This window comes from Paenibacillus phytohabitans, from assembly GCF_013141775.1.
Classification (GTDB): Bacteria; Bacillota; Bacilli; order Paenibacillales; family Paenibacillaceae; genus Paenibacillus_AQ; species Paenibacillus_AQ phytohabitans.
Genome location: NZ_WHOB01000043.1, coordinates 115,343 through 172,378, shown reverse-complemented (window position 1 = coordinate 172,378; position 57,036 = coordinate 115,343). Strand labels below are relative to the sequence as shown.

The window sequence follows — 57,036 nt, the reverse complement described above, 5'->3', positions numbered from 1 at the left end:
GGATATCACAACCTATTTCATAATACTACTAAATAGTTTTATTGTAATATTTTAGGTTGTATTTGTCTATGAGAAAGACCGCTGACATTCATCCCGCCACTTAGAGAAGTGGGGGAATTCTGACAGCTAACTGTTAAATTCAATACCCATGCCACTCCCCATTCCCTCTTTAATTCACTTCCAAACCTTACATTGAATTACATCATTCTACCATGACATATTACATGTAAGTGTTTGGACGCGAACAGGCAGAACTTCACTAAGGAAGCCCGCCTGTTTACACTTATTTCGCCTTTACCGGCTCCAGAAGGTTAAGATCCGGGCCCATCGCTTTGTCTTCGGGAGATACGTCCACAACAATATGAAAAGCCACTCTCATGGGAGGTAAGTCGATAATTTTGAATACATGCGGTTCCGTTAAACTGCTCATAAACACAGCCTCCGTCTCGGTAAGAATATCATCCAGGTCCAGCTTGCCTTCGTTCTGCCGCTCAACACCCCCTATCTCTTCCCTTTGCTTCTTGATAGAATTCACTTTATTCACTATGACTTTGCTGAGCCCGGCTACTGAATTCGCACGAATCACTAACTTTATTTCTTTGATCGGTATGTCCATCTTCCGCAGCACCGCCGTGATCCGAATACAGATCTGTTCATTTCGCTCTCCTCTCTGAGATCTCATAGCTATCGTATCACTTGACGCTGCGGCAATATCAAGGGGTAATCCTGGTGTGCCCGAAAAAAGTCATCTCACCCATCTCATTCTCTGCGATCCTGTAGGGATGGGTCTGGTCATAATATTTTTGGACAAATACTCCCTCACCTACTGGATAGAACTCAATATGAAAATTGCCGGAGAATCTCGTGAAATATAATTTCCCGTTAATGAATTCTATCAGGATTTTGTCTTCCAGGTACGTTCCGCAGTACATGCGTAGGCTACGCTCACTGAGGTGAAGCTCAGTATGCCGAACCGGAGCCTCCACCTCAACATTATGCAGAATATCTGAGATTGTATTGCCCAGCCGGTACTGATTGATAGCTTCGTTGTTCGATAGAATAATAATACAAATGTCTTCAGCAAAATAATTCTGCATATAGGTGCTGACCCCGAGGTGATCGCCGCCATGGGCATATCTTTCTTGGCCGTACAGATGGTGATGCTCCAGTCCATAGCAGTAGTTGTTATCATTCTCGCTCAAAAACCTGGTATATGCCTCCGGCGTCAGAAGCTTCCGGTCCCGCAGACAGGCATACCATTTATGCAGATCTTCGCAGTTCGAAACAATCCCGCCTGCACCAATGCTGAACTTCTCGTTGTAATATGGACTTTTGACCGTTTCGGCGAAATCCTTTGCATAATTATTGGATCTGTTCGCAATCGTAACAGAGTCGTCATCGACAGTAGTATTAAGCATATTTAAGGGCAGAAAGAGATGCTTTTGAATGAAATCCCCGTACTTCTCTCCAGTGACATGCTCAATAATCCAAGCCAACAAATTATAGTTGGAGTTATTATAATCATATTCTGTACCCGCCGGCTTTGTGGGCTTCTTGTTGATATACTGCTGGAAGTACTCCGTCTGTGAGTAATTCATTCTGTTATATCCGCCGAAAAAATCATTCTCAAAATTATAAAAATTATATAAACCGGATGTGTGTGACAATAAATGATGTACGGCAATAGACTCATCAATTTTCAGATCTGCAGGTAGATATAACTGTGCGGATTGCTCGATATCCAGCATCTGCCTGTCATATAGAAGCATAACTGCAAAAGCCGTAAACTGTTTAGACATGGAAGCAAGTGAGAAGCATGAATGCATATCATTTTTAATTCCAAACTCAATACTCGCATAGCCGCAGGCCTTCTCAAAGAGTACTTCGCCCTTCCGGGTAACTTGAATAACGCCGTAGAAATCCCACAGCTCCAGGTACTTGTTAATATAATTCTCCAGCTTTACACTTATTGACTGCACTGACTCACTCCCTAACCTGTTTTAACTACCAATTGACATTCACCCTAAGATGTTGTAAAAATACAGTAATACAATATTATACAACTTTGCAATGACGAAGAGAGTACGCATAACGAATACTCCAGAGAGCTGATGATTGCTGCGAATCAGTGTAGGGATTATGCCGAAGTGGGCTTCTGAGCATCCAAACCGAACCTTCAGGAAGTAGGCTTTGGCGAAGGTCTCATCGTTACAAGAGACGCGTATTCAGGGCATTTAGCGATGTCGCGATACGTTTAAGCGGGTCCGGATCACAATTCGGGCTAATTAAGGTGGTACCACGGGGTTCTCTCGTCCTTTTCAGGATGAGGGGGCCCCTTTTTGATTACATAAACGGAGGGATAACATGAGTAAGGAAATTGTATTAACCGGAATTAAGCCTACCGGCAAAGTCCATCTGGGGAATTACATCGGGGCGATCAAGCCTGCACTGCAACTCGCCGGGGCAAGTGATTGTACTGCACTTTATTTTATCGCTGACTATCATGGATTAACCTTCATTCAGGACAGAGACGAGTTTCGTAATCTCTCTTACGGTATCGCAGCTACATGGCTGGCACTGGGACTGGACCCGGAGCGGGTAGTCTTTTATCGTCAATCTGATGTGCCGGAGATCTTCGAGCTTCACTGGATTCTATCTTGCCTGACGTCCAAAGGTCTAATGAACCGTGCCCATGCGTACAAAGCTATTCATGAACAAAATATTCAATTAGGCGTGGATGCAGATGCAGGAGTCAATATGGGCCTGTTCACTTATCCGGTGCTGATGGCTGCGGACATTCTGCTGTTCCAGTCTGACAAGGTCCCTGTCGGTAAGGACCAGATTCAGCATGTGGAGATCGCCAGAGATATTGCCGAGGGCTTTAACCGGATTTATGGAGATACCTTCAAGCTCCCTGATTATAGGGTCGATGAGAACACATCCGTGATTCCAGGGCTGGACGGGCGGAAGATGAGCAAAAGCTACAATAATACGATTCCGCTGTTCGAAACACCAGAAAACCTGAAGAAGCTGATCAGCAAAATCAAAACGGACTCTACGCCTCCCCAGGAACCGAAAGACCCGGATACGTCAAATATTTTCTTGCTGTACAAAGAGTTTGCGGCTCCCGCTCAAGTACAGGATTTCAGGAAGCAATATCTAAACGGCATTAGCTGGGGGGAGGCCAAACAGGAGCTGTTCCAGGTGATCAAAGCTGCTCTGGAGGAACCCCGGAAGAAATACAATGAATTAATGGCAGCGCCAGCGCAGATCGACGCGATCCTGAGTGAAGGTGCCCGGAAGGCAAGAGCCCTAGCTGCACCTCTGCTTGCGCAGGTCAAAGCGAAGATCGGGCGTTTTTAAATAAGCTCCTTCGAGCGGAGTTTAACTCAAACGGACGGTATGGTAAAATTATCAAATCCAAACATTTACAAATAGCCGGTTGGGAGGCAATAGCTATGAACGCACGTAACTCCACGTATAATTTCCAGAATGTCAGTAACGGGGCAGAATCAGAACTGCTGCGCCTGCAGGAACAGGCTTTGATGGGCTGGAACAAGGAGTACCGCACCTTGCAGCAATTCGGATTGGCAGACGGGATGAAGGTTCTGGAGGCCGGTGCAGGTCCGGGATTCGTTACCGCCCAATTGCTGGAGCACTTCCCGCACAGTGAAATCACAGCCCTTGATATCGATGATGCTTTACTAGAAGAGGCTAAGCTCAGGTTAAGCCACATCCCCGAATCACGGCTTACCTTCGCCCATGCTTCGGTGTATGAGACTGGACTGCCCGACAATCAATACGATTTTGTTATTGCCCGTTTAATCTTTCTTCATCTATATAACCCGCAGCAGGCAGCAGCAGAGCTTAGACGTGTCCTCAAACCAGGCGGCAAATTGGTCATTATTGATGTGGACGACGGTGTCTTCGGGGCAATCGAGCCTGAGATAGGAGTTATGCCTGCTATTATCCAAAAGCTGGCCCAGCAGCAAGCTTCAAGAGGCGGAAACCGCAACATTGGCCGAAGCCTGCCACGCCTGTTATCCGGATCCGGCTATACAGATGTAGATATGGATGCCATCCTCCAGCATAGCGATCTGCACGGTATAGAAGGCTTCAAACGGCAGTTTGATATTAACCGGTTCACCGGATTCTATAAGAAAGGGATCATTACCGAATATGAGTATGAGGAATTGAACAGAGCCTATGAACAATTCGACCGCTCCCCGGATGCGCATGCGATGATGTTATTTTTCATGGCCTGCGGCACCAAACCTTAATAGAGTACTATAGCATTCCGTTTAGTCTTGGTGAGCTATTGTCATAGATAGCACAAAGAAACCACTTCTTTGAAAGGTTTAATCCTATTTTAAGAATGGTTTCTTTTGTATGCTACAGCCTCAGAAACAACCGCTCCCCGCTAATCCGTATATACCTGTACATTCCGGCGCATACCGCTGCCATAAGGATTCCATAGCCCAGTAATATGAGATTTCCATTCACCGAACGAAGCAGCATGAACAGCGCGGCCGGAACAACCAGACTGATGAACCCCAGAATCATCGATACCAGCACCGCTGCGCTCTGCTTGATCGCCGTAACTTCACTTGTCCAGTCCAGCTTGGGCAGCTTCAGGTTCACAATCACACCCAGCATGGCTGAATAGCAGGCATAGAGCACAGGGATCACAAGCATTAATATACTTTCCATCCATCCGGTCCGCAGTGTATAGATAAGCAGTCCCCAGCTCACAGCTATGACCGGTAACGTAATGGTGAGATTCACGGCAACTTTGCTGAGGATAATGGTTGGCTTGGATACGGGCGAGCTTTGTAAAATCCACAAATGATTCCCTTCAAGCGAAACCGAACTTGCCGTAGTGCAGCTCAGAACCACAAATAAGGAAACCACAAGCGGACTCAGCGTGCTTAAATACTCCGATAGCTGCGGAATGTTGAGCACGACCCCAAGCTTCTCTGAGCTGACAAACAATAAGGAAACCGACATAACCAGTAATAGCACCATACCGATACCCGTATTCAGCACATAATTGGCTGAGCTGAAATAGCGGCGCAGCTCCTTGAAGTACAACGCCTTAAAAGCAGAATTCGCCTGCAACGGCTTCATCGTATACCTGCTGCCTGAGTGGCTGGTCATAAGGCCTGTATGAATGGCTTTGTACCGGGTTGCCAGCACGGCGGAGAAGAGTACAAATGCAAGGACAGACAGGGCAATGAAGAAGATCAGTGAACTTACCCGGTACGAGCAGACTGCATCGACATACACGGATGCCAGGGGATATAGCTTAAAGATCGCATCACCCAGCCCTGCCCCCATATCAGCAAGCTCCTGCTGGTCTCCATTAAGATTAAATGAACCCAGCATGAAAAGAATAAGGACGGCAAAAGTGAACACTACACTAATCATCTTGCTTGCTCTAAATCTCGAAGACACCCAGCTGATGAGTGCGCCAATGATCGTTGCCGCTATAATCGGCAGCAAGGTGATGAATAAGAGCGTCATTAGAAAGAACAGATAAAACAGTACTCCCGGATTCACTTGTATCGCATACACCGCACCCGCAGGCAACATAACCAGCAGTGTAAAAAACAGATTCATCACATACAGCTGAAGCACACGGCTTGCCACCACATGACTCGTCTTCACCGGCAGCGACATGATCATATCATAATCCTTATAGCTGAATAAGACCCCGCTTGCCTTATAGACCGTGGTGAAGAACCCGACAATCGAAGTAACGGCCATCATAATCGCCAGCAGCAGATACATCCGCCCCAGCTCTTCAAATGCCATCCCCATCATGAAGCTGTAGCTGAAGGAGAACGCCCCAATCATAAGCACACCGGCCATAATCGTTATGCTAAGCAGCAGCGCTTTGCGTCTCTCTGCAGGGTCTTTCGTATGCAGCGCTTTATTCAGGCCGAAGGTGGACAGCAGCTGCAGCTTCGTCAATCTCCAGATATTAATCATTGTCGATCAGCTCCATGAATACTTCCTCAAGGCTGTTCTTGCCCTTCACCTCTTCAGTGCTGCCATGGGCAATCAGTTGGCCTGCCTTAATGATCGCGATCTTATTGCAAATCTTCTCGGCCGTATCCAGCACATGCGTCGAGAAGAAGATCGCCCCGCCGCTGCTGCACAGCTCAGCCATGATGGTTTTCAGCGTATGCGCAGCTTTGGGATCCAGGCCTACAAAAGGTTCATCCAGCACCAGCAGCTTCGGCTCATGAATAAGCGCAGAGATAATCGCAAGCTTCTGCTTCATCCCGTGGGAATACGAGGAGATCATATCGCCCAGATTAGCCGTAAGCTGAAAGGCATCGCTGTATTTTTGAATAAGCCGCTCACGGTTTGCCTTGGATACTCGAAATAGATCGCCGATGAAATTCAAATACTGAATGCCGGTAAGATGATCGTACAGATCGGGGTTATCCGGAATATAGGCAATATTCGCCTTGCAGGCTACCGGATCTTTTTTAATAGAGATTCCATCAATTTCTATTTCCCCTTCTTCAAAATCAAGAACACCGACTACAGCGCGGATGGTCGTTGTTTTGCCCGCCCCGTTGTGTCCGATGAAGCCATAGATATCGCCCCGTTCGACCACTAAGCTTAAGTCATCTACCGCCTTCTTCCCGCCCTTATAGCTCTTCGTAAAATGTTTGATCGTCAGCATGTTCTCTCACCTCTTCATTGGTGTCTGCAAATAAATATAATACGTACAGCCCTCCCTAATCGTTCATTTGCAATCGTTAAATCCCGATCTCCCGCATCTTAGCCGTGATCTTCTCCACCCGGCCTTCTATATCCTTGCCGCTATATTTTGGCAGCCGCATCTCGCTGACGATTCTGCCGTCACACATGAACATAATCCGCTCCGTCCTCGCAGCAATCGTTGCATCATGAGTGACCAGCATGACCGCAGTACCTTCCGCGTTAATTTCTGACAGCAGGTTCATTATGCCCTGAGCCGCTGCCTGGTTAAGTGCACCGGTCGGCTCGTCAGCAAAAATAATGCCCGGGCTGCTCATCAATGCGCGGCATATCCCTGCACGCTGAAGCTGCCCTCCCGAGGCCTGCGTAATATCCCGCTGCGCCAGCTCCGCGATCCCCACCTTCTGCATAAGCTGTCTTGCTTTCTCAGTAATCCCTGCTGCGTTGCGCCTGTTGTCACGCATGGACGGAAGAATAATATTATCCAGGATGTTCAAGTTCTTCATTAGTGTCGGCTGCTGAAACACAAAGCCCATTCCCGTTCTGCGCAGGTCAGCAAGCTCATTCTCCGCAAGTGTCCCCAGATCCCTGCCGTCAAAAGTAACCCGTCCGCCGTCAATCCGCTCCATTCCGCTCAGCGCAAACATCAGCGTCGACTTGCCAGAGCCCGAAGGTCCCATAACCGACACGAACTCCCCTTCTTTAATTTCGATAGACACTCCGCCCAGAACATTACGCTTGTCATCACCGGAGCCGTAATGTTTGGTTATATTTATACCGGTAATCATCTTCTTCATCTCCATAACCTACTCCTTAATGTTCCCGGATATTTGAATTCGTCCTGTTCCTGCTGTACCAATAATCGTGGCGATCAGCACTGAGCCTGCCATCATCAGCGGGCATAACACATACGCCGATAGCGGATTGATCACGAACTTGAACGATGAAGCTCCAAACGAGGAAATCAGCACCCCCGCTAGTACCTGCCCGAGCGTGTTTGCCAGCAGTGTGCCGAGAACCATCCCGATAAGCAGCACGAATACCGAACGTGAGAAATACTGTACAGTCAGATCCGAATTTGTAAACCCGAGTGACTTCATGACAGCAATGGAATGCCGGTCCTTGGCCACAAGCATCCGCATAAACAACAGCGTAATCAGTACATTGATGAACAGCATCACGGTAATGGCTACCCGTGAGGCCTTACCGACTGAGCTGATGGTAGAGCCGAAGGTCTGTGTAACATATTCGTCAATGCCCGACACCTTCGCATAATTGAAGCGGTCCGCATATTCGGTTACCTTGCTGCCGGTTAGCGACGGATCTGCAAGCTCCGCATAAATAACGGACCACATAACCTCAGCCGATCTCGTAGTGAACACCGCTTTGGCTGTTTTCCCGCCGTTGGTCACATCCGAATAAATGCCGCTTACCGTGAGCTCCCGGGCCTCCCCGTCGATCATCAGGGTAAGAGAATCGCCGGTCTTTTTACCCAGTTCATCCGCATTCACAGCGGAGAGGGCAATTTCATGCTCCGCAGCCGGTCTGTTTCCCTGGGAATAAGCCACCGGGAAGATCGAATGATCGCCAAGCTCAACCTTTAACCGTTCCTCCGATCCATCCTCCAGCTTCACCTTGAGAGCCTGCGTTGTCAGCACTGCATAGCGGGAGATGGCTGCATCCTGCTCCATAGCCTGTGCAATATCTGCCGCCTTCCCGGCAATATTGCCGGTCTGCTGAATATCCAGGCGCAGATCACTGTCCCCGATTCCCATGTAGGTGATGAAGCTTTTGGAGGCAATTGTGTTGTAGAGGTTCTGGGGAACAATCATAATAAATGCAGAAATTACGAGTACAGCGAGCATTGTGCCGTATAGACTTTTCCTCGACAGGACATCCTTGATGCCTAGAAAAACATTCGTATTCAGCAGCCGGTTCCCGCTCAGATTGAAACGCTTCGAGCCCGCCGGTTGTTCCTGTGAAGTACCGAAGCGGATGGCTTCTGCGGGGGGAATCTTCCGGAAGCGTGTCAGCACCCTATTCACATAAGCGGTAACCGCAAGGAATACAAGCAGTACCCCAATGACTCCGCAGCCTAAGGCAAGCGCAGAGTTCTCACTCTCCCCCATGTATAACCTGATATTCTCAAGCAGCAGACCTCTGAATACGAACGAAAGCGCAAACCCGAGAATACTGCCCAGCGCCGCCACACCTGCGTATTTCGCAAGATAGATTTTCTTCAGGTCAGATACACGTAATCCGATGGCTTTCATCACACCGATCTCGCGGTAATCACTTTCTATGGTTGCAAGGAGCGTAAAGCGTATACACATAAATGCAATAATAACCACCAGCACGCTTGCCAGGAGGATGACCGCAATCATGAGTCCGTCGGATATGGCATTAAGCATTTTGAATAGCGGATAGGTTAGGGTCGGTCCGTTGGCTTCAAGACCTGCTGCGGTGTAATCTGATTCGAATGCGCCAAGCGTGGACAAGTCCTTGAGTCTGAATTCAATCAGATATTCGGTGCTTCCTGAATCCTTAATTTCTGCATAATCATGCTTGCTAACGAGGAATCTCTTGGACGAGGCAAGCAGCGAATTCATCTGTGAATCACGCAAAAAACCTGCTACAGTGAGAGTCTTGCCGGCCACTGCGAGCGTACTCCCAACCTTTGCTGAGCCGTCCTTCATATAGGTAACCGGAACATAGACCTCACCGTCAGCTGCCGTAATCACGTTCCCGTCCAGGTCCAGCAGATAATCAAATTTCCCGCTTTGCGTGCTGAAGCCGTTATCCTGAACGCTGTCCGCAAGCGATTGGCCGTCAATCACAATTCTCGTACCTTCAACATTGAGGAAATCGAGCACCTGAAATTCGTCAACCTTGCTGTTCTGCTCGGCAAAGGCGGTAAACCGCGGCTTATCCAGTTCACCGGAATGCATCTGCATGAAATGCGGTGTTCCGGCCTGCTTCATGAGCGTATCAATGGCCCCGGACAGATTGACGACCAGGATTGCTGACAGGGAAACCAGCATCGCTGCGGCAGCCACAAATATCATCGTGGTCAGGGTAATCCCTTTGCTTTTGAGAATATCATTGCGGATTATTCGGTAGTACATATGTCACCTCTGTTCTCAAGGCTTCTAATTGATTTCAAATGATAAATGATGAGCGAGGCTAAGCTTAACAGCAGCCCTGCGATAATAATGAGCAGTCCCATGCCCCGCCCGCTGCCTGTGCCGATGACCTTCCCCACGCTGCCGGCAAGCACTCCGCCTGTCACCAGCAATGGAGTGAACACATAATCTGCCAGCACACCGGATAGCGTATAAGCGGCGACAAACCCCAGTTGTGACACCAGTCCAATAAGTGACCAGGCTCTTCCCTGAACGGAATTATCGATGTTCGTGCGGACCAGATAATCCAAGGCTGTATTCGTGAATGGCAGCATGGCAAAAAAGAGAAATCCTGAAATGCCAAGCAGCACAATATTCTCACGGAGTCCGAAAGCCGCCATACTTATTCCCGAGCAAAAGAGCGATACGGACAGGATTTTGACAAAACCCTTCTTCATCGGCAGCATTCCTATGATCACACTCGACACAAGCATCCCCGAAGCAATAATAGTCTCAAGCGTACCTAATACCGCACTGTCCGAAAAAGTCAGGATCATCGGCATGGACAGGGTCTCAATGAAACCAATAAAAAATGTCATTACAGAGGTCATAACCACAAGCACGAGCACGCCCCGGTTACCGGAAACAGCTCTCCAGCCGTCTTTGAATTCACGGATAAAGGGTTGTGCCTGCCCGGAGCTCTTCGGGGAAAGACCGCTGCGTACAGCAAGTGTTACAGCAACAGTTACGAAAAATGTGCAGATGTCGATGATCAGCAGCAGCTTCACATCTGAAACAACGAGCAGAAATCCGGCGATGACAGGCGAAATCAGATATTTGGCCGAACCAGCCACCTGAACAAAACCGCTAGCCTTCGTGTATTGCTCCTCGCTGAGCAGATCCGTAACCGTAGCCTTGTAAGCCGGATCAAGCAGCGAGGAGAACACCGAGCTAATAGTCACTCCCATACAAATCTGCCACAGCTGTGCTTCTCCGTTCAGTAAACAGATCAGAATGAAAATAAGTCCTGTTGCGGAAAGACTGTCGCCCAGTACCATCAGCAGCCTGCGGTCATAGCGGTCTGCCAGCACCCCCGCTAGCGGACTCAGCAACAGCGAAGGCATAAACGCCAGCAAAGTTACCAGTGCCATCGCGGATGCCTGACCGGTCTGCTGAAAAATATAAATCCCCAGCCCGAACGAGGTAAGCCCGCTTCCTATTGCTGAAATCAGCTGCCCTGACCAGAGCAGCAGAAATTTACTGAACCCTTTGCCGGATCTATTCGCCGTCTTCATCTCTGGCTTCCTCTCCGTTACCGAACATCTGCATTACGCTCATCAGACTTCCGCTTTCCGCCCCGAGCAGCCTTTCTACATTCGAAATAAACGCCAGCACCCGTGACATGCGTACCTCATCCGTCATTTCAACCATGTCATCATCAAAAATCGTGTTCGCATAGATCACAACCATTTCCATACATTCATAGGGGTACTGTGTGTTGAATATCCCCTGCTCAATGCCTTCGCAGATAATCGGTGTCAGGATCGGCGGAACACCGCTGATGATCGCTTTTTGAATCTTCTGATGCATAAGCGCGTTCTGCGGCTTGTGGATATGCTCCATGATTTCCGTGCTGCTTCCGTTTCCGCCGCTAATGTTCAGTGCCATAACCACGCGTAGAATCCGGTCAATGACAGGTATGCTCTTGTCAGCGGCAATGTGCTGCGCAGCCCCCAGAATATTGGCATTCGTCCGTTCAATCAGCGCATCCATAATATCCTCCTTGGACTTGAAGTGATAATATAGCGTCCCACGTGCAATCCCGACCTTGCCCAGAATATCGCCCGTGCTGGTTCCGTCAAAGCCCTTCTGGCCGAAAAGCTCTTCCGCTGCGTCAAGAATTTCATTTCTGCGTATTTCGGCTTCTTTTACAATTCTCATGGTTTAGTTCTCCTTAAGTTGTACCGACCGACTGTCTGTCGGTAATTGATTATAGAATAACATGCTTTTGCAGAGCTGTCGCGTTAAAAATGTTACAAACAAGTAGAAACGGCTTTGCCGTCCTTTTGTAAGGACGGTACCGTTTCAGCGAGAAATAGAAGGATAAGTTATCATGTGAAACATATAAATTCTTATATTTCAGGAAAAAAGGGCGCAGCTCCGGCGCCCTTCTTCTTTTTTATATAGGAGAATCACATTCTTATTACAACTTCAGTCTATTTAGATCACTGGATGAGGGATATAAAGTTTTTCCAGGCTTGTGATTTCTTCAGGTGTCAATTGAACAGACAATGCCGAAACCGAATCTTCAAGCTGGCTGATGCGGGTCGAACCGATGACCGGAGCTGTAACCTCCTCCTTGTGCAGCAGCCAGGCAAGGGCAATCTGTGCCCGGGGAAGTCCACGGTTCGCCGCAACCTCGGCAACTCTCTGTGCAACCTTGCGGTCCGCTTCTTCCGTTCTGGTGAACATCGCCTTGGCTACCTGGTCATTCTCTGATCGTTCCGTGAGCTGATCCCAATCCCGGGTTAACCGGCCCGCAGCCAGAGGCAGATAAGGTGTGATCCCTACCCCCTGATCCTTACAAAGCGGGAGCATTTCCCTTTCTTCTTCCCGATACAGCAGGTTAAGTCTGTTCTCCATTGCAATAAATCTTGTCCAGCCGTTTCGCTCTGCGGTGGACTGCGCCTTCGCAAACTGCCATGCCAGCATGGAGGATGCTCCAAGGTATCTCACCTTGCCAGCCTTCACTAAGTCATGAAGAGCCTCCATCGTCTCCTCAATCGGCGTATTCGGATCATAGCGATGAATCTGATACAGGTCAATGTAGTCTGTTCCAAGCCGTCGTAGACTGTTATCAATTTCGGTCATTATGGTTTTACGGGAAAGCCCCATAGCATTCGGACCCTTACGCATCGGGACGAACACCTTCGTGGCAATCACAGCTTCGTCCCGGCGGACAAAATCCTTTATGGCCCTTCCGAGAATCTCTTCACTGGTACCATCGGAATACATATTAGCAGTACTGAAAAAATTAATGCCTAATTCGATTGCTCTTTTAATAATCGGTCTGCTGTTCTCTTCATTCAACGACCACGGGGTATTGCCGCGTTCAGGTACCCCGAAGCTCATGGTTCCAAGACTTAACTTCGATACGTCCAAGCCGCTTCGTCCAAGCTTCACATATTCCATTGAATAGTCACGCTCCTATATGTTTATGAATCTTTAGGTTGACGTATCAACCAACAAACATACAATAGCATCTTGTGGTTGATACGTCAACCATGCTATGATCCTTCTATGGACAATATGAGCGAATTAAACGAAGATGAAATGCAATTATGGAATATGTGGAAAGGCTCCTTCAAACGTATCTTCGGCCGGGTTGTGAAAGAGATGTCTGAGCATACCGGGCTATCCGAGGGCGATTTCGGAGTATTAGACCGGTTAGTACAATTCGGAGAGGGGAAGCTTCGTCAACAGGAGCTGGCTGACTCTATGGACTGGGATAAAAGCCGGTTATCTCATCATCTGACGCGGATGGAGAAACGGGGTCTCGTGCTAAGAAAACCGCTGGACACAGACCGGGGTGTACAAATTATCATCACCTCCGCCGGCAGCTCCGCCTTGGAGGCAGCCCTTCCCATAGTCTCGAAGGCAATACGCAAGCATTTTCTGGACCAGTTAACCGATGAGGATATTAAGTCAATTACTACACTGGCGGAGAGAACGAAAACACCCTGACTGCTTAAGATACGGGCTACCATACCACATCATTACGGCAATTCACGGGCAATTCCAGGCCCACCCCCTCGCGGGCTGGCCTCTTTTCTATGCTCATTGTCTATATGCGGAGTCACCTTGGAATGAATAGCTTCATGAATGTCACGTACACCGGATTAACCATAAGACCTGCCGGGTTTACGGAATATCTCTTCCCCGTGTCCAACCTCCGGATTCGGTCCATTTCCTCCCCGTTCAGTGCAAAGTCATAAATTTCGCTATTCTCTTGGATCCTCTGCGGATTGGACGACTTAGGGATAACAATACTCCCCCGCTCCAGATGCCAGCGCAAAATGACCTGCGCAACCGACTTGCGGTGAGCATGAGCGATTGCTGCCAGCTCCGGATGCTCCAGCAGCACCTTGCTTCCCTGCCCTAGCGGCCCCCACGCCTCATGAAGAATCCGGTTCTGAACCATATAGTCATACAATTCGTTCTGCTGGAACTCCGGATGGGTTTCGATCTGGTTCACCATCGGCAGGATCCGGGCGTTCTTCTTGAGCTGCTCCAGATGCCGTATCCCGAAATTGGCAACACCTATGACTTTGATCCTGCCTTCATCGTACAGCTCCTCCATCGCCTTCCAGGCCTCAACATAATGAGGGCCCGCGAAATGTATCAGATACATATCGAGATACGTTACGTTCAGCTTCCGGCAAGTCAGCTCGAACGCCTTTCTCGTCGCATGATACCCAAGATCCGTCGTCCAGGCTTTGGAGGTAATGAAGAATTCCTCACGGTCAATGCCACTGTGCAGGATGACCCGGCCCAGTGCCGCTTCATTACCGTATATTTTCGCTGTATCGAAATGGCGGTACCCGCTCCGGATAGCATTCTCTACCGTCTGCTCAAAGGCCTCCCCATTCTTGATCTTATACAAGCCAAACCCCAGTTGGGGAATGTTTACTCCGTTCACCGCTTGAACTGTCTGATTCATTGACGGCCCCCTCCCTTCCTCTTCCGGATTACAGCTCCGATGATTACCTGTCACATTGCGCAAGGGCCTTCTCCAATTCGCTTACTAAGCTTTTCAACAACATCAGCTTACTTCCGGTGTCCAGACGATAATAGTTGCGTGTTCCTTCTTTCCGGACGCTTATAATCTGTGCCTCTTTCAATATTTTCAGATGATGCGAAACGGCCGGACGGGATAAGTGGGTTTCCACCCTTATCTCACCTACACGCATACCGGGATTCTGCGGCCCTTGAAGCAAGGCCAACAGGATGGCCTGCCGGGTCTCATCTCCGACCGCGTTCAGCACCTTAAGCGAGTTCCTAAATTCGGTGGCAAGAGCAGCCACAAGTTCCTGGTCTACGGAAATCACCCCTTTTCGTTTAATTGTTTATTTCTTTGGACGGAAATAAGATACCACAAATTCCACCCCGGCTGCATTTCGGGAAAGAAATTCAAGAACCTTTCTTTCCCATAACAGGAAGCAAGTCCGTTACTTTACATTAGCTTGGCCAACCGCCTGATCTCATCACTTAACCTTGGATTGACCGGATACACCTCTTCCAAGAAATCCAGAATGCATAGTGCCGATTCGGGCACATGATCGTATCCCTGAATCATCCCGCCGATAATCTCTGCAAAACGGGGGTATCTCTTCTCCAGCCGTCTTTCATTTCCAAACGGGTCGGGATAATAATCAACCTCGTCCTCCAGCAGATGGAGTACAGACAGAATCCTGTCTATAGCATACCCCTGAATAAACCGCGTAGCGGATAGACGCTCACCTCTTGCATAACGTCCGAGGCCTACGTATAGATTGGTTAAGGCTTCGTTCAAAGGAAAGTCCAGGGAATCCTCCTTCGGAGAAGGGAGGGGTCTTAAAGGTCTGGCGATCGCCGTATTGGCATACAGCGGATTCTTCCATATCACCCGGCCCTCCGTGTAAGCGACGTCCGCCAGCTCCGATTCCTCGAATACAGCATATTCCGCGAAAATCCCATCCTCGAACAACACCTTATATCCAAGGTCCGAATTCTTGAAAGCATAGGCAAGAGGCTGTATGTCTTCTAGCCAATCCAACTGGTCGATATATCTCCGGGTCACTCCCGGCTTCACAATAACGAAGAAATCCAAATCTGAATACTCATCCATCCGTGCCGTCTCGACCCCAACGGAACCAACACCTAATAATAATAGAGCATCACCTGTGTGCTCCAGTGACTTGCCGATTTCGTCCAGCCGCTGCAGCAGCAATTCTGTTCTCTGCATATGAATCCTCCTCTGGTCCGGCAATGCAAAAAGGGTCCAACCCCACTTCTCAGCGAGGTTGAACCCTTAGGTTACATTGCCTTTATTAATCTACCGTAAAGTTATCATGTTTGAATTGTTGCTGTCAAATGGTATCCTAGATTACAGGTGAATATTGGGGGGATACGTACATGATTACCGCTACAGCGGCAAGAATCATAAATTTCTTGCCGGATAAATGGGTCACATCCATATCGAAAAATATTATAAATAATTACCTCAACAAATATGCAAATATACATATAACCGGCAGTGAAAACTTAAAAGAGATACAAACACCGACTATTTTTGTATGTAATCATCTAAGCAATTCGGATGGATTAGTGCTGGACAAAGCTCTAAAAGCGATTAATCCTACTTTTGTAGCCGGGGAAAAGCTTTCAAAAAATGCAGTGACCAGCATCGGTGTCAATATAATAAAGACTACAACTATTAAGCCCAATACTGCTGACAAAGAGGGTCTCCAAAGGATAATCAAGCTTGTTAAACAAGGGGAAAGCTTACTGATCTTCCCGGAAGGAACCCGAAGCAGAGCCAGCAGTTTGATTGAAGCGAAGAAAGGTATCCTTCTTATAGCAAGATTAACCGGAGCTCCCATTGTACCTGTCGGTTTATATGGGACAGAGAAGCTTTTACCTATTCATCAAGATGGCGATATGAAGGCGGAAACATTCAATAAGGCAGATGTGCATATCCAGATCGGACAACAATTTGAATTGCTCCAGCGGGCGAAGGATCAGGATAAAAAAGAATATGAAGAGTCCACCCTCACATACGTAATGAAAAAAATAGCAGAATTATTACCCGAAGGCTATCGGGGAGTCTATAAATAATCTGAGCTATCCTTTGAGGGTTTGCTTGGATGCGGCTTTTTTCTCCTGGGTATACTGCTTGAGGCTGACAGACCCCCCATTGACAGAAATCATCTTGCTGAATCCTTATACCGAAAAAGATGCTCCTCGCGATAAACAATCGATACTGGACATTAGAGGAAAAACAGCAGATGGCGAGCTTATCAATGTTGAAATGCAACTGTTTAATAAATACGACACCGAAAAACGAACAATGTTCTATTGGAGTAAGCTCTATAGTGGACAGCTTCAAGAAGGTCAGTCTTATAGAATGTTAAAGAAATGTGTAACTATCAACATCCTGAACTACTCTTTTTTACCCAATGATCAATATCATAACGTATTCCATTTACGTGAAGCTAGAAGCGGTATACCACTTATAGACGACATGGAACTGCATTTTCTCGAACTGTCCAAGCTTGGCGATCATGCGGTCCCCGTTGAAAGTGGTGGATTGGTCAACTGGTTACTTTTTCTGAAAGGTGTAGAAATCCAATTGGGAGGTACTGACGATGAACGAACCTGTGCTGAAAAAAGCAATGGACACATTGGAGTTTCTTAGTCAGGATGCCGAAGCTCGCCGTTTATATGAAGACAGACAAAAATTTCTTCATGATGAAGCTTCCATGATTGAAGGAGCACTAGCTGAAGGTGAAAAAAGGAAAGCTGTCCAGATAGCCCTGGAGCTTCTCAGGCTTGGAGTAGATACAACTATCATAACCAAAGCATCCGGGCTGTCCGAGGCTGAAATTGTCTCTCTAAGAAAACATAATTAAAATCAGGACTCTCATTCCTTTACCAGCCTCTACCTATATTTGGGTAGGGCTTTTTAATATTTAGATTCAGCGACTCGCCCCAGGCGCAGTAATCAGAATCTTACTGGCAAGAGCAATAGTCTGTGCACGTTCCGATTCAGTAAGACCTGCGGTTACCTCCGTAATCTGACGCTCAATCTGCTCTCCGACTTCATGAATGATCTGCCACCCTGCCGCAGTTGCCCTCACGTTGAATCCCCGCTTGTCGGCCGGTGACACGGTCCGCTCCACCAGTCCGCGGCGCTGGGCACGGTCCACGAGTCCGGTAATGCTGGATTTATCGAGTCCCAGATGCTTGGCCAGCTGCAGCATACCCGGTTCCCGGTCCCGCAGGATACCCAGCAGACGGATCTGAATGATCGAGAGATCATGCTCCGCCCCTATTCTGGCGAGAATGTTCTGGATCAGGAAGGATAGCTGCACCAGACTGTCCACAATCGACAGATCATCCAGTTTATCAAAAGAATCATCGTAACTGCTCATATTCGCCCCTCCAGAATTCATCATTTATCTAACCTGCTGTCCACATTGTATCATAATCGCCGTTGACTTTGTACGTGAAACAAACTATATTGTTTGTATTACAAACTTATTAGTTTGTTACACAAACAAAAAAACTGCCCATGGGGCAAATGGAGGCCAATATTATGTATGCTGCTGTTGTACGATCCTTCGATTCAGGTCCGAAATATGAAATTCACGATACTCCGGTACCCTCGGGAGAACATGAAGCTCTGGTTGATGTGCTTGCAGCCGGGTTGCATCTCCGGGTACGGGCACAAGCCAATGGTTCTCACTACACCAGTACGGATGAATTGCCCCTGATCCCTGGTGTTGACGGGGTAGGCAGGCTGCCGGACGGTCAGTTGGTCTATTTCGTTACAACAGATACTGCTCTAGGATCTTTTGCCGACAAAACTGTAATTGACCTTCGGCGCAGTGTGCCAATTCCGGCTCATGCCGATCCTGTGCTCATCGCTGCCTCTATGAATCCGGCCATGTCAGCCTGGGTGACCCTGCGCCGCAGGGTTCAGGCGCAGCCGGGCTTCAAGGTTCTCATTCTGGGGGCAACCGGCAATTCCGGACAGATGGCGGTCCAGATCGCCAAGCTTATGGGGGCCAGTCAGATTATCGCTGCCGGGCGGGACCCGGAGCGTCTCCGTTCGCTTACGCCGCTCGGCGCGGATGTAACGGTCTCGCTTGCGGGTGATCCGCAAGCAGCTGCCCTGCGCCTCGGCGAGGCGGCTTCCGAAGTGGATATCGTTCTTGACTATCTGTGGGGCGAGCCTGCCGGACTGGCTATGATTCCGCTGCTGACCCGCCGATCTGACCGCAGCCGGCTGCTGACCTGGATCCAGATTGGTTCCGTTGCCGGAGCAGATGCCGCTATCCCTTCTGCCGCACTCCGCTCGGCCAACTTCCAGATCATCGGCAGCGGTCAAGGGTCTGTGACTCCAGCCGGATACTTGGCCGAATTCCCGGCGCTAATCGATGCGATTGCTGGAGGCAAGCTTACTGCGAACCCAATTGCTTTTCCGCTGTCCAGGATTGAAGAAGTGTGGAATACTCCGGCAGGCAGCCAGCAGCGGGTAGTGTTCGTACCGGAGAATTAATTAATTCCTTGACCCGCCCCGCCTAAGCAGCAGGCCCGTGTCCGAATTTTCGTCAAGCTTTGTTATCCCGGTTGTAACTTCTCCTCTTGATAAATCTGGAAAGTGAGTGATAAACTTAGCAGGGCATCCCGCATAAGGAAGCATGCTTACTCTCTACAGAACAGGAGGCCGAAGGAAAATTGGCGATTTATTTGGTAAGACACGGCAAAGATGATGAAGGATTCCGTGGAGGATGGAGCCAGCGGGGACTTATCACGCAAGGTTACCGACAATCCGAGAAGCTCGGCCGCTATCTTCAAGATAACCAGTCTTCATTTAACATAAAGCGTATTGTCAGCAGCGATCTGCAGCGGGCTCTGGATACGGCTGGTGAGCTGGCAAGAGAGCTCGGATTGCCGCTCGAGCGCAGTATGGACTGGAGGGAAATGAATAATGGCGTGATCGCCGGCATGCCGAACGAAATCGTAAATGAACGGTTTCCGGGTTTGTATTTCTCCGGTTTACGGATGGACGAGCGCTATCCCGGCGGCGAAAGCCCGCTGGAGTTCTTCACACGTATCCGGGATACATTCGCTCTTCTCTGCGAAGAACAGGCAACCCGCCATCCGGAAGGTAACCTCATGATTGTTACTCACGGCGGAGTCATTAATATCATCTATCATATTATAAAAGAATTAGACTGGAACAACCGCGGCAGTAAATTCCCGGCTTCCTATACCGGCTTGCACACCATCGAGAATCAGGCCGGCAAATGGATCGTTTCGCTGGAGAATTATACTGTGTAGCTTACAAAAAAGGCAGACCCGCCAGCCATTACGGCTTTTGGGTCTGCCTTTTTTTGTAAAACTTAAATCTATTCTTCTGACTGAACATCCGGACGGTCCGGCAGCTGTTCAAGGTAACTGTTAGACATATTCAGCAGCCGCTGCACGTTATTGAACTGCGCCTCAGTCGATCCGCCGGCAAGCACCGAATTATCCTTCTGGCTGAAGTTGGTTCCGTCCGCGTAGGCTTCTCCGGTGACATAAATACTTGAATTGTTGATAAAAGAGCCCGTCGGCAGGAAATGCCGGACCGGTAACAGATTGGTCTCCTGATTCAGCAGATCCTCCCCGAAGTGAAGCTGATTCTGCACGGAGACGCCCAGCAGATTGGCTATAGTCGGCAGAATATCAATCTGTCCTCCGGTATGCTCAATTACAGCGGGCAGCGTTCCGGACGGAGAGTGCACAATGAACGGGATATTGAACATATCCGTATAACCGTACTCATACCCGATCAGCTCTTTCAGCCAATCCTTCTCGTTATCGCCAAGCGCATAGAGCGGTACGCCCTGGTGATCCCCGTAAAATACAATCAGACTGTCGTCCCACACTCCGCTGGCCTTAAGTTCATCCAGGAACTGCCCCATCGCGTAATCCGCATAATTCTGGGACTGGATATAGTCGCCAAGCAGGGTCCCCTGATACTGCTCAGGCAGAGTCATCTTAAGCTTATCCTCCGGCAGACGGAAAGGATGATGAGCACTCATGGAGATAACCATGGCATAGAACGGCTCTTCCTTCGCATCCAGAGCGGCCAGCTCGGGAACGGTTTTGGCGAACAGTACTTCGTCTGAAGAACCAAAAGCAATATGGTCATCGTCGCCATAGAAGCTCTGATCATAATACTTGTCGAATCCGATGGCTTTGTAGAGCTCTTTGCGGTTCCAGAAATCCACGCTGTTGGTATGGAAGGTATACGTATGATAGCCGTTTGATTTCAGCAGACCCGGCAAGCTCGGCAGCGTTTTGTTCATATAATTGGAAGAAGTCGCCGGCTCATTCTTGGGCACATAAAAAGAAGTATTCACCACGAACTCCGCGTCCGAGGTTGTACCTTGACCCGCATCCGTATAAAAGTTATTAAAATAGGTATTGTCTTTCACCAGCTTGTTAATGTTCGGCGTAACTTCCTGTCCGTCAATGGTCAGTCCGATCAGGAAGTTCTGGAAGGATTCCATCTGGACCACGATCAGATTCTTGCCTTGGTCGGCAGCGAAATACTGCGGGGACTCTGGCACGGTAATGCCTTTCAATTCATTCACAGCTGTCTGCGTAATCTCTTTGCTGTCGATGATTTCTTCCTTCTCCGTAGTATCGGCGAACAGGGTATATACCTCATAGTTGAGGATGCCCATACTCTCGGCTTTCTTGATCTCATTCATGCTCGCATGGTTCGGCCAGATATTGAAGATACACAGTCCGATGGAGACAGCAGTGATCACCGTCAGCACCGGCCGGCTCATCCGCACGGTACCTCTTTCTTTCCAGCGCGAAATATATTTCGGCCGGAACATCAGGAACAGGAAGAACACGACGTCCACGAAGATAAACAGATAATAAGGAGTGATAAGGGAATAGGTGCTCTCCCCTACCTTCGTAACTTTGTCGGCCTGCTGCAGCGCATGATATGTCGCAATGACGCCATAATACTTGTAGTACATCAGCACAGCGAAATAAATGACCGTTATAAACAGATTGGCCACCATATAATAGAGAATCTTCCGCTTGCGTGCCAGCCACTCGATGAGACTGAATACAATGAGGAAAAATGGAATTTCCGTAAACATGGTGCCCCAGTTAGGCCCGTCATTAAAAACAACATACCACGCCACCCCACTCTTGAGCAGCAAGAGAAAAGTGAACAGCAATATAGGCTTGTTGCGGATATCAAATGATTTTTTCATAAGTGGTCTCTATCTCCTTGTATTTCAGAAAGAATTACATCACGTTTCAATAATATGCATAACAAGAGGTCTTTGCTCCAGCTGTTGCCATAGAAGGACTAACGATGGGTCACTTCCTCACATTTGTTGTAGGCATAAATTGTACTACTGAATTAAAGCACAAATTACGTAGGTTATCAACCTATTTTAATTAGGCGGGTAAAAACGGCAATGCCGTCCTCCAAGGGACGGCATCTGTTTCATCCTTCATACTCGAACGGATCGTCGCACGAGTAAATCTCATCGAAAAATCCGTTATACAGAATTTCGTCTTCCAGGCATTTAATGAGAAAAGACAGCCGCCCGTCACATTCCGGTTCCCCGCCGTTATTCCGCATGACCTCGAAGGCATCCACAACACTTTCCATCAGGGTGACTTGGATGAATAAAGGCAGCTGATCCAGCACCGCGGGTTCAATCCGGGTCTCTGACCGGTACCCTGCGAGAACGGTTGCAAAGTAATCATCCATGAATTCCTTGCGTTTACCGGGATCAGGTTCAAATTGTATCCAGCCCACTCCATGTGTCCAGAGAGCTGCCAGCTCAAACATATACCAGCCGAAACAGCAATTGTCGAAATCGTATACGGTGATTTGTCCGGTATCATAATCTATTGAATAATTACCGTCATTGTAATCGAAATGAAGCATTCCGAAAGTCTCCCCGTTCGCTTCCACTTCTCGCAGGGTGCTAAGCAGCTCAATCAGCTTCCCCTTAAGCAAGGTCAGGGATTCAGGAATCAGCTCATCCAGATATGCGGAATTGTATTTGTCAAAAAAGCTATACCGGCGATGGACCGGCGTGTACTCTTTGGATAACTGATGCAGTTTCCCCAGCACTTTACCGCAGTTATAATAATATTCGGTAATGGGCACACCTTCCCTGTACCGGTAATGATGCTCCACCAGCATTTTTCCTGCGGCTTTAGTGAACAGGCTGACAAAATACCTGTGATTATCATGAGTAATCTCTTCCAGCAGATTCCCGTTCCGGGAGCTGATCACATTCGCGACGCTGCCTCCATGCTCATACAGGTAGCGGACATACTCCAGTTCACCCAGGAAATCGTCGCGGCTCCGGTCAGGCAGGAAAGCGAACCTGAGTATTTTGGGGCTGGCTCCTGCTTTTTCACAGGTGTATACAATATTACGCCCTCCCTCATGCGCCTCAACCTGCCCGAACTCGTAGCCGTATAACCCGTACAATTCTGATACCAGGGGAAGTAAGTGTGCAGTACTTTTTTGGGCAACCTCAATATAGTTTATAATATCTCCTCCAAATCTAATTTGCGCTGCGATTTCCTGTATGGAATCCCAACCACCATATTTTACCTATAGCAACCACTCAAGCTCCATGGATAGTTTTTATATATTCAAACTTTACTGCCATTTATTTCATTCTAGACACAAACAAAAGCAGCCCCAGTCATTCGCTGACCGTAGGGCTGCTTTTTTATTTTGCGAAAGTATACACTTATAAACTATCGTATGAAGGAGCTACGCCGGGGGTTAAGACGTATAGTTCTTGCCCAGGCCCAGGCTGGTCAGCAGCTGTCTGTAAGCAATCGATGTCCGGTCTGCCGGAATATGGGCTTCTGCCTGCAGATCGAGCGGCAGATCCTCCGGAGTCTGCGACTCCACCATCTCCGCGTCCTCCTGGAACACCTGCAGATTGAACTTGATCGTATCCTCTACAGGGGCGCTCTTGTCAAAGTTACGGGAGATCGGGCAGAACAGCCGGGTATAGCGGGCGGATACCGGGGATGCACAGTTCAGAATCTTCAGCCTGCCCTCATCCGGGAAATAGACAGTCAGCGAAGCGGCGAACGGGGCAAAGACGCGGAACTCGCGCAGCCACATGAACCCTTCGGGTGCAGGGTTCTCCTGACCTTTGCCGTAGTTGCTGACCGTGCTCCAATACTCCGCTACCAGCTCCGTATCCCCTTCACGCCATACCTTATACTGGGGGACCTCTGTATTGTTACGGTCACCGAAGGTTGCCGTATGCACGTAAGCGAAATGCGATACATCCAGGAAGCCTTCCATCTGCCGCCCGGAGGAACCGGCAATATCAAAGCTCGGAATTAGAATATTAATGTAGTCGGGATCATCCCAGGCCGGAAAAGATGGGATTTGCTCCGGCGCGCCACCCAGGCAGGTCCAGATCAGGCCATAACGCTCCACGGCGGGATAGACAATCAATTTCAATTTGGGTGAGATCTTGCTGCTTGGATGCGCCGGCACCGCCGTACACTTTCCTTCACAGTTATACCGGAAACCGTGATAAGGGCAGACAATCTCACCGTTCTCAACCCAGCCCTTGCTTAAGGGCGCTCCACGGTGGAAGCAGAGGTCCCGGGCAATGACCACCTTGCCTTCGCTGCGGTACAATACCAGCTTCATATCCAGCAGCTTCACCGGAACAGGTTTATCCTGAACCTCATCTGCCCTCGCTACCGGATACCAGTACTGGGCCAGTATACGCCAGTCTTCTGGCGAGAAGGTGCAATCACGCGGGAGCTCCAGTTGTTCCTGCCGTTTCTTTTCCTCTATCATGACCGCTCCACCTCTCAAATCGCTATGAATGCATAAGATGATTTAATTATATGTTAGAATAACTAACTTGTTGTGTATATTTTAAACTGATTCCGCTACTAAAATCAATTACAAATCCATTCCTTTTGTAATTTCGCCTAAAATGCACCTGTCAATGTTATGCATCATGACATAAAGAGAACAAAACCTTAATAGATGTATATTCAGGCCATCCTCCGCAAAAGTTAACGGGTGTGCTACCTTAAGCTGCAATACATACAGCATTGTGAATGGTACGCTTTGCACACTGATGACCGGGTGCTTTTCAAGTATATCTGTCTTTTCAAGTATATCTGTCTAGTAAGATCCGCCTAATAATAGTTTCTAAAAATAACTTGCTTTATTTAAGTTATAAGCTATAATAAAAACATAATAGCTACTTCAAAAAACTTACAACACATTCGAGGAGGAATTACAATGACAACATTAAACATCGGAATTATTCTGGGAAGTACCCGCCAAGGCCGCGTTAGCCCACAGGTAGGCGAATGGGTGAAAGGTATTGCTGACGCACGCGGAGATGCCAATTACGAAATCGTGGATATTGCCGACTTCAAACTGCCGCTTCTCGGTGAAACCGACAGCTATGCGGAAGCCCAAGCGTGGGCAGCCAAGCTGGCAACACTGGACGGCTTCGTGTTTATCGTACAGGAGTATAATCACAGTCTTACCGGAGCACTGAAGAATGCCCTGGACTCCGCCCGTGAAGAATGGAACAACAAAGCAGCCGGTATCGTAAGCTACGGTTCAGCCGGAGGCGTCCGCGCCGCTGAGCATCTGCGCGGAATTCTCGGCGAGCTGTCCATAGCAGACGTTCGTGTCCACCCTCTGCTCTCGCTGTTCACTGATTTCGAGAACGGCTCCGTCTTCAAACCGGCCGATCTGCATACCGCCAACGTTAACGCCATGCTCGATCAGGTTCTGGCCTGGAGCGGCGCCTTGAAGACTTTGCGTCAGTAAATAAAGGGTAATGGCAACGCATCATTATTATTAATAAAGGAATAAAGGGGTCTCAACCGCCAGAAATGGCTATTGAGACCCCTTTTTACATTGAGATGGATGGATAAATAGATAAGATAGCGGAACTATGTGAGAATGCCGCGCGAACAGACTGTTGCTCCTAGCACTGCGGGAATGGCGCCGGCAGAATGGAGACTACTTGGTAAGCTTGTAGACAAGTTTTGTAAACATTAATGCTTTGTAGACATAAAAAGCTTTGTAGACATAAATGTTGCACTTTTTGCAACTTATATTGGTATAAATCCGGGTGTTCAGGCCGATTGTTGTATGAAATACAACAATTGTCCCGCTAAAACGCATGCTGGAGGAGAATTGCTGCATTTTGTACAACAATATTGGATTTGAGCCGAAATCATGAGGAAAATGCTGTATTTTATACAACAATTTTGTATCCGGGCCGAAATTATAGATTCAGCCCAGACCTCCATCCGTACGCACATGTCTAATCCTATCTTTAAGATGATTCATCAGGGCCCCCTGCTCCTACTTATCGTGACAGCAGCCTGCTGATCAGCTCCCGGCGGCTGGACACGCCTGCTTTGGCAAAGATTGATTTCAGGTGATCCTGAACGGTATATGCAGAGATATGGAGCGACTCCGCCAATTCCTTGGTGGATAACCCCAGCAGCAGCATTTCTGCAAGCTGTTTCTCGCGTGCGGTTAAGGTAAAGGCATCGGCCAGCAGGCGGAATACATCGGAGGATCTGGCATTTACAAAAGAAACGGCCAGCATGCCTTCCGGACCGTCAAGCCTGCTGGCCGTAACGGTCAGATAAGCCCCATCCCCGGTTTGGAGGCATATTTTAGCGCTTGAAGGAACAACACCGGAAGCTCTCTCCTCCGCTACGACCCGTAAGCACACGGCCCGGACCGGACCCGGCAATACTCCCGCATCCAGACGTTCGAACTGCCGCATCTGCTCCAGCCAATAATTCGCCGCTGCATTCGCACTCAGCGGAACAAGCTGCTCATTCAGCATCATAATCCCGTTATCTTCCCGTGCCCCGCTGTCCGAATCCTTGCCGGGCTGCGATGTGGCGTAACTGCGCAGTCCGGCAGCAATCAGCGGAGCAGCGGAAGCGATCCGGGCACATTCCTGCGCTTGAAACGGAAGGCTATCCAGCGGACGGAATAGAGTCAGGAAGCCCCAGCAGACCCCGCCTGCCACGAGCGCTGCGCGCAGCTCATCTCCGAACCCGGCAGGCTGCAGTACTTTGCGGTAACGCTCACTCTTCTCAAGACTTCCGCCGGTAACTCCGCTTAAGCAGGCTACCGGAAGCTCCGCCTTGGCCAAGTGCTCATACTTCATATAATCCTCATGCAGATATTCATATTCGAACAATACAGAGTGCACAGCAGCAAGCCCCTGCTCCGTTACCGCTCCGGTGGTTAGAAGCGTATGCGGATCTACTGTCGTGCAGCAGGCCGCGGCAAACGGAATAACGGAACGGAGTTTAGCAATAACCGCTTCCCTGTATTGCTGTGAATTCATAGCTCCCCCGCCCCGGGCCGGGTCCAGCTGCAGAATGCTTTTCATCGCCTCGTTCATCTTGGTGTCCTCTCTAAATCCCACATATGTGGGATGGTCTCCCGTCCTTGAAATCCGGATAATGAAACATAATTCCTATTATATCGCAGGTAAGCTTACATTCAATATTCAAGGACGGAGAAGATACAATGAAAACAGATATTATAGTCATCGGCGGTTATGGTCATGTCGGGTCACAGATTTGCCGGCTTCTTGGCGGGATGCATCCCGGGAAGGTCTATGCGGCGGGAAGAAACCTGAAACGTGCCGAAGAATTCTCCAGGAGTACGGGCGGTTATGTGAAGCCGCTGCGTCTGGCGGCAGAGGAGCCGCTGGACCAGAGGCTGCTTAAACGGGTGAAGCTGGTTGTGATGTGCCTGGACCAGCAGGATACCCGGCTGGCAGAAGCCTGCTTACAGCGCGGCACGCATTATGTAGATGTCTCGGCGAGCGGCGAGTTCCTCAGCAAGCTGCAGAAGCTGGACCCGGTGAAGAATGGCCTCCAGGCTGCAGCCCTGCTGAGTGTCGGTCTGGCTCCAGGGCTGACCAACCTGCTCGCGGCACGGGCCATGCAGGAACTGGAGCATACCGAGTCCATTGACATCTCCATAATGCTCGGGCTTGGAGACAGTCACGGACAAGCCGCTCTGGAGTGGACAGTGGATAATCTGGGTGCAGCCTTTGAGATTACTGAACACGGCAAAGCGCGCACGGCTTCAAGCTTCACCGGGAGCAAGTCCACCGATTTCGGCTTTGATCTGCGGACCCGGACAGCCTACCGCTTTCCCTTCTCTGATCAGCAGACGCTGCCTGTAACTTTAGGCGTTCCATCTGTTTCCACCCGGCTCTGCTTCGATTCCCGCATCTCTACCTCCGCTGTTGCTGTGCTGCGCAGATTAGGTCTGCCCGCGCTGCTGCGGAACAGAACCTGCCGTAACTTCGCTGTCCGGGCTTTCGGCAAATTCAGGTTCGGCTCGGCACGCTTCGCGGTTAAAGTGGATGCCTATGGGTTGAAGAACGGCAAGCCCATGCAAATAGAATATGGAATAGAAGGCGTACATGAAGCAGACATTACTGCAATAACTGCCGCTGGTGTAATCCTTAACCTCTACGAATCTGCACCGCCGCCAGGTGTCTATCATATTGAGCAGTTATTCACACTTCAGCCGGACGGGAACCGTCTATCACTGGTATCCGCAGGGAAGGCCGGAACCGGCGTAAGTATGGCCTACCCTCTGAACGGCGTCACTTTCTGGACGCGGAGTACTGTCCGATAGATTCTCTTTTTGCAAATAATGAAGCGATTCGCTACAATAAAATGAATCATTAAACCGTCCGCCAAACATCTTAAATTTGCAATTCTGGCGCTTCCAAGCTATCTATCTCTCCCTAAGGAGGACTACTCATGTCCAGCCAAGAACCCGTTCAGCCGACAGAGCTCCAGGAACAATTCACCCTGCTGATGCGCGGACTGGGAACCCGGACGGTACAATACCAGCAGAATGTGGCCTCCGCCCTCGGACTATACAATAATGACTTCATATCCGTAGATATCCTGCGTGAAAAAGGTCCGATTACCGCCGGAGAACTGTCGAAGCTAACCGGACTGACTACCGGCAGCGTCACCGCATTAATCGACCGGCTGGAGAAAACCGGCTATGTCCGCAGAGAAAATGACCCGGGTGACCGCCGCAAGGTGATTATCGTTCCGCTGTATGAGCATAAAGCGGATGTCATAGAGACATATTCCACACTTCATTCGGCTATGATTGCCTTGGCTGCTTCATATACGGAAGAAGAGCTCCTGCTGATTACTCAGTTTCTGGGCAAAGCTGGCGCAGTGCTGGAACAGCAGATCGATCACCTGAATGCCAATCCTCCCGGCAGTTCTAATTCCTGACGCCTTCCTGAATACAACAAGGCGGCCGTTAACCTAACGGCCGCCTTGTTTATGCTATTTTATTGGATTACGGATGAAATGAATCTGGCCATCTCCCCGCTGGTCTCATTCAGCTTCTCAATGACATCGCTGAACTGGGTTACGAGCTCAGCCTGCGCCGAGGAAGACTTGGCAATTGCCTCAATCTCCTGCTCCATCTCCCGGATCGAGCGCTGCACCGTGCTAAGAGAATCCTCGATCGACTTCGTAGCTTCCTTCGTATGTACCGACAGCTTGCGGACCTCTGTCGCCACCACACCGAAGCCTGCCCCCTGCTCTCCGACCCGCGCAGCCTCAATTGCCGCATTCAGGCCCAGCAGATTCGTCTGCTCGGAGATCTCCCGGATGAATCCGGCAACCTTATTCACCTGCTTGGACTCTTCCACCGTCTTGCGGGAATTGTCCAGAATCTGCGCGGTTGTCGCCGACAGCTCCTGAGACTGGGCCGCCACATTCTGAACCATATCCACAAGCTGGCCGCTAATCTGATTAATGCTTTCCGTCAGCTGTTCCATTTTATCTTCATTTTCCAGCGTATAGGCAATTGCGAAAGCCCCTATAACTTCACCCTCCGTACCGTAAATCGGGACTGCCGAAGAAATGACAGTTGCTCCATACAGCTCAGGTGACAACCGGTTTGTCGTGGCGCGTCCGGCCAGGGCATTGCCGAGGGACGGATCATCCGGCGAAACTGGACTTCCTTTGGTTAAGCCGAAATCCAGCACTTTGCTGGGTGCATAATAATGGAATATTTCCCGATCCGTAATGCCGATCATAATATCCTGTGCGTGAATCTGTTTGAAGAAAGGTGCTGCTGCGACCAATGCTGCCAAGTTATCCATAAGCATCTCCTAAATGTGAATGTTTAGAATTATTATCGACACATTTAGCCGATTAGTGAAGAGTGCTGATTATGAATTATGAACGTCCTGAATTATGAACGCCCTGCCTTAACATGCTTAAGCTGAGCCACAATAATGACGCTGATGATAATTAGCAGGAACCATGAGCTGATCTTGCTGAAGCCCACCAGATGCCAGGCTTCGTGCTGGTCGGGATATTTCCAGGCACCCAAGAAGGTAGCGATATTCTCAGCGATCCAGATGAAGAAGCCTACAATGAAAAAAGCCAGCGTCAGCGGCATCCGGTACGTCCGCTCCTGCACCCGGTAGATGATCCATGTCCTCCAAAAAACAATTACCACGAGCGCCGTCAGCCACCAGCGGAAATCCGGAATGAAGTGGTGCGTGAAAAAGTTCAGGTAGATCGCTCCGCCCAGAAATCCCGCAGAGGCCAGCCCCGGCCAGCCGGTCATGTCCATCTTCAGCCTGCGCCAGATCTGGCACATATAGCTTGCCACGCTGGCATACATAAACCCGCTGTACAGCGGTACCCCGAGCAGCTTCGTGTATCCCGGATCAGGGTATGCCCATGAGCCCATTCTTATTTTATAAATCTCCAGCACCAGACCAATCACATGAAATACGCAGATTACCTTGATCTCATCGAGGGTCTCCAGCCCGCTGCGGTACATAAGGTACTGCACGGTCAGCAGGATCAGCAGAATGGCATCATACCGGTGGATGAAGGGCAATTCTACTTTACTGGTAAGTATCAGGGTTCCAAAGATCGCAACGGGAAAAATGCAGCTCATCGCGTGATGATAGCCGAAATGCAGCAGCCGTACCAATGATTTCAACATCGTCCTCTCCTCGTTCCCCGCTCCCTTTTATTCTGTAGCTTCCGGAGTGTATTCTAATATATCTCCCGGCTGACAATCCAATGCCTTGCAAATCGCCTCGAGCGTTGAGAACCGGATTGCCTTCGCCTTGCCGTTCTTGAGTATAGACAGGTTAGCCATTGTTATGCCCACCTTCTCCGTAAGCTCAGTTACACTCATTTTCCGTTTCGCCAGCATCACGTCAATATTGATTATAATCCCCATGGTCATCACCTCAGACTGTCAAATCATTTTCAGATTTTAGTTCAATAGCTTCGTTCAACAGCTTCTGGAGCACTGCAGCGAATACAGCGATCACCATGGAAGCCAGGATAATGATCATTCCGATGACGATAATCCCCGGGGCATCATCCCTCTCCGCCATCAGATAGAACAGGGGCATGCCTATAACAAACATACCGCTGATGGCGACTGCACAGTTCTTGATATTCTTCAGCACCTGTACAGAGGTATCCGAGAATGCCTTGTTCTGGTCGATGTAGCCTAACAGCTTAAAGGCCTGATAGAGTGCGATGTAAAAAGGCAGTGCCGCCCCGTACAGATCGATCATCACGAGAGCCTGTATGTAAGACATATCCGGATACAGCTCTGCTGCAAACCCCGCGATCTCCGGCACTACAAATACACATAGAGCAAGTGCAGCCAATCCAAACAGCACAATCACTGCCTTCAAAAAAGTGGTCGACCCTGGTTTGCGTTTCATTGTAAAAGCACCTCACTTCAGAATTGTGAGTTTAATTTACCACATAATTTATCGTTTATCAATATATTTAGATTGAAATATGATATTTAATTATTGTTTATCTGTTACTCATTGGCGGCAGATATCAATAAACTGCTGCAGCGCGGCAGGCAGGGATTCATTCTTACGCGTGCAGACAGCAATATGGTTGCTTAGGTGAATCCCCTCCACATGCACACGGGAGAGCTGCTTCCACTCCACATATTCGCGCACGGCGAGAGAGGAGATGAAGTTTGCACCATACCCCGCGATTACCGAACGGATGGCTTCACCCAGTCCGCTGAATTGCAGTGCGACCTCTGGCGGCTTCAGGCCATAAGTCGTACATAACGAGACAAGGCGCTCTCTTGTTGAGCTGCCCTCCTCCCGCATAATGAACGGCTCCCGCATCATCTCCGGCAGTGAAACCGTACGGTCTGCATAGGGATGGGAAGGGGCTACCACGAACCACAGCTCATCCTCGAAAAGCTCCAGCCATTCGACATCCTCCGGTTTCTCCTTGGCTCCGCCCCCATAGAAGGCAACATCTGCTTCATGCCGCTGCAATTGCTCAAAGGCCTGCTGGGAGTTCGTTGTTGTAATCTCGATCTCAATCCCGGGATGTCCCGCTTTGAATCTGGCAGCCCAGCCGGGAACCAGGAAATTAGCCGGCAGATAAGTAGCGGCGATACGCAGCTTCCCTTTTTTGCCCTGGCGGTAGTCTTCTACAAATTCATCCATTTGTTCCTCATAGGTGAAGAGATTCCCTGCCTGCTTCGCCAGTTCTGTTCCAAAGGAAGTAAGTGAAATTCCGCGGCCGCTGGGGTTAAACAAAGGCAGTCCCAAATCCTTCTCGAACTTCTTGATTTGGCTGGTAACCGCCGGTTGGCTGATATTGAGCCGTGCAGCCGCCTTCGTGACGCTGCCCGTCTCGGCAACATAATAAAATAGCCTTAGTGCATGCAGGTTCATGCAGATCGCCTCGATTCATAATCAAATTATATGCAAACTATAAAAACATATATTAGTTTTATGAATTATTTTACCTTATATTTAAAACAGATCCAATACAACACTTAACCAAACGGAGGGATTCACATGAAAGAACAGAACAAATGGAGTAAGGTTGACGCGTATTTCGATGACAAGCTGCTGGCGGCAGATCCGGTGCTGGACGCCGTTCTGGGCGCTAATGAAGGTGCAGGATTACCGGCGATTGATGTTGCTCCGAACCAGGGGAAGCTGCTGTATCTTCTGGCTAAAATGAAAGGCGCCGTTAATATTCTGGAGATCGGCACGCTGGGCGGCTACAGCACCATTTGGCTGGCAAGGGCGTTGCCGGAAGCAGGAAGACTGGTTTCGCTCGAGTTCGAGCATGACCATGTAGTCGTCGCTGAGGATAATCTGAGAATGGCCGGGTTAGCGGATAAAACGGAGGTGATTGAGGGGCCGGCACTTGAGACGCTGGCGACACTTGAAGCCCGGGGGCATGGCCCTTTTGACTTCATCTTCATTGACGCCGACAAACCGAACAATCCTCATTATCTGAAATGGGCATTGAAGCTGGCCCGGCCGGGAGCGGTAATTGTGGCCGATAACGTAGTGCGTGATGGTGAGGTCATTCAGGCGCAGAGTACAGATGACCGCGTACAAGGCATCCGCCAGTTTATGGATCTGCTCTCCGCCGAGCCGCGAATCGAGGCTACTGCACTGCAGACGGTAGGCAGCAAGGGATACGACGGCTTCGTGCTTGGCATTGTTATTTGAATGTCCTCCCCGGATCGAACGGCGGTGCACTTCATGACCCCTTTGCTAGCTATACAATATAAAAGTGCCCCGCAATATCACAGGGCACTCTTGGCTATCGGTTATTTTAAGTAGAATACATCTTTCAAATTCTTGGACACCGGGCTGTGATCAGGGTTAGTCTCCATCAGCGGCTCCATATACACCCACCACTTCCGGCAAATCTCCGTCTGCGACATCTGATCCCACCGCTCTTCGTCTTCAATCTCTACGTAAGCAAACAGGCTGCCCGTTTCTTCATCCAGAAAAATAGAATAATTATGTGCGCCATGGTTCTTCAGCTCTTCAGCCATCTCCGGCCAAAGCTCATCATGACGGCGTTTGTACTCCTCATAAGCATCGGGATAAACATGCATAACACTCGCTTTTCTAATCACTGTTCAGCTCTCCAGACATATAGGGGTGTAGTTAAAACTTAAGTGAACTATTATATTGAACATTATAAAGTATAGATGAACTTTATTGAATATAAATAAACACAAATAAACTCCGAATATCTGGCTTAAATTAAGGAGCCCCCTATATTGCTGATCAGATGCTGCTTGAGCTTGTCCGCCTCTGACTGCTGTATCCCCTTCGCCACCAGTCTGGCCATTTCAATCGCCCCGGCTTCCGAGAAATGCGTGTTATCCTCTGCTCCCTCAGGAAGGTTAGCATATTGGCCCGGTTCCGCCCACAGAAATACTTGCTTGGAACGCGCTTCACCAAGCTCCTCAAAATATACTTTGCTGAGTGAAGCGAGATCCACAAAGGGTACAGCTCCCCGGACGGCAAGCTGCCTCATAGCTTCAATATATTCCCCGTGGGTATTCCGGATGGCCCCATCCTCCTCGAAGAAGCGCCGGTGCATGGGCGCTACAAGCACAGGATACGCACCGGCTGAGCGCGCAAGATCAATATATTGCTTCAGGTAATGCTGATAGGTTGTGAACGGACCCGCACCTTCTTCTGTTTCTTTCTCATCGTTGTGGGCAAATTGGACAAGCAGGAAGTCGCCCTTGCGCAGTCTTTTGGCTATCCGCAGCAGACGGTTCTCCTCAATAAAGGTTCTGGCGCTTCTGCCGGAACGTGCATGATTCGCCACAGCAATGTCTTCATCCAGGTACAATCCGATCATTTGGCCCCAGCCTGTATAAGGGAATTGCCCCGAGGCCTGATCCGTTACGGTAGAATCTCCGGCAAGAAATAGAGTAGTGATGGAGCTTACCCGGTTAACCGTCACCTGCCGCACACTTGGTGCAGCACCGCCGAAAGCCAGCTTGAGCACACCATCCTCGACATGCACAGCAAAGATGCGGGTGGTGATCTCACCGGGCCCGGTCTTCACCTCAAACAGCCGGATCCGGCCGAGTCCTTCTCTTACGGTAGTAACGGCGGAGGTGTCCGGCGAACCGATCTCCAGCGTTACGGTGTAATTACCATTCGGCACATCCATCAGCAGCGTCGGTACTATAGGAGAGAAGTAATCCCCGGGCCATGAATCCTTGAGCTCCTCATTCTTCGAGCCTGCCGGCGCTGCGGCAAAGCCATAACCCTTTTCCATGTCATACAGGCTATCCAATGCGGGTACAAACGAATAGTTAAATATCATACGGGCATCCACCTTTCTTTTCCCGTCTACACTAATTCATCCGGATATAGAAGACAATCGGACTCTTTTGCCGGTTTTGCACTTTTTTATTCCCGGACAATCTCCTCCAGCACTCTCCCGTCCCCGTGCCCGAAATCGATCCCCAGAATTCTTCCCAGCGTTGGCGCAATATCGACCATTTCGATGTCGCCGATGGAATAGTCCTGTTTAATCATGCCGCCGGAGACGACAAAATTGCACCGGTAGCCGCTTTTGTCAGGAGAATAACCATGCGTAGCATAACGAACTCCATGTGCCTGCAAATCGACAACCAGCTGCTCCTCCAGACTCTCATCAAAACAATAACCGCGCTTCGCTTCCAGCATCACTCTTGTGGAATGGCTTGCATGAAGACGGTCTAATGTCTCTCTGTGGTATACGCTTTCAACCCCTGACATGTCATTCTGCCTATATTCTTCAATAGCCGTGAGCGCGAGCCGCTCTGCTTCTTCGTCTCCCGGCTGGACATGCAGGTACGCTGAACCTCCGCCGCACTGGAAGTATGCCCGCCATTTCATTACGCCGCCCTCTTCATAGATCAGACCCTTTGCCTGCAAAAGCTTGTTCAGATGCACTTTGTAGCGCACATTGAACTGGCCGTGGTCTCCGAGCACCATAATTACCGTATCCTGCCTGATCCCGGCATCTTCCACGGCCTGCAGGATCTCACCCAGCCGGTTATCCATACGCAGGATGACTTCTTTCACCTCATCGCTGTCTGTCCCATATAGATGTTTGGCATCATCCAGGTCAATCAGATGCATCATGAGCAGATTAGGCTTGTTGCGCTTAATCGTGTCTATCGCACACTTCGTTGTAAAGTCATCCAGATAAGGCTGGGTAATCCCTTGCCTGATCCGGCCGTATTTCAGCTCCATCCGGATACAGTAGGCGGGACTGCCGCTTCTCAGCACCTTAAGTGCCTGATTCTCACCTTTCAGCGCCCTGATTTCCGGAATATTATACCGGATCGAGGACTTGCCCGAAACCGGCCAGAGGAGTCCGGCGGTACTGAGCCCTGCCTTACGTGCAGCATCATAAATTGTAGGTACCTTAACCGCCTCACGGAACCAGAACCAGCGCTGATCCTCCTCCTTCACGAACGGCTGCAGCGGATTGTTGTGGTGAATACCGTGCTTGTCCGGATGAACGCCGGTAGCGATGGTGGTATGAACTACATAGGTGAGTGTGGGATATACGCTCCGCAAGCGGTTGCTGTGGGCACCTTGCTTAATCAGTCTGGATAAATTGGGCAGCCGGCTGGCCAGTTCCCAGTTGTCCTCCGAGAAGGCATCGTAGGAAATGACGATCAGATGTTTAGCTAATGGCGCGCGAGGCGTTGTCGGTTCCATGTCAGTTCCCCTTAGGCAGAGTGATGAAGATGAAGAATCCAATCAGAAACAGCGGAATTATGGATAAAATGCTAAAGCGGGCCTCGCCCGTTAACGTCGTAGTCAGTGACATCAGCGCCGGGCCGAGAATTGCCGCGAACTTGCCGAAGATATTATAGAAGCCGAAGAATTCATTGGAATTCTCCTTCGGAATGATTTTGGCGAAATACGACCGGCTGAGCGCCTGGATGCCGCCCTGGGCCGAACCGATCAGCGCGCCAAGAATAAAGATATGCCACACTGAGGTGATGAAGAAAGCCGCAATACAGGAAATGATATAAGTGAAAATCCCGAAGATAATCAGCTTGCGGGCAGAGTGGGTTTTGGCCAGATTACCGTAGAGAATCGCACACGGAAAGGCAATGATCTGGATGATGAGCAGAATGCCCAGCAGGGTGAAGGTGTCCAGGGAATCCCCACCCAGTACCGAAGTCGCATACGGCACCACCATTTTAATAATGGTATCTACCCCGTCGATATAGAAGAAATAAGCAATCAGGAACACAAATACAATTTTGTGCTGGCGGATATTCATGAAGGTGTTCGCCATTCTTTTGAAGCTGTTTGCAACCGGATTAGGTTCAGGCTCAATGTAGTAGCGCTGCTTCACGTCTCTGATCATAGGCACAGTGAGCAGCCCCCACCATAGTGCAGTGATGATGAATCCGATCTGATAGCCGATGGCCTTATCCATCCCCATCATAAAGATGAGCAGCAGACTGATTCCGAACGGAATACAGCTGAAGATATAACCGAAGGCAAACCCTCTCGTCGATACCTTATCCATCCGCTCATCATCTGTAATATCGACCAGGAAGGAATCATAGAAGATATTGGCCCCGGCAAACCCGACCGCTGACAGAATGTAAAAGGCAATCAGCAGCTGCCATTGTCCGCTATCCGGTGACACGAAGGCCAGGGAAGCCGTCGCAAGCACGCCTACCGCAGCGAAGAAGATAAAGAAGCGCTTCTTCCTGTCCTTGTAATCGGCAATCGTCCCCAGGATCGGACTGAGCACCGCCACCAGAATACTGGCAATGGAATTGAAATAGCCCAAATCCATACTGCTGCCCACAGTGGTGAACATGCCGAAGATAATGGGCAAAAGCGCCGTAGTCACCGCCATCGAGTAGGCAGAATTACCGCAGTCATACAGAATCCATGATTTCTCCTCTTTACTCAGCTTCATCTAATCTTCTCCTCCAATAACCGATTGTTTCAGTTATATCACGCGAACATATGAAGCATGTTAATGGGATGTAAAATCACAGAATCTCTGGCTTAGTGGCTATAGCCTTCCCAATATCCTGCAATATACATGGTCATTATAACCTGAATTACCAATGGATAGGGTGAAAAATATAGATTAAGCTCACTAGATTCACGGAATATACGGGCAGAGGGCGCTGCAGCAGGATGGAGACTTTCAGTAAACACTGTACACATAAATGTTGTACGTTTTACAACTTTGGATCATTGATAGTTAGGTGTCCGGGAGGATTGTTGTATAAAATACAAGAATAATTCGGCTAAGCCGCTAGAAAAAGGTAAAATCCTGCATTTCATACAACAATTTCGGATTTGGGGCGATATGTGAGGGGAAATGTTGTATTATGTGCAGGATTTCATGACAAGTCATCAAAAATCAGCCACAGAAAGCCGATGAACCGGTAAAACCGCAGCTAAGGCGTCAAAGAACACCAGCAATTGAAACGCTGAGCCAATACCTAGGCCGCACGCAGAAATGGCGCCTGTCCCGGAAGGTTCGGGAAGGCGCCATGCTTTTGATATCAGAAACCGGGCAGCCGTTCACGCCGCCTTACGTTTGTATATGCGCATCGCAAACAGATATGCGGCAATCAGTATCCCCAGGCACCAGGCAAGTGCAGTCCAGATGTCATGTCCGGCAGGCTGCCCCGCCAGCAGGGCGCGGATAGTCTCCACTATGGAGGTCACCGGCTGGTTCTCGGCAAAGGCGCGGACAGCCCGCGGCATCGTTTCAGTAGGCACAAATGCGGAGCTGATGAAGGGAAGGAAGATTAGCGGGTAGGAAAAGGCCCCTGCGCCGTCCACCGATTTGGCGGACAGTCCGGCAATCGCCGCGATCCAAGTCAGGGCCAGCGTGAACAGTGCGAGTATACCGGCCACGGCAAGCCATGATAATACGCCAGCCGGAGAGCGGAAGCCCATAAGGAGCGCTACAAGAATGATGACGGCAACCGAAATCGCATTGGACACGAGTGAGGTCAGCACATGTCCCCAGAGCGCCGCCGAACGCGCAATCGGCATCGAGTGGAACCGTTCGAAGATGCCGCTCTGCATATCCATGAACAGCCGGTAGGCCGTATAAGAGATGCCGCTGGCAATTGCGATCAGCAGGATGCCGGGCAGCAGGTAATTCACATAGCTCTCCGCGCCGGTCTGAATTGCACCGCCGAATACATAAACGAACAGCAGCAGCATGGCAATTGGAGTGATGGTGACTGTGATGATGGTATCCAGGCTGCGGATAATATGGCGCATGGAACGTCCAAGCATAACGCTCATATCACTGAAGAAGTGTCTCGCTGTCATTTCCATTTTACTTTCCCTCCCTTTTACCGGTGATGGCAAGGAATATCTCTTCTAATGTGAGTTGTTTCTCCACATACTCCACCTTGTCAGGCGGGAACAGCTTCTTCAGCTCCGTGAGTGTGCCGCTGGCAATAATTCTGCCCTCATGCAGAATAGCGATTTGATCGGCCAGCTGTTCGGCCTCCTCCAAATACTGCGTGGTCAGAAATACAGTCGTGCCCTTGGCGGCAAGCTCTTTGACTGTCTTCCAGACTTCGATCCGCCCTTCGGGGTCAAGTCCGGTGGTCGGCTCGTCAAGGAAGATAAGCTGCGGTTCCCCCACAAGGCTCATGGCGATGTCGAGCCTCCGGCGCATCCCGCCTGAATAGGTTGATACTCTGCGGCTCCCGGCTTCGGTCAGGCCGAACCGCTTCAATAGATCGTCTGCTATCTGAAGCGGATGATTCAGGTGCCGGAGCCTGGCGATCATGATCAGATTCTCCCGCCCGGTCAATATCTCATCCACGGCAGCAAACTGTCCGGTCAGGCTGATCGACTGGCGTACATGATCCGGCTTCGATGCGACATCAAAGCCGTTTACGGTGGCACTTCCCCCGTCCTGTTTCAGCAAGGTAGTGAGGGTTCTGACAATCGTTGTCTTCCCCGCACCGTTGGAACCGAGCAGAGCGTAAATTTCGCCGCTCCGCACCTCAAAGTTGACGCCCTTCAGAACTTCTATATTATTGAAGGACTTTCGCAGTCCTTTCACTTCAATGGCATTGCCCATTTCTGCTTCCCCCGTTCACTTTGTTTAGTCCGTTGCCTTTTTCATGGCCTTGGCTACTTCCTGGTCCACAGATTCCTGATAGAGGTCAGCGTAGGTTTTGGAATCTTTGATGAGCTCGTCGCAGAACGCCGCTACGTCACTGCCCGTCACCTCGAGCACCCCTTTCCCCAATGCAGCGCCCTCCTCAAAAAGATCGACAATCCCCGAAAGCAAGCCATTCCCCTCTGTCAGCTCCACAGGACCGACCTTAAACAGATATTTTTGCAGCTCTTTATAGACAATCTGGTAATCCTGCGGCAGTGCTTTGACACGCGCAACATGCGCCCGCCACTCTTTTTTGCCCTCGATCATATCCCGTATTTTCATTGTATCCTCCTCCTACTTCCCTAATTTCCGGGCAATATTATCGTTAAGCTGCTGGCGCCACTTGTCGCGGTAAGACTTTGCCCCTTCTTCACCAGCCAGCGCTGAACAGAAGCCCCGGATATCGTCACCTAATACCTCCCGGGCATTCTGGCCGTCCGCCGCCGTTTCTTCCAGCAGGCCAAGCACACCGTCAAGAATGGGCATGAGGTTACGGCCGGTGAAATCAGAGTGCGGCCAAAGCTCAGCTTTAATTTTCTCCCAGGCCGCCTGATAATCAGCCGGGAGCTTTTTTACCCGCAGCTCAAAAGCCTGGAATTCTTTGGTCATATCTCTGCCGGTGATCTTTTCCCAAAAATTCATTAATTTCTCTCCTTTAGCTCGTTCATTTTGGATGATACAAACTCCCATTTCCCCCAGAACTTCTGCAGCTCCTCACGCCCCGCATCATTCAGCGCGAAGAACTTTCGCGGCGGCCCCATATCCGAAGGTTTCTTAGTGGTATCGACCAGCTGGCTTTTCTCAAGCCGGATCAGGATGGTGTACACCGTTCCCTCTACAACATCAGCGAAGCCGAGGGCATTCAGCTGCCTTGTGATTTCGTAACCGTAGGTTTCGTTGCGGCTTATTATTTCAAGGACACAGCCTTCAAGTACACCCTTGAGCATTTCCGTTAGATTATCCAGCACAATTCCTCCTTACTACTCTGTATGACTGGTATTCAGTATTACTTACTACCACTACATAGTAACACATAGTAGCGGATTGTCAATAGCTGTTAATCTGATTAAGCTGATAATGAAGCTAAAGGGCGGATTTGTTTAATCCCCCCTCCTCCGTTAAACTAAAGCTGTATTTAGTGGGCTAAAATGTAACTTAAGGAGGCTGCATATGGGACGTGTAATTCTACAGATGAATGTGACACTGGACGGTTGCTGTGACCACACTCAGGTAATTGCGGATAAAGAGCTGCACCAGTACACGGTGGACTTGATGGACCAGGCCGATGGTCTGCTATTTGGACGTAAAGTTTACCAGCTGATGGAGAGTGCTTGGCCAGCCATTGCCAGCAGCGGTGAAGGACCCCAATTTATGGTCGACTTTGCACGTAAGCTCGACCTGAAACCCAAGTATGTCTTCTCGCGGACGCTGGATCACCTGTCGTGGCAGAACTCTTTTTTGCTAACGGGGACCATATCAGAGGAAGTGCAGCAGCTTACGGCAGAAGGAAAGAGCCTGATCGTTAATGGCGGTCCCGGCCTGGGCTCCACTCTGGCAGGGCTAGACTTGGTGGATGAATATCACTTCCTGGTACAGCCAATCGTTGCCGGACACGGTCCCCAATTGTTAGGGGGAGTCCATGACCGGCTGGATCTGAAGCTGAGCGGGACCACAACCTTCGGCTCCGGCGTCGTGGTGCTCCGCTATACGCCCGTCCGTTAACCGCCTGACTGATCACCGAGTTTATGTAAGACGCGCTTCAGCATAGCATACCTGGTTTCTGCCTTTTCCTTTAGCCTCATATAGAGCTTCGTCGGCTTTCTCCAGCATTTCTGCCGGGGCAGATTCCGGAAAAGAAGAAACCCCTACAGAAATCGTTATCCTTAGCTGGGACTGGTCAGGAAGTACAAAGATGCTGTCTTGAACCGAGGAACGCAGCTTCTCGGCAACCGTCATGCCCTTATCCGCCGTACACCGCAGAAGCAGAACCGCGAACTCTTCCCCTCCTTTGCGCGCACAATAATCGCGTATACGGATACCGGACTGGAGAATATCAGCGAGTTTGGACAGGACCACATCTCCGGCCGCATGCCCGTATGTATCATTAACAACCTTGAAATGATCGATATCTATTAACAGCAGAGAGAACGGTTCATTCTGAAGCGCGCTTATTTCCGCCGTTTTTTTGAAAATCAGATTAAAGGACCGGGGATTATGGAGTCCCGTAAGGAAATCCCGCTCTGCCGCCTCTTTAAACATTTCTAATGCGTCATGGGATTTCTCCAGGTGGTTAATGAGCAGATAATTAAACAGGCATGCCATGAAACAGATCATGTCAAATAAAAGAATCGTGCCTATGTTAGTCCAGCCTACCAGAGGAAGCAGTATACAGGTGGAGAGTATGACCATCCCGCAAGCTGCAACCAGCCACCGGTAAAATGCGGGGATTTTAAGCGAAAAAGCAAAAACGCCCACCAGAAAAGTAATCACGATATTTACAACACCCAATAGGGTCGCTTCATTAATTTCACCAAGGAAAAAAAGCCGGAACAAAGCAATTAAACTTGTCGTAATCATCCCCGTAACAGGCCCGCCAAGATATGTGGCTGCCAGGATCGAGACTTGCCGGAAGTCTATAATGGTGCCATCGCCTAAAGGAAAAGCAAAATACAGCTGAACAATGCCAAACAGTCCAAACCCGATTCCGTATAAAGCATGTAATTGAAGCTTGGAGAACGCCCGCTTTCCTTTTAAGAGGGCCAATATCATATCCCCGAAAAAGATAAACGTAGTAAGCAATGAAAAATTGATGAGCAAATTAACAAGCATAACATACCCCTTACAAAATAAGTGATATCCCCTTTTGATTCTATAATGAGGGATAGTTGAAGACACCCCATCAGTATAGCATGGACATTCGTGTAATTCTCTATCAAAATAACCCCCAAAATCGTTTGCATTTTTGTCGAAAGATGGAGTCTTTTTATATAGAAAAAACTTCCTTTAATTGTTAAACTAATTGGAGTCAACTAATACATTAAAGGGGTTTATTATGTCACGTTCAAAAAAAGCTCTCATCATTAGTGCAGTTGTTATTTTGTTTGAAATCCTCCTGCTATTATCCTTCCCTTTCCTTGTAGTAATCGCCTTCAATTTCCTTTTCCTTGCCCTCGCCGCCATCCCTGTCTGGTTATTCGGAATGATCTTCCCTCAGAAAGTGATCTGGTGGGGGGATGAGGATAACCGTAACCGGAAGAAGGTTTCAAAGTACGCAGGTATTCAGCTGCTCCTTTGTTTCATTATTGCAATCGTTATTATTCCCAAAACCGAAGATCAGACTTTAAGCGCCTCAGCCCCTTCACCAGCTCCTGCGGCCACTACGAAGTCTGTTGCAACAGAGGAGCCGGGTGTCTCAAGAAATACACTTGCCTCCATTCCAACACAGAAACCTGTTCCAACTAAGAAACCCGTCACCACAACCAAACCCAAAGCCACCAACAAACCCGTCACCACAACCAAGCCCAAGGCTACCAACAAACCTGTTACCACAACCAAGCCCAAGGCCACCAAAAAACCTGCGGCCACTAAAGCACCTGTCCAGGATGTGTATTACAAGAATTGTGATGCTGTTCGGGCAGCAGGAGCTGATCCTATTCGCGCCGGAGAGCCAGGATACTCACGCAAACTGGATCGGGATGGTGACGGCGTAGGTTGTGAATAAAAATAGGTGAATACACTCAGCAGCATATCAAAGAGGCCCATGCGCAAACCGCATGGGCCTCTCATATTTACATTCCGCCAATAGATCAGATGAGGTTATTGCCCCATCAATATTTTGGCATATGGCGAATCAATCGGCATCATGATAACCGGCTCATTCTTCAGCGTGGTCACGTAACTCTCCAGCGTACGATAGAAGCTATAGAACTCAGGAGACTTTCCATAAGCCTGGTTATAGATCCTGGCGGCCTCTCCTTCTCCTTCAGCGATGATTTTCTTAGAATCGGCTTCGGCCTGGGCCATCAGCTCTCTTGAGGAACGGTCGGCCTTGGAGGTGATTTTCTTGGATTCCTCGTCACCCTCGGACAGATAACGCGCAGCGATGGATTGGCGGTCCGATATCATCCGGTTGTATACACTTTGTTTGTTCTCCTCCGGCAGATCCGTACGTTTGATCCGTACGTCAATCACTTCAATCCCGTAATTATCACGGGTTAAGGCGGCAATGACATCATTGGTGATCTCATCGTTAATATTGCCCCGTCCGGTGTCCTCACTGATAATATTCTCATAATTGACTTCGGACAGCTTGCGCCGCACGGAGTTATATACCGCTTCATCAATACGCTGAATCCCGCCGCCTACCGATTGTACGGTTCTCAGGAATTGCGAGGCATTGGTAATTCTCCAGACGGTATAGTTATCAACCACAATCGGCTTCTGGTCCTTCGTCAGAATGCTGGTAGGTGAGCTTTCGTATGTCATCTGATACTTGGGGAGAGCTGAGACATTCTCGATAAAAGGGATTTTCAGCCTCAGTCCAGGCTCCTCAACGGTACGCATCGCTTCACCGAAGCGCAGGACTACCTTGTATTCGCCCTCCTTTACTACATACAAAGAGCCGGCAAGCAAAATAGCTAGAACAATAGTTGATATCAGTCCGATGATCTGGTTTCTTGTCACTCTGCATCTCCTCCTTGCGGCGTGGCCGAAGCTGACGGGCTGACCGGAGTGCTGCGCATCAGCTCATTCAGCGGCAGATAATTCACAGTATCGCTATCCGAGTTGGTAATGAAGATTTTGGCGCTAGGTAATATAGTCTCCAGTGTCTCCAGAATCAACCGGCTTTCGGTTACGCTCTTATTGTTGCTGTATTCGGCAAATATGGCGTTAAACTGGGCTACATCGCCTTGCGCATTCAGGATACGTGATTTCTTCTCGCCTTCGGCTCTCTCAATCAGCGCCTGCGCTTCACCGCGTGCCTTAGGGATGATATCGTTCTCATATTTCTTGGCGTTGTTAATCTTCGTGTTCTTCTCTTCACGGGCATTGGTAACCTCGCGGAAGGCTTCTTCTACCTGGCCGCTCGGCGGTTCTATATCCTGGAATTTGATATCAATGATCTGAATACCGGTGTTGTATTTCTTCTGCAGATCGACGAGCAGCACCCGGACCTTATCCTGAATAACCGTCTTTCCGTCTGTAATGGCATAATCCAGCTTCTCGGAACCAATGACCGCACGGATGGAGGAGCTGGCCGAGTTACGCAGAAATTTGTCCGGGTCATCAATGTTATACAGATAATTGCGGACATTGCTGATCTTCCACTGTACTACAGCATCGGCAGATACGATGTTCTCATCGCCTGTAATCATCATCGCCTCATCTTCAACAGCTACAGCTCCATCTGCCTCCTGGCGGTACCCGATATGTATCCGCTGGGTCAGTTCCGCAGGCACCGTTATCACTTCCTGTATTGGATAAGGCCATTTGAAATGAAGTCCTGCCGAGGACTCGTTGGTGTATTTGCCGAAGGTCAGGATAGCTGCACGTTCCTGCTCCTGCACGGTATAGAATGAAGTTGCGCCAATATAAATCAACACAGCGGCAGCGGCTACCCCTAATCCAATCTTCTTGTACATTCCCGGTTTCAGCTCGGGAAGCTTGCGTCCCGGGATCGGATTATTCCCATCCCCATTCATGAAATTCAAGATGCATCGCTCCTTTTTACGTATTTAAGTCTATATAGAGATACATATACGTAAATAAAACAAAAAAGTCGCAAATTTCGCGACTTTGTCTAATCTTATTGGATTTTACTGCGTTTCTCTTCTTCGCAGTAAGACTAGCGCCGGATATCTGTATGAAAGTTTGCTTTCACAGCAGAAACCAGCCACAGGAATAGCGGAATTCCGATCATATTCACAGGCAGCACATAAGTGATCCATACCCCCTTCAGCAGCAGCCCGGCCGGAGGATTCAGAATGATCACCAGCATGGTGAGGATGAACGAGACTGCGGCTACGATCAGGGATATTTTTTTCCAGCTGCCGGTCTTGCCGGTCCACTGGGCCACGCCATAGCTGGTAATGAACATATAGATGGACAGCTTGACGAATATGCAGACCAGCCACACCGCCATCACAAATATATCCATATTCTGAATAAACTCCATCAGATAGACCAGCTTGACCATCTCAAAAAAAGGAAATTGCAGCCGTCCGCTTACAGCCGGACCGAAGGTCATAATGACCCACAATACGCCAAACAGCAGCATTACCGAGGATAAGGCCACTCCCAGCAGCACCGCCTTGCGGGTTCCTTTGCCGGGATGCTCCACAAAGGGGAACAGCATCATGAGCAGAACGGATTCGCCCAGCAGCGAGACAGGCGCCAGAGCACCTTGCATAATAGGTCCGGGTCCGGTATCTGCATAGACCGGCAGCAGCATAGGCCAGTTGAGATTATTGATGGTGAGTGCAAAGGTGAGCGCAAGAATAATCATCAGAATCGGCCCCCACAGCTCACTGACCCTGCCGATGGCTTCAATGCCTCCATGATAGACCGTGTATATAACTACGCCCAGCATCGTTCCGATGACTACCCAGGCAGGTGTTTTATAGAGGACACTCAAGCGTATGAACAAGAATTCATCACGCAGAATGAGACTGATCACCCAGAACCATTGGAGAATGAACGGAATGACAATCAGCTTGCCGCCCCATTTTCCCAGAATAGTCACACTGTACTCTATCAAAGTCTGCCGGGGATACCGGGAGCTGAGCTTGGACGCAATATAGGTAATGACCAGACCCGCGCCTCCAGCCAGAATATAGGAGATCCAGGCGTCCTGCTTGGCATAAAGAATCGTTGCTGTCATCGAAATCAGCAGGTTGATCCCGATTTCCAGCATCATAATCATCCAGAACAGCTGCCGGTTGTTGATCTTCATTTCTCTTCACCGCCGTCTCTCGTTGGAAGCAGCGATTGTCCTGTCAGGCCTGTTCCGGTGAGGTTCAGCTTAACGGTAATGTCCATATCAATATCCGGAAAGATCGTGTCCCAATCCGCAGCAAGCTTCTTCCACTGATACGGATGGCGGTGATGAATCGTATCTCCGAAACCGAAGATATCACATTTGAAATCCTTCTGCACTTTGGTTAAGACTTTCTTAATCCTCGCTTCAAGGTATTGATTCATCCGGGCTTCGACCTTTTGCACATTGTCCGGCCTCGAGAGATTCAGCGGTGAATTATTCTCTTCAATGAACCCCTTTCCCTCCAGCAGAATCCGGAATTTGGGCAGAGCTCCGGTCATAACCGGCGTAATCTGACTCTTGAAGGTGTCCACATTAATGCTCACGGTCTTGCCCCTGGTTGCTCCAGAGAGGGCATCCGCTGCCGCTCCCCCCGGCTTGTCGGCATCAATAGAGTTGATAATTGTAGTGAAATTCCGGAAGGCCAGCCGGTTCGTAATCCAGAGTCTGACCCAGAATTCATCATAATTCAGATATCCCGCCAGCTTCAGCTTCTCATTAAAAACAGCCGCCCCATATAAGCTTAAGGTCGTCTGCGGCGGGCTATCCTCCGGTGTCTTCTTGTCCGTATTTACTTCCGGAGTTTCAATCGAGAGTGCAGGCATGACGCCGCAACCGGTGCCATTGGCCATGATGAAGAAGTCCAGCAGTGAGCGGCTGATGGGTGCCCCGCTTTTCTCCTGAATCTTCTGCACGGCAATTGCCGGATTGGCTTCAAGCTGATAAGCAATGCTCATCGCCTCCTGCGCAGTCCCGCCCTTGACAACAAAAATATTCGACCGCGGGCGGACCATCGGGCTTCGGCCATACTCGTCCATGATGGAGAAGACCCCCTTCTCCGCCAGCTTCTCCCCGATGAAGATATTCCGCCGGTGTCCCGGAAACAGTACCCGCGAAAGCTTTCTCTGCATATTCTGTTCGGCATCCCTGTTGTTCTTGCCGAAGGCACTTTCGGTCATGAACCCGGATGTGCTGCTCTGTCCTCCGCTTTCCTGACCGCCTGATTTGGATACCAGCGGCAGCACAAGATTGGCCGTAGCCAGATATTCTCCGTTCTCCATCAAGTCCATGCCCCAGCCCAGGACAATTGCCTGGTCGTTCAATTCCTGACGGTCCCAGCAGCCGGTCAGAATCAGGGATAAGGCGAGGAATACAGAGCTTATTTTCCTGAACATATGCCCCCGTCCCTTCCTGCCGGTTATTTGGTGCGTTTGGGGAACCGCTCAGTCTTGCCATTGGTCAGCCATGGCATCAGCCTGCGCATCTTATATTTGGGTGCACGTACAAGCACATCATTCAGATTCTCCATGGACAGCGGCGCATAAGGCGCCATATAAGGTATACCAAACGGCTTCAGCGTCACCATATGCACCGAAAGCATAATCAGAAACAATACAATTCCATAGAAGCCGAGAATTCCGGCGGCAATGAGCAGAGGAAACCGGAGCATCCGGTAGGCAGCTCCCAGGTTATACAGCGGAAAAGCAAAAGAAGCGATCCCCGTCAGAGACACAATGATTACCATGGGTGTAGATATGATTCCCGCAGCTACTACCGCTTGTCCAATAACAAGGGCTCCGGCAATACTCACCGCAGGCCCTACCTGCTGGGGCAGCCTGATTCCCGCTTCACGCAGACCCTCGAAGATAAACTCCATAATCAGAGCCTCAAACACTGCCGGAAGTGGAACGCCTTCTCTGGCAAAGGCAATACTGACCACGAGCGGTGTAGGCACGACCTGCAGATGGTAAGTGGTCAATGCCACGTAAAGGGAAGGCAATAAAAGTGAAGTATGGACGAAGGTATATCTGATCCAGCGCACAAAGGTGGCATACATAAATCTGTCGGTATAATCATCTACAGCCTGCAGCCCGGACCAATAAGTCATTGGAACGATGAGCACAAACGGCGTGTTGTCCGTAATAATAATAACCTTGCCTTCCAGCAGGCTGGAGACCGCCACGTCGGGCCGCTCGGTATTCTGAATCTGCGGAAAAGGCGAGAATACGTTATCCTCAATGTATTCTTCGATATTGCTGGAATGAATGACCCCGTCAATTTGGATTTTTTGCAGACGGGCTCTCACTTCCTTGATCAGGCTCTCCTTGACGATCCCCTCCATATAGCCGATTACAATATCCGTTTCCGTGATACTGCCGAGTGTCATACTTTCCAGCTTCAGCTTGGAGGAGCGGATACGCCGCCGGAGGAGCGAGGTATTGGTCCGCAGCGTTTCCATGAATGCATCCCGCGGGCCGCGGACGACCTTCTCCGAGGTAGCCTCCTCAATCGAACGTTTCTCCATCTTGATCAGACTGGCCACCATCGCAAAAGCGTTGCCCTCTGTGAAAATGACCGTCTCCCCGCGCAGTACGGCCTGGATGACTTCCTTCGTATCATAGACTATGCGGATTTGCAGCGTCGGAATAAAGACCTCCTTCAGCTCTGCCTCTCTGCCTTCATTGACCTTAGTGCTTCTGCGGAAATGCTCCAGCAGCGGCTGCAGCACAAATTCATCCACGGCATGCGTATCGCACATCCCGTCCACATAGATCAGTGTTGCCCGGTTGGTCCCGTCAATGCTGCAATTCCGGTACATAATATCAGAGCAGCCCAGAAACTCCAGCTCCATCCGTTCTACGTTGAACGCAAGATCCGGATACAATCTCTCTGGCTCATTATGCTCTTTGGCTGTTTGTTGTTGTTCCATGCGGCATCCATCCCCCTCCTGTTGGTATTTGCTGGAGGGGACGAAATTATGCATAGATCCAGGACATTCACCGTTTAAGCCAGCTCAGTCCCAATCCCCATTTCTCTCGCCTTTTTAACATAATGCACCGCCACAGCGATATCAAAAACAGCCATGCCCATCGGACAGAAGAGGATTGGATCATCGGCGGCGAATGTACTGAGACTGCGGCGGCAGACGACATCGGCAAGCGTCTGTGTTCCGGAACGGGTCAGCCCCTGTTCCAGGTGAAGCTGCTCGATATCCGTATTCTCCCGGCATACTTCCTCCCAGTCGTCGACGATGATCGCTTTCAGTGAAGCCAGCGCCTCCGGCTTGTAATCACGCAGTGAAACATTCAGCAGCAGCATGCCTTTGGCGGGGGGAATATCAATATACCGCTGATCGGACACTGTACAGGTGATGAGAATATTAGAATGCAAGTAGACATCCGCCCACGTCTCTGCCACTTCCATCCGCTCCATGTATAGAGATGGAATTCCTGACAAGTCTGCTCCCCGTATATCGTAGATACGGATCCGTTCAATCCGGTCACCGAACAGAGCCATAGCCATCTGACAATGATATTGCCCGATAGGCCCCCAGCCGATAATGCCAAGCTGAATCCGCTCCATTGAACGGCTCTGCAGCACATGACGGATCATCAGCCCGCTGACAGAAGCCGTTCTGACGATGCTGGGAAGCGGCGAGTTCAGAATAGCTGTGGGCTGGCCCGTACCCTGGTCATTTAATACGATGATACTATGCGCACGCGGGAGACCCGACCTGATATTGTCAGGAAAGCTGGAAATCCATTTGATCCCGGCTGTATTGACATTCCCCCCGGCATAAGCCGGCATGGCAATGATCCGGTTACGGGGATTCTTGTACCTCAGGTAGGGCTTTACCGGCTGCACATAATCACCGGAATGGATGAGGTGCACCGCAGCTTCTGCTGATTCTGCAAGAGCAGCCCAATTCAGGCCCACTGCCCGCAGATCCTGGTCATTTAAGTACAGCAACCTGTCTCCTCCTTATGCGTTCAAGTTAGGAACTCTTCATCTGCTGGCGGCAGCTGCTGTCCGAACTGGCTCTGAACCCAGGAATCCGAGAATACCGTATCGAGATAACGTTCACCCTTATCATGCAGTATAGCGGCGCAGACAGCTCCGGAAGGGAGCTGCTGCTTCATCTGCCGGATAGCCGCAAGCACTGCCCCGGAGGACGCTCCGGCCAGAACCGATTCCTTCCGCGCAAGCGCGCGGCAGCCCTGAACCATATCGGAATCAGTAACATGCACAATATGGTCAATCAGATCTGTTCTGCAAAAAGGCGGCACAATACCGGCACCAAGGCCGGGGAACCGCCGTTTCTCCTGATTGCCGCCAAAAATTGCGCTGCCTGCTGCATCAACAGCCACAATCCGGGTCTGCAGCCCGTTGTCCTTCACGTATTCTGCAAGCCCGCGGATCGTCCCGCATGTACTGACAGCGCAGAACAGATAATCCACCTGTCCAAGCTCAGCCACGATCTCTTTCATGGTTGTATGATAATGGGACAGATAATTATTGGGGTTCGCATACTGGTTCGGCCAGTAGCTGCCCGGTACCTCCGCGAGCAGCTGCTGCACTCGCTTCAGTCTGGCCGGCAGAAATTCCCCTGTTTCGGGATCGGGACAGGCAACATAATCGATGGTTGCGTCCAGGGCCTTCAGAATCTGAAGATTCACCTCTGTCGTCCTGGAATCCACAACGCTGATGAAGCTCATCCCCAGATATTTGCAGATCATAGCCAGGCTGATCGCCATATTTCCCGAACTTGATTCAATGATGACTGTACCCGGCCCGATGAGACCTTCCTTCCAAGCCTCCCGGATCATCCACAGTGCCGGACGGTCTTTCGCGCTTCCTCCCGGGTTCATCAGCTCCAGCTTCGCGTAGACGCTGAACCCGCCTCGCGGAAACAGATGGTCCAGCCTGATCAATGGCGTCCTGCCGATGGCCGACAAGATACCGGTGTCCAGGTTCAGCTCTGCCCTGTCATTGACTCCATCCTTCTGATAATACAGCTTCTTGTTCTTCACCTGTCCGGTCTGGAGCTTCCCGCCGTCTGCTGCCAGAATGACCTCGATATCGTCAAGCAGATGATTGCGGATCATCAGACCGATTTCCGGAATGCATTCCCTGATTTCTTCCCTGATCGCCGGAACTGCGGATGGAACCGCAGATCTGCTCTGGATATACACAGTTAATGCATTATTGCTGACCTGGACCCGGATCATTGCATCCTGGAGATGACGATAGACCACCTGTTCAATATCGTAGATGCTGATCTTCTCCCCGTGCTTCAGCTCGCGGCCCACCCGTTTGACGATGGACCCGAAGCTCTGCTTCTCCGTCCCGTCTATCTTCACTGTCCTGAAATCCCTTACGACATCGTAGGTGACAAAACGGATGGCGGGCAGCAGCCTGCGGACTGTTGAGCTAAGCACCAGGATGCCTTCGCCAACTCCCAGAGGGTCCAGCCCTTCCCCTAACGCCTCAGTTCCGATGGCTTCCGCAACAATTCCGTCAGCAAAGATATACCGGCCCAGATCATGCGAATAGTACGCGATGGTGCCCATTTCAATAGACCCGTACGTATCGGTAATGTCCTGCGGCTTAAGGCCGAACAGCCGGGCCATATTCCGCTGCCACTCCACAGTAGCGATCTCACCGACCAGAATGATCTTGCGGATTCCGAGCGAACGCGGATCTTCAGCAGCATATACGATATGGTCCAGGATAGAGGGCATCGTATACAGCAGGTCGGGCTTAAATGTCTGAATCCGCTCGATATGCTGCTCTATCGGCAGCTCGAAGGGGATTGAGCTGCTGACAAGTCCCAGCCGTTCGAAAATGGCCAGCGCCGTATTCGCAGCATGTCCGGTTCCCATATCGGCCAGCGCCCTTGTACATCCGCTGCCTGCAATCAACTCACCGAACAGCTTTGTTTTGATATTGATATAATGGGCGTCATCTTCTTCTGAGTAGACTATAGCCTTGCGCCGGCCTGTACTTGTACCCGATGTCCGGTATACGGCGAGTGAAGCATCGGGTGAGCTGCTATAATAATGGGTTTCAAGAATGTCCGCGGTTATCAGGGGAAGATTCTGCAGACTGTAGTTCGTAGTCTCACTGCTAATGAGTCCCTTGTACCAGGGGAACTGCCCGATGACTTCAAGTACTTTATCCCGCCAATTGTCCATCAGCATCATGGATGCCTCCTGCTCCGGCTGCATGCCGCAGCCCCTTGGATTCACACCTTCAATAACATATGTAGCAATCTCCCGGTGTGTTCTGCCCATCACGTCTGCCCAATCAAAAGCCCGCTCTCTGCCGTACTATGGCCTATAAGAAGCTACCGGACGGAGGGTTACGATGAAGAAGCAGATCAGCCGTATTTCCAGTAAACTGACGAAGACAAGAGTACTGGCGGAGAAGCCGGAATTAAAGAGGCATATCCCGGACACACGAAGAATGAGCCGGAGTGTTCTGCATGCAATGCTGCAGATATACCAGATGGTATATATTAAGCCCTGCTGCGGCTCACTTGGCGAGGGGGTGATCCGGGTTGAACAGAGGACACCTGCAAGCCGGGGCAGCTCTGGCGGGAGAGATTCTGTCGTGACGCAAAAATGCACCTACCGCTATCAGGCAGGTACACGGGTGAGCACATTCGCTGATTATGACAAGGCATATCAAGCAATCATGGAGGAGACCGGAGGGAAATCCTATTTAGTACAGAAGGGCATCCGTCTTCTGACATACGGCGGGCGGCCGTTTGATATCCGCGTAATGGTGCAGCGCAATCCTCAGGGAAAGTGGGAAGCTACAGGAGCGGCAGGACGCGTCGCGCATCCGCAGAAGGTGGTTACGAATGGAAGTCAGGGCGGGACCATATATCCGGTCGAGGAACTGCTTGGCGTTCACACCAGCCTGAAGAAGCGCAGTGCTCTGATCACGCAAATGAACGAACTTGGCGTGAAGTCTGCCATTCAGTTAAGCTCTGCCTATCCGGCGCTGAATGAAATCGGCGTAGATTTCGCTTTAGACCGGCGGCTTAGCCCATGGATTCTGGAGGTGAATACCGCCCCCGATCCCTGCCCGTTCACCAAACTGAAGGACACCCGTATGCTTGACCAAATGATCAGATACGCCAAAGCCTACGGCCGCACCTATAATCTGAAGTGCATGAAGGCTAAGCGGGGGATGATGTGAAGTCCAAGATATAATGAAGATATCAATGCTTATGAACGTTCTTGGCCCGTTCACTGATCTTAGCCATTGTTTGATTGAACCGTTCCACCTCATCAGCATCCAGATCCTGCATAACCTGACTAACCCACTGATCATTTATTTGCTGCATGAATTGATACAGTTCTTTGCCGGACGCTGTCAGGTACAGTTCTTTCGCTCTTTTATCAGCCCGGGACTGCACGGCAGTAATGTATCCCTTACTCTCCATATTCTTCACCGACCGTGCAACAGCAGCCTTGTCTATGGCCAGGGAATGGGCTATTTCCTCTTGTGAAGTCCCTTCCCTGCCGCCAATGTTGACTAAGAATATACTGTCTGAATAGGAAAGATCCTTGTGCATGAGGGTCTTGGAGATATAACTTAAGAATGTACGGTTAAGAATTCCAAAGGATCTTATGATTCGGGTGTTGTCCATGTCCATATGTTTTATTCTCCTAAAAAGAAATCTTCAATAATTGCAGCAAATTGATCCGGATGCTCCAGGTTAATAACATGCGAAGAATCGACCCGCTGGAACTCACCATCAGGAATTATGGAAGCCGCCCGCTCCGCCTGCCCCTGGGTCATTGCACCATCCAGTATGCCTTCTGCAGTAATGGTGTAATTGGCCTGCAAAAGCAATGCCGGACACTTTATTTTTGCCAGAGCCTCCGCATGATCAAAGCCCTCATTCCAGGTTCCTTCATAAAAAGCATTGCCGAAAAGCGGATCATAGTAATTAAGTCCTCTGATTAATTCCCGTACAACCGGCGGCAGATAGACAATTCCAACCGGATCTCCAGGGTTGGCTTTTCTGTAGGTATTTACCGCAAATTCAATTAAAGGTTCAGCAAATGGCCCCACATTATTTTTGAAAAAGGTTTTGCTGCCGTTCAGCCAATACATAAGAAAATCGTTATTATACCCATTCTGTATCGCATTATAGCTGGTTGTAAATGACTTGTATGCAATCGTCTGTTTGATTGCAGGATACTCCGCAGAGAACAGCGGCGGATCTTCAAGCACAATCGCCTTTACGAGCTCAGGTTCATTCGCAGCCAGCCAGGCTGTCAATAATCCGCCCGATGAGTTGCCCGTGACATAAGCCGGCTCCTGAATGACCGTATCTATGAACGTGGCCAGATCACTTCCTATCTGATTGGCTGTCATCGGATAATTATCTGGAACTACAGTTTTCCCGTGACCCGGATAGTCAACGGCAAATACATGGAATTTCTTGGACAGCTCCGGCAGCGCTTCACTGTAAGTATACCAGTCCAGCAGCTGGGCATGTAGGAGAAGCAATGGCGGACCATTGTCCGGTCCCTCGGCATAATTAAACTTCACTTTTCCCGCCTGAGAGGTTTTCTCTGTAATACCTGCTTCTGCAAGCTTCTTATCCCAGGGATTCTTATAATTGTTCATGTAGATAATACCAATGACACCGGCAATAATGATAGCAAGAATAATAATGGCCAGTATGAACAGGATGATCTTGGGCATGGAGTCTAACCTTTTAACAATTTGCATATTTCCTCCTTGATATATATTAGTTGACTAAGTCAATTATATTATTAAATTCTTTCTAGTTCAACTCCTGAAATAGCGAGGTCAAAGGCTTTATCCTATGCGTGTTCTGCCGCCTATTGATATTATTTCATGCTGTACAGCAAAAAGAGACCAGTTGCGCTAACCTCCGTTAGCTGCGATTGGCCTCTTCAGCGCTATCCACATTAAATAATCAATTAATCTGTCAGCCGGGACAGGAGTAGCAGTACAAATTTCACAAACACCCTAAGACAAGCGGAGGATAACCTGCTCCCGGTTCGGGCCGACAGATACCGTCGTAATCCCCACTCCCAGTTCTGATTCTATATAATCGATATAATCTCTTGCGGCTTCCGGTAAGTCTTCCAGCTTTGTAATCTGCGATATATCGCATTTCCAGCCCGGAAGCTGCTTATATACGGGTTTGGCCAGGCTTAACTTATCCTGGTAAGGGAATTCGTCTACGACTTCCCCCCCGATCTCGTATCCCACACATACCGGAATCTCATCTAAATAACCCAGGACATCCAGGTTTGTAAGAGCTACGCTGGTTGCTCCCTGGATTCTGCAGCCATATCGCGTCGCGACCGCATCAAACCACCCTACTCTCCTAGGCCGTCCTGTTACCGCTCCGTACTCACCGGCATCTCCACCCCGGCTTCGAAGCTCATCGCCTTCCATATCTTCCAGTTCCACAACAAATGGCCCTGCGCCGACGCAACTGGAATAAGCCTTTGTTACCGCTACGATCTTCTCAATCGAATACGGCGGAAGCCCGGCCCCTACCGAAGCATATCCGGCAAGTGTAGAGGAGGAGGTCGTGAAAGGATATATCCCATGGTCAGGATCTCTAAGCGCCCCAAGCTGACCTTCCAGCAGAATCCCATCTCCATTTCGATAGGCTTTATGTAATAACGATGTCGTATCACACAGGTAAGGAGCAATAGCGTCTGCCTGCTCACTTAACTTGGATAACCACTCATCTACCTTAATGGAAGACTGACCATAAAGATGCTGGAGCAATATGTTTTTACTCTCCAACAGATTTTCCAGCCGTTCACGAAGATATGCCTTGTTGAATAAGCCGGAGATTTGAATGCCAAGCTTGGCATATTTATCGGAATAGAACGGGGCAATTCCGCGTTTCGTCGAACCGAAGCTGCGTCCTCCTAACCGGTTCTCTTCGAGCTCGTCCAGCAACCTGTGCACTGGCAGTACAATTTGGGCTCTCTCCGATATTCGTAATTGAGGGGCCGGGACTCCTCTAACGGTTAATGATTCCAGTTCATGCAGCAGCACTTCGATATCCACAGCCACTCCGGGGCCGATAACGTTCACCACGTTGGAATAGAAAACCCCGGAAGGAAGCATCCGCAGCGCGAATTTGCCGAAAGGATTAATTATCGTATGTCCTGCATTGCTTCCGCCTTGATATCTCACCACATAAGAAGAAGCACCTGCCATCATGTCTGTCACCTTCCCCTTGCCCTCATCTCCCCAATTTGCACCCACGATTGCTGTTACTGTCATATTCATGGCCTCCAATCCTAATTTGCTTACAAAACTAATGATAATCTAAGCAAAGTATATTAGAATAATGCATATTAGTAATACTAGGTATAAAGAGAGGTAATATGAATGCCTATCAATTTGGAATGGTATCGGGTCTTTTATTGGATTGCCAGAACTGGCAGCTTATCGCGGGCA

The 57,036-nt window shown here is 49.7% G+C and carries 56 protein-coding genes, 1 pseudogene and 1 other annotated feature (1 of these 58 running past the window's edge); of the genes and pseudogenes, 15 read left to right on the top strand and 42 right to left on the bottom strand.

Translation table 11 applies throughout. The features are described from left to right. Window positions 1-283: 283 nt before the first annotated feature. Window positions 284-616 (bottom strand): hypothetical protein, encoded by a 333-nt coding sequence (locus GC101_RS16315; RefSeq protein WP_171718079.1) that lies wholly within the window; start codon window positions 614-616, stop codon window positions 284-286. Window positions 617-713: 97 nt separating this feature from the next. Next, entirely contained in the window at window positions 714-1,979 is a 1,266-nt protein-coding gene (locus GC101_RS16310; RefSeq protein ID WP_171718078.1) for a serine hydrolase, read from the bottom strand. 82 nt (window positions 1,980-2,061) lie between these two features. After that, window positions 2,062-2,320, top strand: a binding site (T-box leader). A gap of 44 nt (window positions 2,321-2,364) precedes the next feature. Between GC101_RS16310 and GC101_RS16305 the strand changes: the two genes are divergently transcribed. Both GC101_RS16305 and GC101_RS16300 read left to right on the top strand, forming a co-directional pair. Next, window positions 2,365-3,363, top strand: coding sequence for a tryptophan--tRNA ligase (locus GC101_RS16305; RefSeq protein ID WP_171718077.1), 999 nt, complete (start codon window positions 2,365-2,367; stop codon window positions 3,361-3,363). Between the two features lie 95 nt (window positions 3,364-3,458). After that, entirely contained in the window at window positions 3,459-4,280 is an 822-nt protein-coding gene (locus GC101_RS16300) for a class I SAM-dependent methyltransferase (RefSeq protein ID WP_171718076.1), read from the top strand. 112 nt (window positions 4,281-4,392) lie between these two features. On the opposite strand, the gene GC101_RS16295 is transcribed toward GC101_RS16300, so the two are convergent. From GC101_RS16295 to GC101_RS16265, 7 genes are all read right to left on the bottom strand, one after another. Beyond that, window positions 4,393-5,991 (bottom strand): hypothetical protein, encoded by a 1,599-nt coding sequence (locus GC101_RS16295; protein ID WP_171718075.1) that lies wholly within the window; start codon window positions 5,989-5,991, stop codon window positions 4,393-4,395. Then, a complete protein-coding gene (locus GC101_RS16290) occupies window positions 5,984-6,697 on the bottom strand; it encodes an ABC transporter ATP-binding protein (RefSeq protein WP_039308926.1) in 714 nt (237 codons plus the stop codon). The genes GC101_RS16295 and GC101_RS16290 overlap by 8 nt, the downstream gene beginning before the upstream one ends. Before the next feature lie 76 nt (window positions 6,698-6,773). After that, window positions 6,774-7,532, bottom strand: a complete 759-nt coding sequence (locus GC101_RS16285; protein ID WP_171718092.1) for an ABC transporter ATP-binding protein — start codon at window positions 7,530-7,532, stop codon at window positions 6,774-6,776. Between the two features lie 9 nt (window positions 7,533-7,541). After that, complete coding sequence (locus GC101_RS16280) at window positions 7,542-9,860, bottom strand: ABC transporter permease (RefSeq protein ID WP_171718074.1); 2,319 nt, start codon at window positions 9,858-9,860, stop codon at window positions 7,542-7,544. Then, window positions 9,845-11,152 carry an MFS transporter gene (locus tag GC101_RS16275; RefSeq protein ID WP_171718073.1) on the bottom strand — a complete coding sequence of 436 codons (1,308 nt, stop codon included), beginning with the start codon at window positions 11,150-11,152 and terminating at the stop codon, window positions 9,845-9,847. Before GC101_RS16275 ends, GC101_RS16280 begins: the two co-directional genes overlap by 16 nt. Continuing rightward, on the bottom strand, window positions 11,136-11,798 hold the full coding sequence (locus GC101_RS16270; protein ID WP_042136024.1) for a TetR/AcrR family transcriptional regulator: 663 nt from the start codon (window positions 11,796-11,798) through the stop codon (window positions 11,136-11,138). Before GC101_RS16270 ends, GC101_RS16275 begins: the two co-directional genes overlap by 17 nt. A 279-nt stretch (window positions 11,799-12,077) precedes the next feature. Continuing rightward, complete coding sequence (locus GC101_RS16265; protein WP_171718072.1) at window positions 12,078-13,049, bottom strand: aldo/keto reductase; 972 nt, start codon at window positions 13,047-13,049, stop codon at window positions 12,078-12,080. A gap of 141 nt (window positions 13,050-13,190) precedes the next feature. On the opposite strand from GC101_RS16265, the gene GC101_RS16260 reads away from it, so the two are divergent. After that, window positions 13,191-13,601: a MarR family winged helix-turn-helix transcriptional regulator gene (locus GC101_RS16260; protein WP_246354360.1), complete on the top strand. Its 411-nt coding sequence runs from the start codon at window positions 13,191-13,193 to the stop codon at window positions 13,599-13,601. Between the two features lie 112 nt (window positions 13,602-13,713). Here GC101_RS16260 and GC101_RS16255 read toward each other — a convergent pair whose 3' ends face one another. From GC101_RS16255 to GC101_RS16245, 3 genes are all read right to left on the bottom strand, one after another. Continuing rightward, on the bottom strand, window positions 13,714-14,577 hold the full coding sequence (locus GC101_RS16255; RefSeq protein ID WP_171718071.1) for an aldo/keto reductase: 864 nt from the start codon (window positions 14,575-14,577) through the stop codon (window positions 13,714-13,716). Window positions 14,578-14,620: 43 nt separating this feature from the next. Further along, window positions 14,621-14,965 carry a metalloregulator ArsR/SmtB family transcription factor gene (locus GC101_RS16250; RefSeq protein ID WP_171718070.1) on the bottom strand — a complete coding sequence of 115 codons (345 nt, stop codon included), beginning with the start codon at window positions 14,963-14,965 and terminating at the stop codon, window positions 14,621-14,623. Window positions 14,966-15,090: 125 nt separating this feature from the next. Continuing rightward, window positions 15,091-15,861 carry a hypothetical protein gene (locus GC101_RS16245; RefSeq protein ID WP_171718069.1) on the bottom strand — a complete coding sequence of 257 codons (771 nt, stop codon included), beginning with the start codon at window positions 15,859-15,861 and terminating at the stop codon, window positions 15,091-15,093. A gap of 170 nt (window positions 15,862-16,031) precedes the next feature. Between GC101_RS16245 and GC101_RS16240 the strand changes: the two genes are divergently transcribed. Both GC101_RS16240 and GC101_RS16235 read left to right on the top strand, forming a co-directional pair. Beyond that, a complete protein-coding gene (locus GC101_RS16240) occupies window positions 16,032-16,733 on the top strand; it encodes a lysophospholipid acyltransferase family protein (protein ID WP_171718068.1) in 702 nt (233 codons plus the stop codon). A gap of 73 nt (window positions 16,734-16,806) precedes the next feature. Then, window positions 16,807-17,527 (top strand): annotated as a pseudogene (locus GC101_RS16235) (Rpn family recombination-promoting nuclease/putative transposase); the annotation flags it as partial. 66 nt (window positions 17,528-17,593) lie between these two features. On the opposite strand, the gene GC101_RS16230 reads toward GC101_RS16235, so the two are convergent. Then, the gene (locus GC101_RS16230; RefSeq protein ID WP_171718067.1) at window positions 17,594-18,049 is read right to left on the bottom strand and encodes a MarR family winged helix-turn-helix transcriptional regulator; all 456 of its coding nucleotides are present in this window, start codon (window positions 18,047-18,049) and stop codon (window positions 17,594-17,596) included. Between the two features lie 164 nt (window positions 18,050-18,213). On the opposite strand from GC101_RS16230, the gene GC101_RS16225 reads away from it, so the two are divergent. Together GC101_RS16225 and GC101_RS16220 are read left to right on the top strand one after the other, a co-directional pair. After that, on the top strand, window positions 18,214-19,179 hold the full coding sequence (locus tag GC101_RS16225) for a quinone oxidoreductase family protein (protein ID WP_171718066.1): 966 nt from the start codon (window positions 18,214-18,216) through the stop codon (window positions 19,177-19,179). Between the two features lie 179 nt (window positions 19,180-19,358). Continuing rightward, complete coding sequence (locus GC101_RS16220; RefSeq protein ID WP_171718065.1) at window positions 19,359-19,964, top strand: histidine phosphatase family protein; 606 nt, start codon at window positions 19,359-19,361, stop codon at window positions 19,962-19,964. 68 nt (window positions 19,965-20,032) lie between these two features. On the opposite strand, the gene GC101_RS16215 is transcribed toward GC101_RS16220, so the two are convergent. The 3 genes from GC101_RS16215 to GC101_RS16205 all read right to left on the bottom strand — a co-directional run bounded on the left by GC101_RS16215 (window position 20,033) and on the right by GC101_RS16205 (window position 24,501). Next, window positions 20,033-21,907: an LTA synthase family protein gene (locus GC101_RS16215; RefSeq protein ID WP_171718064.1), complete on the bottom strand. Its 1,875-nt coding sequence runs from the start codon at window positions 21,905-21,907 to the stop codon at window positions 20,033-20,035. 239 nt (window positions 21,908-22,146) lie between these two features. Continuing rightward, entirely contained in the window at window positions 22,147-23,211 is a 1,065-nt protein-coding gene (locus GC101_RS16210; protein WP_171718091.1) for a phosphotransferase enzyme family protein, read from the bottom strand. A gap of 243 nt (window positions 23,212-23,454) precedes the next feature. Then, the gene (locus GC101_RS16205) at window positions 23,455-24,501 is read right to left on the bottom strand and encodes an aromatic ring-hydroxylating oxygenase subunit alpha (RefSeq protein ID WP_171718063.1); all 1,047 of its coding nucleotides are present in this window, start codon (window positions 24,499-24,501) and stop codon (window positions 23,455-23,457) included. 456 nt (window positions 24,502-24,957) lie between these two features. Here GC101_RS16205 and GC101_RS16200 point away from each other — a divergent pair, with 456 nt between their 5' ends. Then, window positions 24,958-25,500: an NADPH-dependent FMN reductase gene (locus GC101_RS16200; protein WP_171718062.1), complete on the top strand. Its 543-nt coding sequence runs from the start codon at window positions 24,958-24,960 to the stop codon at window positions 25,498-25,500. A gap of 547 nt (window positions 25,501-26,047) precedes the next feature. Here GC101_RS16200 and GC101_RS16195 read toward each other — a convergent pair. Beyond that, window positions 26,048-27,109: a helix-turn-helix transcriptional regulator gene (locus GC101_RS16195; RefSeq protein WP_171718061.1), complete on the bottom strand. Its 1,062-nt coding sequence runs from the start codon at window positions 27,107-27,109 to the stop codon at window positions 26,048-26,050. Between the two features lie 128 nt (window positions 27,110-27,237). On the opposite strand from GC101_RS16195, the gene GC101_RS16190 reads away from it, so the two are divergent. Both GC101_RS16190 and GC101_RS16185 read left to right on the top strand, forming a co-directional pair. Beyond that, complete coding sequence (locus GC101_RS16190) at window positions 27,238-28,365, top strand: saccharopine dehydrogenase family protein (protein ID WP_171718060.1); 1,128 nt, start codon at window positions 27,238-27,240, stop codon at window positions 28,363-28,365. A gap of 128 nt (window positions 28,366-28,493) precedes the next feature. Then, entirely contained in the window at window positions 28,494-28,988 is a 495-nt protein-coding gene (locus GC101_RS16185) for a MarR family winged helix-turn-helix transcriptional regulator (RefSeq protein ID WP_076246756.1), read from the top strand. 59 nt (window positions 28,989-29,047) lie between these two features. On the opposite strand, the gene GC101_RS16180 is transcribed toward GC101_RS16185, so the two are convergent. From GC101_RS16180 to GC101_RS16160, 5 genes are all read right to left on the bottom strand, one after another. Continuing rightward, window positions 29,048-29,869 (bottom strand): methyl-accepting chemotaxis protein, encoded by an 822-nt coding sequence (locus GC101_RS16180; protein ID WP_042135993.1) that lies wholly within the window; start codon window positions 29,867-29,869, stop codon window positions 29,048-29,050. A gap of 92 nt (window positions 29,870-29,961) precedes the next feature. After that, complete coding sequence (locus GC101_RS16175) at window positions 29,962-30,729, bottom strand: DUF817 domain-containing protein (protein WP_425497148.1); 768 nt, start codon at window positions 30,727-30,729, stop codon at window positions 29,962-29,964. Window positions 30,730-30,756: 27 nt separating this feature from the next. Next, the gene (locus tag GC101_RS16170) at window positions 30,757-30,972 is read right to left on the bottom strand and encodes a helix-turn-helix domain-containing protein (protein WP_042135991.1); all 216 of its coding nucleotides are present in this window, start codon (window positions 30,970-30,972) and stop codon (window positions 30,757-30,759) included. Between the two features lie 10 nt (window positions 30,973-30,982). Further along, the gene (locus tag GC101_RS16165) at window positions 30,983-31,471 is read right to left on the bottom strand and encodes a DUF2975 domain-containing protein (protein WP_171718059.1); all 489 of its coding nucleotides are present in this window, start codon (window positions 31,469-31,471) and stop codon (window positions 30,983-30,985) included. Between the two features lie 108 nt (window positions 31,472-31,579). Then, window positions 31,580-32,461 carry a LysR family transcriptional regulator gene (locus GC101_RS16160; protein WP_171718058.1) on the bottom strand — a complete coding sequence of 294 codons (882 nt, stop codon included), beginning with the start codon at window positions 32,459-32,461 and terminating at the stop codon, window positions 31,580-31,582. 126 nt (window positions 32,462-32,587) lie between these two features. Here GC101_RS16160 and GC101_RS16155 point away from each other — a divergent pair, with 126 nt between their 5' ends. After that, a complete protein-coding gene (locus GC101_RS16155) occupies window positions 32,588-33,256 on the top strand; it encodes an O-methyltransferase (protein WP_171718057.1) in 669 nt (222 codons plus the stop codon). 101 nt (window positions 33,257-33,357) lie between these two features. Here the strand turns inward: GC101_RS16155 and rhaM are convergent, their stop codons facing one another. The 9 genes from rhaM to GC101_RS16110 all read right to left on the bottom strand — a co-directional run bounded on the left by rhaM (window position 33,358) and on the right by GC101_RS16110 (window position 40,687). Beyond that, complete coding sequence (rhaM, locus tag GC101_RS16150; protein WP_039308886.1) at window positions 33,358-33,672, bottom strand: L-rhamnose mutarotase; 315 nt, start codon at window positions 33,670-33,672, stop codon at window positions 33,358-33,360. 125 nt (window positions 33,673-33,797) lie between these two features. Beyond that, on the bottom strand, window positions 33,798-34,886 hold the full coding sequence (locus tag GC101_RS16145; protein ID WP_171718056.1) for a rhamnogalacturonan acetylesterase: 1,089 nt from the start codon (window positions 34,884-34,886) through the stop codon (window positions 33,798-33,800). Between the two features lie 86 nt (window positions 34,887-34,972). After that, entirely contained in the window at window positions 34,973-36,277 is a 1,305-nt protein-coding gene (locus tag GC101_RS16140) for an alkaline phosphatase family protein (RefSeq protein WP_171718055.1), read from the bottom strand. Window position 36,278: 1 nt separating this feature from the next. Next, a complete protein-coding gene (locus tag GC101_RS16135; RefSeq protein WP_039308881.1) occupies window positions 36,279-37,505 on the bottom strand; it encodes an MFS transporter in 1,227 nt (408 codons plus the stop codon). A 620-nt stretch (window positions 37,506-38,125) separates the two neighbouring features. Further along, window positions 38,126-38,896, bottom strand: coding sequence for an ABC transporter permease (locus GC101_RS16130; protein ID WP_171718054.1), 771 nt, complete (start codon window positions 38,894-38,896; stop codon window positions 38,126-38,128). 1 nt (window position 38,897) lies between these two features. After that, window positions 38,898-39,656 (bottom strand): ABC transporter ATP-binding protein, encoded by a 759-nt coding sequence (locus tag GC101_RS16125; RefSeq protein WP_171718053.1) that lies wholly within the window; start codon window positions 39,654-39,656, stop codon window positions 38,898-38,900. Window positions 39,657-39,680: 24 nt separating this feature from the next. Beyond that, window positions 39,681-40,022, bottom strand: coding sequence for a DUF1048 domain-containing protein (locus tag GC101_RS16120; protein ID WP_171718052.1), 342 nt, complete (start codon window positions 40,020-40,022; stop codon window positions 39,681-39,683). A gap of 12 nt (window positions 40,023-40,034) precedes the next feature. Further along, window positions 40,035-40,382: a DUF1048 domain-containing protein gene (locus GC101_RS16115; RefSeq protein ID WP_171718051.1), complete on the bottom strand. Its 348-nt coding sequence runs from the start codon at window positions 40,380-40,382 to the stop codon at window positions 40,035-40,037. Further along, the gene (locus GC101_RS16110) at window positions 40,382-40,687 is read right to left on the bottom strand and encodes a PadR family transcriptional regulator (RefSeq protein WP_281365892.1); all 306 of its coding nucleotides are present in this window, start codon (window positions 40,685-40,687) and stop codon (window positions 40,382-40,384) included. The genes GC101_RS16115 and GC101_RS16110 overlap by 1 nt, the downstream gene beginning before the upstream one ends. A 223-nt stretch (window positions 40,688-40,910) precedes the next feature. On the opposite strand from GC101_RS16110, the gene GC101_RS16105 reads away from it, so the two are divergent. Continuing rightward, on the top strand, window positions 40,911-41,462 hold the full coding sequence (locus tag GC101_RS16105; protein WP_171718049.1) for a dihydrofolate reductase family protein: 552 nt from the start codon (window positions 40,911-40,913) through the stop codon (window positions 41,460-41,462). 21 nt (window positions 41,463-41,483) lie between these two features. On the opposite strand, the gene GC101_RS16100 is transcribed toward GC101_RS16105, so the two are convergent. After that, window positions 41,484-42,503 carry a GGDEF domain-containing protein gene (locus GC101_RS16100; protein WP_171718048.1) on the bottom strand — a complete coding sequence of 340 codons (1,020 nt, stop codon included), beginning with the start codon at window positions 42,501-42,503 and terminating at the stop codon, window positions 41,484-41,486. 289 nt (window positions 42,504-42,792) lie between these two features. Between GC101_RS16100 and GC101_RS36930 the strand changes: the two genes are divergently transcribed. Continuing rightward, on the top strand, window positions 42,793-43,461 hold the full coding sequence (locus tag GC101_RS36930) for an excalibur calcium-binding domain-containing protein (RefSeq protein ID WP_216626628.1): 669 nt from the start codon (window positions 42,793-42,795) through the stop codon (window positions 43,459-43,461). A 95-nt stretch (window positions 43,462-43,556) separates the two neighbouring features. Here the strand turns inward: GC101_RS36930 and hflC are convergent, their stop codons facing one another. The 7 genes from hflC to sbnA form a co-directional block, all read right to left on the bottom strand. Continuing rightward, window positions 43,557-44,423 (bottom strand): SPFH domain-containing protein, encoded by an 867-nt coding sequence (gene hflC, locus GC101_RS16090; RefSeq protein WP_171718047.1) that lies wholly within the window; start codon window positions 44,421-44,423, stop codon window positions 43,557-43,559. Next, entirely contained in the window at window positions 44,420-45,442 is a 1,023-nt protein-coding gene (hflK, locus tag GC101_RS16085; RefSeq protein WP_171718089.1) for an FtsH protease activity modulator HflK, read from the bottom strand. Before hflK ends, hflC begins: the two co-directional genes overlap by 4 nt. Before the next feature lie 143 nt (window positions 45,443-45,585). After that, complete coding sequence (locus GC101_RS16080) at window positions 45,586-46,692, bottom strand: GerAB/ArcD/ProY family transporter (RefSeq protein ID WP_171718046.1); 1,107 nt, start codon at window positions 46,690-46,692, stop codon at window positions 45,586-45,588. Beyond that, window positions 46,689-47,951, bottom strand: coding sequence for a Ger(x)C family spore germination protein (locus GC101_RS16075; RefSeq protein WP_171718045.1), 1,263 nt, complete (start codon window positions 47,949-47,951; stop codon window positions 46,689-46,691). The genes GC101_RS16080 and GC101_RS16075 overlap by 4 nt, the downstream gene beginning before the upstream one ends. A gap of 23 nt (window positions 47,952-47,974) precedes the next feature. Continuing rightward, complete coding sequence (locus GC101_RS16070; RefSeq protein WP_171718044.1) at window positions 47,975-49,486, bottom strand: spore germination protein; 1,512 nt, start codon at window positions 49,484-49,486, stop codon at window positions 47,975-47,977. A gap of 74 nt (window positions 49,487-49,560) precedes the next feature. Then, on the bottom strand, window positions 49,561-50,526 hold the full coding sequence (locus tag GC101_RS16065; RefSeq protein WP_171718043.1) for a 2,3-diaminopropionate biosynthesis protein SbnB: 966 nt from the start codon (window positions 50,524-50,526) through the stop codon (window positions 49,561-49,563). 20 nt (window positions 50,527-50,546) lie between these two features. After that, complete coding sequence (gene sbnA, locus GC101_RS36760) at window positions 50,547-52,850, bottom strand: 2,3-diaminopropionate biosynthesis protein SbnA (protein WP_343049718.1); 2,304 nt, start codon at window positions 52,848-52,850, stop codon at window positions 50,547-50,549. A 73-nt stretch (window positions 52,851-52,923) separates the two neighbouring features. Between sbnA and GC101_RS16055 the strand changes: the two genes are divergently transcribed. Continuing rightward, window positions 52,924-53,763 (top strand): YheC/YheD family protein, encoded by an 840-nt coding sequence (locus GC101_RS16055; RefSeq protein ID WP_171718042.1) that lies wholly within the window; start codon window positions 52,924-52,926, stop codon window positions 53,761-53,763. Window positions 53,764-53,785: 22 nt separating this feature from the next. Here GC101_RS16055 and GC101_RS16050 read toward each other — a convergent pair whose 3' ends face one another. The 3 genes from GC101_RS16050 to GC101_RS16040 all read right to left on the bottom strand — a co-directional run bounded on the left by GC101_RS16050 (window position 53,786) and on the right by GC101_RS16040 (window position 56,859). Next, entirely contained in the window at window positions 53,786-54,223 is a 438-nt protein-coding gene (locus tag GC101_RS16050) for a MarR family winged helix-turn-helix transcriptional regulator (protein WP_171718041.1), read from the bottom strand. Window positions 54,224-54,228: 5 nt separating this feature from the next. After that, window positions 54,229-55,311: an alpha/beta fold hydrolase gene (locus GC101_RS16045; protein WP_216626627.1), complete on the bottom strand. Its 1,083-nt coding sequence runs from the start codon at window positions 55,309-55,311 to the stop codon at window positions 54,229-54,231. Between the two features lie 264 nt (window positions 55,312-55,575). After that, entirely contained in the window at window positions 55,576-56,859 is a 1,284-nt protein-coding gene (locus GC101_RS16040; protein WP_171718040.1) for an adenylosuccinate synthase, read from the bottom strand. Window positions 56,860-56,967: 108 nt separating this feature from the next. On the opposite strand from GC101_RS16040, the gene GC101_RS16035 reads away from it, so the two are divergent. Beyond that, on the top strand, window positions 56,968-57,036 hold the 5' end (the start) of the coding sequence (locus GC101_RS16035) for a LysR family transcriptional regulator (RefSeq protein WP_171718039.1). The gene runs 822 nt beyond the window's last position; only the first 69 of its 891 coding nucleotides appear in the window; it begins with the start codon at window positions 56,968-56,970; its stop codon lies beyond the right edge, outside the window.

Bases quoted from the DNA above. Each gene is read 5' to 3' on its own strand.
- GC101_RS16120 (WP_171718052.1), bottom strand. From the start codon at position 40,022: ATGAAAATACGGGATATGATCGAGGGCAAAAAAGAGTGGCGGGCGCAT.
- GC101_RS16185 (WP_076246756.1), top strand. From the start codon at position 28,494: ATGTCCAGCCAAGAACCCGTTCAGCCGACAGAGCTCCAGGAACAATTC.
- sbnA (WP_343049718.1), bottom strand. From the start codon at position 52,850: ATGGGCAGAACACACCGGGAGATTGCTACATATGTTATTGAAGGTGTG.
- GC101_RS16225 (WP_171718066.1), top strand. From the start codon at position 18,214: ATGTATGCTGCTGTTGTACGATCCTTCGATTCAGGTCCGAAATATGAA.
- GC101_RS16280 (WP_171718074.1), bottom strand. From the start codon at position 9,860: ATGTACTACCGAATAATCCGCAATGATATTCTCAAAAGCAAAGGGATT.
- GC101_RS16200 (WP_171718062.1), top strand. From the start codon at position 24,958: ATGACAACATTAAACATCGGAATTATTCTGGGAAGTACCCGCCAAGGC.
- GC101_RS16260 (WP_246354360.1), top strand. From the start codon at position 13,191: ATGCAATTATGGAATATGTGGAAAGGCTCCTTCAAACGTATCTTCGGC.
- GC101_RS16050 (WP_171718041.1), bottom strand. From the start codon at position 54,223: ATGGACATGGACAACACCCGAATCATAAGATCCTTTGGAATTCTTAAC.
- GC101_RS16195 (WP_171718061.1), bottom strand. From the start codon at position 27,109: ATGAACGAGGCGATGAAAAGCATTCTGCAGCTGGACCCGGCCCGGGGC.
- GC101_RS16265 (WP_171718072.1), bottom strand. From the start codon at position 13,049: ATGGAATATGTGAAGCTTGGACGAAGCGGCTTGGACGTATCGAAGTTA.
- GC101_RS16290 (WP_039308926.1), bottom strand. From the start codon at position 6,697: ATGCTGACGATCAAACATTTTACGAAGAGCTATAAGGGCGGGAAGAAG.
- GC101_RS16055 (WP_171718042.1), top strand. From the start codon at position 52,924: ATGAAGAAGCAGATCAGCCGTATTTCCAGTAAACTGACGAAGACAAGA.
- GC101_RS16315 (WP_171718079.1), bottom strand. From the start codon at position 616: ATGGACATACCGATCAAAGAAATAAAGTTAGTGATTCGTGCGAATTCA.
- GC101_RS16075 (WP_171718045.1), bottom strand. From the start codon at position 47,951: ATGTTCAGGAAAATAAGCTCTGTATTCCTCGCCTTATCCCTGATTCTG.
- GC101_RS16300 (WP_171718076.1), top strand. From the start codon at position 3,459: ATGAACGCACGTAACTCCACGTATAATTTCCAGAATGTCAGTAACGGG.
- GC101_RS16040 (WP_171718040.1), bottom strand. From the start codon at position 56,859: ATGACAGTAACAGCAATCGTGGGTGCAAATTGGGGAGATGAGGGCAAG.
- GC101_RS16175 (WP_425497148.1), bottom strand. From the start codon at position 30,729: ATGTTGAAATCATTGGTACGGCTGCTGCATTTCGGCTATCATCACGCG.
- GC101_RS16295 (WP_171718075.1), bottom strand. From the start codon at position 5,991: ATGATTAATATCTGGAGATTGACGAAGCTGCAGCTGCTGTCCACCTTC.
- GC101_RS16070 (WP_171718044.1), bottom strand. From the start codon at position 49,486: ATGGAACAACAACAAACAGCCAAAGAGCATAATGAGCCAGAGAGATTG.
- GC101_RS16255 (WP_171718071.1), bottom strand. From the start codon at position 14,577: ATGAATCAGACAGTTCAAGCGGTGAACGGAGTAAACATTCCCCAACTG.
- GC101_RS16160 (WP_171718058.1), bottom strand. From the start codon at position 32,461: ATGAACCTGCATGCACTAAGGCTATTTTATTATGTTGCCGAGACGGGC.
- hflK (WP_171718089.1), bottom strand. From the start codon at position 45,442: ATGAATGGGGATGGGAATAATCCGATCCCGGGACGCAAGCTTCCCGAG.
- GC101_RS16240 (WP_171718068.1), top strand. From the start codon at position 16,032: ATGATTACCGCTACAGCGGCAAGAATCATAAATTTCTTGCCGGATAAA.
- GC101_RS16215 (WP_171718064.1), bottom strand. From the start codon at position 21,907: ATGAAAAAATCATTTGATATCCGCAACAAGCCTATATTGCTGTTCACT.
- GC101_RS16135 (WP_039308881.1), bottom strand. From the start codon at position 37,505: ATGAAGCTGAGTAAAGAGGAGAAATCATGGATTCTGTATGACTGCGGT.
- GC101_RS16110 (WP_281365892.1), bottom strand. From the start codon at position 40,687: ATGCTCAAGGGTGTACTTGAAGGCTGTGTCCTTGAAATAATAAGCCGC.
- GC101_RS16145 (WP_171718056.1), bottom strand. From the start codon at position 34,886: ATGATATTTAACTATTCGTTTGTACCCGCATTGGATAGCCTGTATGAC.
- GC101_RS16170 (WP_042135991.1), bottom strand. From the start codon at position 30,972: ATGGGGATTATAATCAATATTGACGTGATGCTGGCGAAACGGAAAATG.
- GC101_RS16305 (WP_171718077.1), top strand. From the start codon at position 2,365: ATGAGTAAGGAAATTGTATTAACCGGAATTAAGCCTACCGGCAAAGTC.
- GC101_RS16115 (WP_171718051.1), bottom strand. From the start codon at position 40,382: ATGAATTTTTGGGAAAAGATCACCGGCAGAGATATGACCAAAGAATTC.
- GC101_RS36930 (WP_216626628.1), top strand. From the start codon at position 42,793: ATGTCACGTTCAAAAAAAGCTCTCATCATTAGTGCAGTTGTTATTTTG.
- GC101_RS16045 (WP_216626627.1), bottom strand. From the start codon at position 55,311: ATGCAAATTGTTAAAAGGTTAGACTCCATGCCCAAGATCATCCTGTTC.
- GC101_RS16165 (WP_171718059.1), bottom strand. From the start codon at position 31,471: ATGAAACGCAAACCAGGGTCGACCACTTTTTTGAAGGCAGTGATTGTG.
- GC101_RS16270 (WP_042136024.1), bottom strand. From the start codon at position 11,798: ATGAGAATTGTAAAAGAAGCCGAAATACGCAGAAATGAAATTCTTGAC.
- GC101_RS16080 (WP_171718046.1), bottom strand. From the start codon at position 46,692: ATGAAGATCAACAACCGGCAGCTGTTCTGGATGATTATGATGCTGGAA.
- GC101_RS16180 (WP_042135993.1), bottom strand. From the start codon at position 29,869: ATGGATAACTTGGCAGCATTGGTCGCAGCAGCACCTTTCTTCAAACAG.
- GC101_RS16190 (WP_171718060.1), top strand. From the start codon at position 27,238: ATGAAAACAGATATTATAGTCATCGGCGGTTATGGTCATGTCGGGTCA.
- GC101_RS16140 (WP_171718055.1), bottom strand. From the start codon at position 36,277: ATGGAACCGACAACGCCTCGCGCGCCATTAGCTAAACATCTGATCGTC.
- GC101_RS16245 (WP_171718069.1), bottom strand. From the start codon at position 15,861: ATGCAGAGAACAGAATTGCTGCTGCAGCGGCTGGACGAAATCGGCAAG.
- GC101_RS16130 (WP_171718054.1), bottom strand. From the start codon at position 38,896: ATGGAAATGACAGCGAGACACTTCTTCAGTGATATGAGCGTTATGCTT.
- GC101_RS16125 (WP_171718053.1), bottom strand. From the start codon at position 39,656: ATGGGCAATGCCATTGAAGTGAAAGGACTGCGAAAGTCCTTCAATAAT.
- GC101_RS16155 (WP_171718057.1), top strand. From the start codon at position 32,588: ATGAAAGAACAGAACAAATGGAGTAAGGTTGACGCGTATTTCGATGAC.
- GC101_RS16285 (WP_171718092.1), bottom strand. From the start codon at position 7,532: ATGAAGAAGATGATTACCGGTATAAATATAACCAAACATTACGGCTCC.
- GC101_RS16230 (WP_171718067.1), bottom strand. From the start codon at position 18,049: ATGAGCAGTTACGATGATTCTTTTGATAAACTGGATGATCTGTCGATT.
- GC101_RS16205 (WP_171718063.1), bottom strand. From the start codon at position 24,501: ATGATAGAGGAAAAGAAACGGCAGGAACAACTGGAGCTCCCGCGTGAT.
- GC101_RS16275 (WP_171718073.1), bottom strand. From the start codon at position 11,152: ATGAAGACGGCGAATAGATCCGGCAAAGGGTTCAGTAAATTTCTGCTG.
- GC101_RS16105 (WP_171718049.1), top strand. From the start codon at position 40,911: ATGGGACGTGTAATTCTACAGATGAATGTGACACTGGACGGTTGCTGT.